This window comes from Ligilactobacillus pobuzihii E100301 = KCTC 13174 (assembly GCF_000349725.1).
In the GTDB taxonomy this organism is placed as follows: Bacteria; Bacillota; Bacilli; order Lactobacillales; family Lactobacillaceae; genus Ligilactobacillus; species Ligilactobacillus pobuzihii.
In genome coordinates, this window is the sequence record NZ_KB714703.1 from 92,674 (window position 1) to 135,875 (window position 43,202).

The following is a 43,202-nucleotide window of genomic DNA, read 5'->3' on the forward strand; positions in this document are numbered from 1 at the left end:
ATTGTGTCAGTGGGTTATTACGCCAGTCAGAACCTTGGGAGTTGTACTTGCTTGCAGGTAATGCCTGTGCAAGTCCATAAGCTCCAGAACTTGGGTTTGTGGCATTAGTACGCCAACCTGATTCTTTGCTAACTAACCAATTAGCGGCATTTATTTCACTAGGCTTAAAACCAGCTTGTTTAAGCCAATGGCTGTGTGAACCACTAACATGCCCACCACCACCGGTACCAACATCACCAGGTCCCCACATACCATTAATGTGCAAATGATCGTAGTGGTCATGGTCACGCCATGGTGTCCAACGATTGGCGCCTTCACCTAGGCCATTAAACTTAGACCCACGTGTCTTAATTTTTCCTTGCGTAATAACATAGCCGATTTGTTTTTTGAAATGGTCAAACACCCAGTTAGCCGGTTTCCAGTATCTGCTACTATGCGAAACACCAGGAAAAGCAATATCAACAGCTTGGTGCTTGCCATGATAGCTTCCTTTACCTGGGCGATAACCGGAAGTATATACCATGCCGAACTTCTTCATAGCTTTTTTAGCAATGTTCCATAAATAAGCATAAACACCATGAGCACCCATTTTTCCATCAAAAGAACCGCCTACATCATCGTGAGCAGTCTTTAAGTCTTGTAGCATTTTCTTGAATTGTTTCCAGATACCATTAACAAAAGCCTTGTTAGTTGCAGGCGTGAAATTAGTTATAAACTTCGAACCTGTAACCTTACCCATCGCTTTAGAAGTAATGTTCTTCAGCGACTTAATCGGGTGCTTGATGAAGTTAACAATACCGTCCCACTTATCCTTAAACCAACCTGTTAAGTTACTGAACCAGTTTTTAGAACCACCAGCATAATGTGCGATAGATGAACCAAACATGCCACGACTAGCACCATGTGGGATAACTGTTTCGTCACCTTCAAGATTGATCAACGCGTTCTTACCTTGAACCTTATAGGCATGGCCACGTTTCAAGATAGCTTCTTCACCGCCACCATCGTTGACCATAGCAACACCACGATAGCCAGAACCACCATGAGCTAACTTATGAATCTTACCGAGGGCATTCTTAGAACCACCAAATGTATGAATAACTTTGTTAATGCCACCAATACCGCCGTTAATAAATCCAATGGCACCATTGATGCCGTTCTTAACGTGTTTCTTGATTGATTTTTTAATGCTCTTGAATATGCCCTTGACGCCTTTTCCAAAACCACTGAACGCTTTGGTAAGCTTTCCAAGACCGCCACCAGTGAGTTTGTTAAGTGAATCGTACATCCCTTTGAAATGGTCATGTGCGCCTTTTTTAATGCTTCCACCAATTCTAGAAATGTCTTTCCCTAAACGTCCCCAATGACCACTGACTACATCTTTCATAGTTTTGGTGATTGCTTTGTTTGTCTTAGCACCATTTCTAAAGTCACGCTTAGCAGTTGACCACATAGATTTGGCTGCGCTAATAGAGCGCTTTTTCATATTATTAAAATAGCCAGCAACAGCACTTCTTCCATCGCGAGAAGATTTTTTAACAGCTGACCAACCACGAGAGAAATGTTTCTTAGTAGAGCGCCACATGTTCTTGGCTTGGTTAATAGAGCCTTTTCTCATTGTATTGAAGAACCCTCTTACTCCTCCGCCACCTGCTTTGGAAGCTCTCTTAATGTTACTCCAACCCTTAGAAAAGTGCCTTTTAGTTGAACTCCACAGGTTCTTAGCGTGTTTAACTGCGCTTTTCTTCATACTGTTAAAGTGAGATACAATGGCTTTCTTGCCATTCTTAGTACCTTTTTTAACTGCATTCCAACCATTGCTGAAATGCTTCTTAGTACCGTTCCACAAGTTCTTAACATGTTTTACGGCGCCTTTGTACATTTTGCCAAACCATTTTGTAACGCCTTTAAATATTTTCTTAGCAGATTTAACGATACCATTAACAAATTTGCGGAACTTCTTATTGTGCTTATACAGTTCAATAAATCCGACAACTACGGCTGCAATTGCGGAAGCCAGCAAAATAAACGGGTTTGCTTTTAAGAAATTGAATGCAGCTCTTAAGCCTCTTCCGGTTGCCTTTGCAGCACCAACTAAGCCTTTCATAGCTAACTTAGCACCTTTGGTAGCAACATGAGCGGTGTATGTGATTGCCTTTTTAATGCCTCGGCCAGAAGCCTTTAGCACTTTTCCAAGACCTGATACTGTTTTTTTAGCAGCACTTGTCACGACTTTAGCAGACCAAGTGATTGCTTTTTTAACACCACGTCCACTAGCCCTAAAGGCTTTTCCAAGACCACCAACAACTTTTTTTGCTGGCCCTGCTGTTACTTTAGCTGTCCATTTAAGAGCCTTTCCAATGCCACTACCAGCTTTTTTAGCAAATCCTCCAAAAGTTTTGATCGCGTTCTTAGCATCAATAAATTTTTTAGGAATGCTTCCAATAACACCCAAAAATTGTTTTGCTTTTTTTACAGCAAACAAAATCATTAGGGCATCAGCCGCTCTTTTAATAGCAGTCCTATGTTTCCCAATGTCTAATAAAGCATTAGAAATTGCAGCAAGCGGGTCTTTCATAGCTTTTGATTTGCCAGTAAGTTTGCCGAAGACGTTAACTAAATCAGAAAAAATATTTTTTATTTGTTTCCAAATTTCTTTGCCAAAAATTTTAGCAATATAAGCGATACGACTACCGATCAACCCTAAAATAGCGCTCTTGCTTTTTACTTTATCAATCATATTAACAAGCACACCAAAGCCTTTTTTAGCAACTCCAGCCATGCTGTTAATAGCGTTAGTGATATTCTTTTTACCAATTGCATCAATCATGGCCTGTATACCATTAACAACAGTAGATTCGACGTTACCAAAGGCACCTTCAAATGCTGCGGTACCTTTTGCATATTCCTTGGCTTTGTCAGTCATACCAAGATCTTTAATGGCTTGATTAAACTCGTCAGCACTTATTTGACCATCTTCCATTGCGTCACGAAAATTGCCAGTAAAAGCGCCATTTTTCTTCATGGCTTCTTGCAATTTACCGGACGCACCAGGAATAGCGTCAGTCAACTGGTTCCAGTTTTCTGTTGTTAATTTACCAGCACCAGCCGTTTGTGTCATGACCATCGCAACTGATTTAAAGTCGTCTTTAGTACCACCAGCAACAGCGGTCAAGTTACCAGCGGCTTCAGTTAGCTTTTCAAAGTTTTTAACACCGTTGGCACCTAGTTGAGCCGTGGTACTTGAAACATCTTTAAGATCATAAACTGTTTCATCAGCGTACTGTTTAACTTCTTTACCAACTGCTTTGATTTTGTCTTTACCAAAGCCAGCCAGTTGCATTGTAGCTTCAAAGCCCTGCATAGCATCAGAAGCGTTCTCAGCTTCTCCAACCAAACTTGTTAAATAGCCTCCAACTTTTTGCAAACCAGAAGCAGCAGCATTACCGATAAATGAACCACCAATGATCTCTTTTAAGTTAGAAAACTTTGATTTAGTTTCTTCGGCTTCATCTTGAATATTATGCAAGCCAGAACTGGCGTTGTCATTCAATTCTAAGTTAGTAACATACTTAGCTGGGATATTGTGCAATAATTTCTCATAGTTGATCACTTCGCCTTTTTCAGCTTTAGCGAGCAATTCAGTAACTGTCTTTTTAGGCAGTTTATTCAATAGCTTATCAAAATTATTAATACCGTGTGCTTGAGCATCAGCAGTTAGACGTGTGATCGTTCTTTTAGGCAAAGTGCCCAATAGTTCATCAAAAGAACGTATCTCGCCACGTTCAGCTTTAGCTTTAAGTTCTGTCCGAGTTTCTTCGGGTAGTTCAGCTAGTAATTCATCAAATGAAGTAATTTCGCCACGCTCTGCCTTTGCTTTTAATGCGGTGCGTGTTTCTTCCGGAACTTCATCTAAAAGCTCGTCAAAGGTCGTTATTGGCTTAGTATTACCATTTGCCAACAACTCGGTACGTGTTTCTTCAGGCAGTGAGTCAAGCAGATCATTGAAATTAACAACTTCGCCCTTTTCGGCTTTAGCCAATAATTCAGTGATCTCTTCTTCTGGCAGTGCTTCAAGTAAAGCGTCAAAATCAGTAATGCCCGCGTCTTCAGCTTCAGCTTTTAATTCAGTCAAAGTCTCGTCGGGCAGTTTTTCTAAGTTGGACTTAGCATTGGCAACTTTCTCACTTAAATTGCTGTCATCGCCTTCGATGGACTGTTTAACAGGGTCAGAAAAATCATTTTTAACCTTTTTAGCAGTTGAGCCTGACTTATCACTGACCTTTTCAGCATTAGCGTCAAAATCTTCGCTTAACTGATCACCAGTGCCTTGACCAACATCTTGTAATCGTTTATCGACCTTGTTAGCGTCGGCCATGATCTTATCGATCGCCATATCAATATCAATTCTTATACGTCCATCACTTGCCATTTACTCACCCGCCTTTCGTGTAAATCTATTAAACATGTTATCAAGTGCCGCTTCGTTTCTTTGTTCTTGCGCTCTAACAGAAGCCTCATCAGTTAAAGCATAATAATCTTGCAGTTGTTGAATTTCTTGTTTTTGCTTAACATCTTCGATCTGTCCAACATCTGTTTCGCGTATTTGTATGATCTGACCAAACCACGTTTTATCATTCAACCCATGCAACAGCGCTTTAAACTTATCCCAATGAAGATTACCTTGTTCATTGATCAAGTCAATATGATACTGCTGCATAAAACTAGAGTAGATCGCTTCAGCGTCCTGCTCATATGAGAATGAACGTGCTGAAACGTCACCAGAACCACTAGAAGCACCATAGGAGCTTTCGTTGATGTAAGACGCAACCTTTTCCACTCCCTGAACTAAAAGCTCTGTATCACTGTTATTTAGAACGTAATTAACGGCGTCACTATCAAAAAATACTTCAAATGCAATCAAAATTTTGTTCGATTCACTAACGTCTTGATCGTCCATTAACTTGTAGAATTGCAAAACATTATCAAAACACAAATTAAGCCGGTAAGTTTGCCCTTGATATTCAAGGGTTTCCTCCGGTTTGTCTGTCAAACTAAGCATTCAATCACCGCTTTTTAGCGTTCTGTTTGTTGTTTTTAGTATATTGTTTTTCTTTGGAACGACGTTGTTCGCGGTTATCACGTTCAGAAGCTTCTTGTAACATGCTAATAGCTTGCCACAACGCATTGGTATCTTCGTGATAATGTTCAAAGATTTCTTGACCAGCGCCTTGTTCAATATAATCATCAAAGAAGTTAATAGCCGTTTGATTTACTTGGTCCATGATTTTGTTGGACTCTTCTTTGTCTTGATCAACAGAAAATTCATCGATCTTAGCATTACCGTTTTCATCTTTTTTAGTCAGTTCATCAATCTTTTTGAAGTAACCGCCCATTTCAGCCATCGCGTCGATCGTGGCACGTTGGAACTTGTCGTTGAAATAAATATTATAGGTTTTACCACCCAAAACGACTTCGGCACCATTTTGAATCTTTTCATCAATGTTTAATTTAATTGCCAATGTGCAATACCTCCATAGGAAAGCCGCGCCTTGCGGTATTATGATTTTCTCACGCGACTATTGTTATTTATTCTTCTAAGGTAGTCTCCCCGACGATCGCCTCACCGACCACCGGCGGGGTATTTATTCCCCCGAGTTGTCACCATTGCCACTGTCGTTATCACTGGCTTGTTTAACTTGAGGTTCGCCGTTGTAGGTAAATGTCACGTTAAACGTTTGTTTGGCATTTGGCGCACCACCAGAAGTAACGATTCCTGACAAAGTACCCATACCAGTAACAGTTGAGCCGTCGGTACGTGTCCATCTCAAGAGAGTTTTACGTTCATTACCAAGCGTAAATTCTTTGCTGGCCACGAAGTCCTGTGCAGGGTCTCCTTCTTTACGATGTCCCGCAAATTCAAGCTGTTCACGCATACCAGTTACATCGTCAGATTCGTAACCGCCACCGTCGTAATAAGCAGAGTTATCTACGGTTTCGTTAGAAGTAGGAGTAACAGAGTTAATCCCAGCAGCTAACGGCGCCCAATCAGCTTTTTCGACATCATCCATAGTTTTATTACCAGCAATATCAATTTCATACCGGTTTAAATGGTTAAGAGTAAAATCTCCAATTTTATCAGCCATAATTTAATTGCTCCTTTTATATCTATTTTTTAAAACAGTGACCCCGATTTCGAGGCCACATCTTACTGTTTTCAGGTCAGCCATTAATTCAGCTGGCGCAGATTGAACTTCAAGTGTTTCAAACTCAAAGTCCTTGGTTACTTCTTGACCTTTTTCGTCGTATTCTTTTAGGTCAGTAATACTTTCTAAGTAATCACTGATCACAAATAACTGTTCTTGTGCCTTCTTCAATGCACTGTAATCACCAGAAGCAACTTGCATAGTGATTTCAAAGTTATATAGCACGTCTTGCGTACCGTTATAATCTTCATCTACCACATGCGAGCCGGGCAGACGAGTTAAGGCAATGCTGTTCGGTTTGCGTGGGTCTAGGAATCCAGCAACCAGAGAGATGTTTAGTTCTTTTTGAATATTGTCGGCTAGAACAGCTTGTAAATCCGTTGCCATTATTTCCACCCCGCTCCTGATATAAATGCTTCTTGACACTTTTGCATAAGGTCGTTACGCGCTTTTAATCGTAAGTCCCAGCGCTTAGATGTGCCGGGCGTTGAATAGTTATGCACGCTCGCACCATTAACAACACCATAGAACTGCGCTTTGGCATACGGCATTACATAATCAATATGCGAGCCGTCAACGGACATCGTGGATTGATTACGCAAATTACCAGCTTGTTTTGGTACAAACTGTTCCATTGCTTGGTGTGCGTCGTTCATAAATGCACGCCGACCATTTAACATAGCTTGACGACTCAATTTCTTACGCATACCAGATAAATCAACACTCACATTAACGCCCATTACAGCACCTCCAGTTCGTAAGAAAACAACTCATTGCTAAATGGTTGCCGATTATCAACTAACCGCTCTAAGGTGTACTCATGGCCTTCAAACGCGATAATTGATTGAAGGTTATCTTGCGTAAGTTTAGGCATTGGACTGGAAACATTTGCGTACAAAAAAACAACGGCACTAGCAACTATCTGTCGGTCGTTGTTTGTTCCTTGATAAATTGTTTCTGGTTGAAAAACCACGTGATCAATTTGCACCGGTGTAGCATACTCTGGTTCAGGATAGAAACCATCGCCATCGTCTTCGCCCAGATACTTTTTTAACGTGATCGTTTGTTTAGCTGCATTTTTTGGGAACTTTAACATGAGCAAACACCCCGATAAAGTAGACCCGTTCGAACTAACAATGAATAAGCCACACTGTACAAGCCTGTATTCCCACGTGTGGCCGTTCTGATGTCGCCACTGTCAACTGACGTCCTACCAACTGAAAAGTGCGTCACATTGTTTTGTGCCACTTCATAGGGCGTTGCAACTCCCACATCATGCGAGAATTCAACTTGTAATGCTAAAGCTCGTTTGAACAACTTAGCACGTTCAGGGACATCGTTTTCTAAATCATGAATGCGATAAAAATTCTTGGTCTGCACATCGAACAAAATTTCAGCATACGGCTCGACTTTATCAAAAGCATCTTCATCAGGCACACGAGAGAAACCCATATCGTTATATTCTTTAAATGTTAAATATGCCATGTGCACCTCCGTTAATAACCGCCAGAACAGTATTCTTATTGTTAATTTCGTTGACGATTATATTGTTGAATTTATGAAACGGCCTTAGAATGGCCCTGTCAGCACACTATTCTGCTGGCTTTGCGATTTCTGCTTGGATGATACTTGATAGTTTAGTCTTAACACCTTGTTGGTCTAAAACTTTTGCTAGGTCAATATCGCCGTTCTCGTCAGGAGCGACAGATGAAACAGATTGAACTTTTCCATCTTTACCTGCTGCACCAGTTGCACCTTTAGCTCCTGTTTCCCCTTTGTCTCCCTTATCACCTTTAGGACCTTGAGCCCCAGTTTCACCCTTAGCTCCGTCCTTACCAGCAGGGCCCTGTTTACCAGTTGCCCCAGTATCGCCCTTATCACCTTTAGGACCTTGAACCTGCTGCATTTGGTTCAATTTTTCGGCGGTAATCACATCTTTATCTTTCCATTCGACTGCTTCAGCCATTAAAATCATCCTTTCTTGATTATTGTGCTTTTGCACTGCCCACTTTAGCCGTGCCGACTAGGCTGTTTATTTTCCCGAGTCTTCTCCGTCGCCACCGTTCTTTTTGCCAACACGTACGATTTTAGCGTCATTAGCAATGGCAACAACATAATGTTCGTCAACGTTGACCTTAGTTAATTTACGGTCAATATCACGTTGGCTTTCTACTTGCACACCACGTTTCAGGTAAGTTTGCAAAGCACCAGCCATAACTGCAATAGCTTCGCCTTCTGCCAACTTACGAGAACGTACGATTTGCCAACCAAACAATTCACCAAAGGCACCTGATACTAAGATTTGGTCGCCTAATTCAGTGGCACGTGTCCAGTTTTCTGCGGCTAATTTGCGCAACTTGTTAGCGTCCTTAGGATTCAAGAACAATACACCTGTTGCGGTGTCATCAGTTTCGTAGTTAAAGTCTGATGTGCTATCGATCATTGCGGCAGAAATCTTGTCAGGCAAATCTAAATCAATTTCTGCGTTAACTTGCAAAGGTGCAGTTTTAGCAACTTCTAAAACATCGTTATCGACCTTAGATGCAATTGATAAGCCCAATTGGCGAGTTCCTTCGTTCATCGGTTGACCATAACCAGACAAAACAGCTTCATCGGTTAGTTCAATACCGATACCAGCCTTTTTGATCTTAGCTGTTTGTGTGGCTGTTTGAAGTTGGTTGTACTGAATAGCAGCACCTTCAGCTACGTCTTGCGCATCTCCAATGTATTTGTACCGTGGGATCGTAATTGTATCGCCTGGGCGTCCAGACAGTTCTGTATTTACTGGTGCGATAGAACCAAACCGCATTGCTTTAGGTAATTGAGCTTGAATCATGGTAGCCATAACTTCAGGGTCAATTAATTCCTGTAATCTTGTTAAATCATCAGCCATTTACATATCCTCCTATTATTCTTTTGTGGCTTCTTCATATTCTTTGGGATGGTCTTGCTTAAATTGCAAAATATCCTTGTATGAAGCTTTTGAAATATCGAATTTACCATCGCCACCACCAGCAGGATTCCCCTTTTTGGTAATTGTGACGGTTGGGCCATCATGATTATTTGTATCTTCTTGTTTGAACAAATAATCATTTCCAGCCTTAACATTTTCGAGCTGGTCATCAAGTCCTTTCAAGTTATCGCCATCAACAGTAACCTTGTCTAAGTCGAGTAACGCTTTGACTGCTTTAGTGTTTTTAGCACCAGCGCCCACCAGAGCATTCTCAACTTTAAAGTCTTTAGCCTGTTGATCTAGTTTAGCTTGATAGTCATCTTTGACCTGCTTATTTGTATCTTCGAGTGATTTGATTTGCTGTTTGAGATCATCGTTATCGCCAACATTCTCTTTTAAATCTTTGAGTTGCTTATCACGTTCGGCAATCTGATCATTCAAGCCATCGCGTTCCTGTTCCGCGGAGGCAGTTTTTGCTTGTTCAGCCTGAATGTCCTTACCATGGATAGCCATGATCTTTTTAACAGTTTCCTCATCTACTCCAAGGTCCAATAATTCTTGCTTCTTCATTTACAAAAACCTCCTACGTTTATTTACTGGTCTACGAACCAGAATTTTTGCATGAAAAATAAGCAGTTTATTTAATGGTCATACTCGGGACCATGCTGTTTATTTCTTAATAACTACTTGCTCAAATTGCCGTTGACGTGTTAAGAAATCATTATCCTTAACAATGTCACGCACTTTGGCTTGTTGGTTACGAATACTATGCTTGATTTGATTGGCTTTCTGTGTATCACCAGCACGTTCAGCCGTATCAAACTTATATTTTAATTGCCTAATTGATCGTTGATAATACCGTTGTTTTTGCTGAATACCGGCATTCTTAACCGCTTGTTTCGGGTCATATTGTTCTTGGAAGTTATGGCTCACACCTTCCACATACGGATATAAACGATGGGCGCAATTAATTCCTAAAGTGCCTGCCGGATAACCATACCCATGCTCATAAATTGACGGATATTTGCGGTTATATCGCCCGTCAGTAGTTGGCACTAATGAAACCACTTTGCCTTGAATCTTGGAACACGCTTCACGTGCTGCCGGATGTGACGTCATAACTGCTAAAACAGAATCAAAGTCTTTCATGCTTTGAATGCGTACATCATTAAACGTCCGGGCACTGGTTGAATCTAACACAGTCCGTGTATAGCCTTCTAAGCTCCACTGATGTCCACCTTTATCGATTAGGCTAGTTTTAAGCCCTTTGTCCTGCCACTGATGAATATTGTCCACTAAGGCACGCTGTGGCGTTTTACGGCCTATCTGCATATCCAAAGTCGTCTTATTGATTACATCTTGGAACATCTTAGTAGCAGAGTTTTCACCATAGTTGGTAGTCAGTAACGTTTGATTGACATTGTTATCAATATCTCGGAACGTCTGCCGACTATATGACTTAATTATATCGTGCACTTCAGGACTAATCGGCTCATGTTTGCGCAACATAGTAGCCAACTGACTATTTATCTGGTTGGCAACCGTTAAGCCGTTATCATTGATCAATGCCTTAATTCTGCTTTCTGCTGCACCAGAATAACGACTAACTAACTTAATAACCTCATCAGTCAGACCGCCAAGCTTTTGTAGCATCTTCAAACGCCACTCAAGCGGATGTTCATTATCTTTCATCAATGAGCGAGTGTTCTTAGTGGCGTCGATCAGTAAGTAAAAGATTTGCTGTTGCAAGTCAGCGTATATATCAGCTGTTGCATCAGCTTGTTTCTTGATCATCGTCGGTGTCAGTATCTTCTTCACCATCGCCAGCACCTCCACCAAAGCCAAATGCACCTACTTCTTGGTTAACAGGCGGTTCAGGTGTTTCAGCTTCTACTTCTTCAATAAGTGCTTTAGCCTTATCTTCATCATAGCCAAGATTGCGTTCGATAAAGAGATACTTAGGCATCATTTTACTTTCAACCATTTGTAGGTCTTTGGTGAATTGTGCTTCTTTATCGACATAAACACCGTCATTAAAATCAACAGTAATATCAATTGAATCAATATCGCCACTCCATAATGGCCGGCCATCTTCGAATAGGTTACTTGCTTGTGCTAATTCAAGAATAGACTTGACTAAGCCACGAATAGTTTTGTCAACCTGTGTTAGGTAACTAGAACGCGTCTGATATGTCATTGAGTTATTAGATACAACTTCAGTGGCCGTTTTAAGTCCTTCAGGTGTGGCTGTAAATGTTCCCTGGGATAAGCCAACCTCATTTTCAAACTCGCTGACAAAGAACTCCATTGACTTCTCAAACTGATCGTTACGAATGTTAGTAGTTAGATCAGTGATCTTTAATGAATTAGGGTCGCCATACATAGCTTCATAAACGTTCTGTTCAGTATCAAACATTGGTGGGTGTGTTTGCTCACCGTTGCCAGCAAATTGACCACCAGAACGTAACATTTCAGCAGGAACAGCCACCCGACGTTTGCCCATCTTAATCTCCCATACAAATTGATCGTGCGTTCGGTTAATGGCATCAACTACATTCTTACTGTTATCAATCAAGCCTAACCCAAGTGGGCTTTCTAACGTCTGGTTATTTGCTCCAGGTGTTTTAAAGAACGTAAATAAAGGCTCTTTCAAGCCAGACAAAGTAACTTGTGGCTCAAGTCCAGCATATTCATCTAACATGTCAAGTGGTACTTGATCGCCTACATTATCAGCACTCTCACTCCGATATAGTTCATTAGTAATTTGATAGTCGCCGTTATTTAACCATTGATGGAACTCCAGCAAAGTATAATAAGCTTGTTTATTGTTTTCAGATCGTACCGTTTTACTTGCGATACATGCTTCATTGACTTCGCTGGTGTTAGATTGCAACGGATAGAACTGATCAGCCACTACCCACGCTAGTTTGATTTTATTGCCATCCACATAAGGACGGATAGCACCAGAACCAAACGCAATCCACTTCTCCAGATATTCTTCTAAGGTCGTATAGAACTCTTCATCATGTGCTATTTGATCAAACAAGTCTTGCGCAGCCTTATTATTGATCTGCACAGAACATTGCTCGTTAAAGATAATTGATGCCAAGCGCCTTGCCGCCATCTTGGTCACGTTAATAGACGATAGAGCACGTTTACAATCTTGACCGTATGAGTTCTTGTAGTGTATTTTTTCGAGATTATCAGCATAATACTTCTTAGCTACTGCAATGCGTTCATATTCATTGGGACTAATTGCCACACGATCATCGTCTGTTATTTGCCCTAAGCTTTTAACAACTCCCAATTTTGCACCTCCCCGTCTGAATAGATTTTTGATACTAGAAATAAGGGTCACATTCCCACCTCCAGCTCACGCCCACAAAACGGGCAGAATTTAATGTGTATCATTGACTCAATGCAATCATCAAACAAAGAAATAAGCTGCTTATTCTTAGGATTTAAAAACATAATTGGGTCGCCCATCATGCCGGTTGATTCGTAATATTCTTCTTCCCTATAATCATTACGTGTAAAAGGCATAATACAAATGTCACCATCATCATTCGTTTCTTCTGGTTTGCTTACTTCACAATACTCACACATCTTGTTCGCCTCCGTGTAGGGTCTATTCTTTAGTTTTATATATAAAAATACCCCCGAACAAATCGAGGCAAAAATAAACATTGATTTAATAGCATTCCTTAGGGTCCATTTATAATAAATAACCCCTACCATCTCAAGCCAAAGTCACGTTCATCTGAAATGCAAAGATACATAAATGCATCGACGGTGTGATCTGCAACTTTGATTACTTCAGGATTGTCCGACTGTAATGTCTTTTCATCCCACTGATAACGCTCATGCTCGTGAATGAATATTTCATTAGCAGGTATATTCAAATAAAAGAACCTGCCTTGTGCAAGCAAATCCTGTGTACGGTCAATCATATCCGCTTTCTTTAATTTGTGTACCTTATACCAATGGATACCGTAATCTTTATAGAACTGGTTATCCAAAGCGCCTTCAGCACTATCAATCGTCATTCTAGTTGGGTTCATATGATATTGTCCTGTTACTTTGTTGATAAAATCATATAAGTCCTTTGACAAATCAGACGGCGCTTTCTTGTTTGATTTACCTTCAGGCGAATAGTAATAGGTATCTAACAGATAGACATTGCCCTTGTTAGTCAATCCGTATGCTCCGCACGTGGTAGCACTAACTTCATGACCTGTATCAGCAGAAAAGTATAAGCTCATAATGTATTGGTCATCTGGTAGTTCATCAGCAGCATGAAACAGGTTCATGTTGTACACGTTCGTCCCTAATCCAACAACTTCGCCTAAATACAACCAACGATAATAGTCGTAATCATTCTGCTTATATTTATCAATCAATTTTAGTTGTTGGTTAGTAGTAAAGCCCAGTTCATCGTCAAGGTATGTTGATGTATCAACTAAATAATCAGGATCGTTTTCTTTATCGGTTACCCATTCGTTGACCCAATCGTAAGGATTGCGTGGAGGGTTATAGCTAAAGAATATTTGCACTTGATCAACATACGGTGACTTATTACGGATAAATGTTGGTATTGATTGGTCAAATACTTCAGGGCCTTTTACGTTTGCAGCTTCTTCAAACCACAAATCAATAATGTTTGGCACTGTATTAGACTTTAATTTCAGCGGATTATCCGCACCGTAAAAGTAGAACGTTGAGCCAGTTAATATATGCACGATTCTCAACGGACTAGAACGTGGCTTAAACTGTCTTGACATACCAAACTTATCAATAGCCCAAAGTATTTGTTCATAGACGGAATCACGTAAGTTAACGGCATTCTCTCGAATGCAAACGACGTTAGCCTTGTGCCCGTCTTTTATCTGATCGAGCATATTAAGAACTAACCGCATACTGATAACAGATGATTTAAACGAACCACGCCCGCCTTTAGCAATAATATAAGGACACTCTGCGTACCATAGGACACTGAAATGTGGGTTTATCTCTTTATCCAAGTTAATTTCAACTGTCTGCATTTTCATCTTCCTTTGGCACATTATTATTAATGACTATCCGAGTATTATCGCCAGTTGCTTCGTTGATTTCTCTTGCTTTAGCTTCAGCAATATCAGCTTCAGCTTTAGCCTTGCGAACTGATTGCTTAGACATTTCAGGACTATCACCGTCAGCAGAATAACCAGCCATGTTCAGAATAGTTGTACTGGACTGTAAGCGAACCATTTCAGACTTAGCTCCAGTTGCTAATTTGTGGATTTGCTTAATAGCATCAGGCACGTAACTATCAATTGCTAATGAACGATACTCACGTTCTGCTTCTTGGAAGTCTTTATCTTTTTTCCACTTAGCTAAAGTGGTCCTTGAGCGGTGGACTTCTTTAGCAATTTGCTCGTCCGTTAGTTTATCTTCAAACAGTAAGATAACGGCTTTCTTATGATTGGCGTCCATCTTTGAAAAAACGCCATTTCGTAAAGTTTTGTCACTCACATCAAGAACTCACCACCTTTCAGTTATATGTATCTACAAACACGTCCACACAATCAGCCACACTATTAACAGCCCACCGTAATACATCACAGCGAACAGTACGACCAAGGCTAGAAGCACGGCTAATGTAGTTAGTAATTAGCCTTAATTACTTGTCGTGGTTTTAAACCATTGAGCCCGTCATCGAGCTGTACCATTAAGCCTTTTTGAATGTTAGTATCTTCTACCAGTTTAAAAGCTTCGTATGCTTTTAATTGAGCTTTTTTACGTAATGTAATTAAAGTATCGTATACCCAATTCTGAAACTCTTGTGCTTGCTTTTGTCTTGAATGGAAAACTGCTTCAAAAATTCCTTTTTCAGTTAATACTTTAATTTGTCTTTTGCTCCCCGAAATGCCTTTATATCGGGTTACGTCCACATTATGGAGTATGATATTTCATGCTTTTTGAGCTACTGGGTAAGCAATAACCTATGTATTTCTCATTGCATTAAAAAAGACGCCTTTCAGCGTCATGATAATAAAATTTACTGTTCTTCGTTTTGATAATCACTGTTGAATTTAAAATTAATCATCAATAACATCTGCACAAAATCTAAAATAAGTTTAGCGTCCTCTTTATTTTTGGATGTCTGACTATGTGTTGCACTGTTTCCTTCCGTCCTAATTTTGTCTATCCAATCCCTACTTTTCGAAGGAACGTAACCATTATTGACTAAGTAATCAACATAGTACACAAAGCCTTTTCCATCGTCTGCTCCAAAATAAATAGCAGTATTTGCTAATATTTTGCGAGAAATAAGAATAACTCCTGTAAACGCTCCGGCTTTATATGAATTTCTAGCTTCATCATAGATCTCTTGAACGTTATCAGGAAGACCTTCTATGGGTATTCCGTATGCTGCTCCTGGAAGCATTTTTGCACCTTCTTTATATGATGGTCGACCACAATGGGGGCAAATATATACTGCACTGCTTGGTTGCCATTCGCTACTATAATAAAAACCAATGTCACTTCCTACTTCTTTACCACAATAACCACAAATATAATTCGCTGAATCCAGTCTGCTTAAGTTTCCCCATTCTTTTGGTATCAGATTGTTTTCCTTTAGTTTCATTTCATTCACCTCATACCAATAATACAAAAGCCCAGCTGCAATAGCCAGGCTTTCTTGAGGTAAACAAAACAACCAAATTATTTAGTGTCGCTTGTTGAAACGACTATGTACGCCCCGAACCCTTAACGGGGCAATAACAGTAACGGAAATCGAATCCGTTGTGACTTTAATTCAGTTGTAAGAATAAGTTTAGGAGTCATATTAATGTCTATCATTTGTTTATGTGCTCACGCCTACCAGGCACTGCTACGGTTAGATCGTGCTAACCACACTATAAGATTTCCAAGGGAGAAAAAATGCGGGAATTCTTTTAAGCTTTTTGTAAATTATAGTTTGGCGGTGAACCACCACCGCTAAAGAAAGCAGGTATTAAATAAAACAAGAATTCTCATACAAAACAACTTAACTAAGCTTTTTTGTATATTACAAATATACAACACTATTTAGGGTATTTTGTGCAGTTTTTGTGCAGTTTCATTTGTTCAGTCTTTCCATGACTGCATCAATAAAAGCATTCTTGTGGTCATACACGCTTCTTCGCGATAGCCCAACCATTGCAGCTATTCCATCAGCATTATATCTTTGGTCTTCTCTCAAATAAAACTCATAGATAATATCGTAAGTTGTATTATCCAATAAACTGCGTACTTGCTTATCCACACATTTGCCTAATACATACGATACTGCTTCTTGTTGCTTGTACAATGCCTTGAGTTCAACGTCTGCATCTAATTGTTCAACTGACCGCTCAATTGATTCATTACGGACATTCTGCGCACGCCCACCGTTGATGTTCTCATCTTTGAATTCTTGATAAGGATGTAAGATAGCTTGACGGCGTTCGTGTATCAAACGATTAAGATGTGGATAGTTCTTGATAACTTCGATTGTTTCTTCTCGTGTTGCCAATAGATTGCCTCCTAAAATATCCTGAATAACTGATTCAATTTCTCATCTAAATCACATGCTCTGCGTTGTGCCTTTGTCTGATACATCTTCGGACCAATGCGGCGATAAACTAATCGCTTAAATATCTTCACAATCACGCATCTCCTTCCAAGTCAGGATTTTATATTTTGGCTTTTCTTGCTTAGCATCTCTACTGAGTTTTCTCGCTGTGATGCCTAAATGCCTAGCAAGCTGTGTTAAATTCTCATAGCGCTTAACATCACCATTCTCAAACAAATAACGATATCTCCATCGCTTTACAATCTTCTTATATGCCTCTTGCATGTTGTAATGCTTGAACAAACGGCAAACATCACGAGCATTCATTCCTGGGCTGTAGCGTTCTAATCTTTTAGCAATTGCATTAACACTTTCGGCATTTTCTGATGCTTCAATCAACATTTCTTGCGTAATCATAGATGTTTTATCCTTACGTTTACGTTTCAGGTCAACACCGTATTTCTTAAGAACTCGATATATTGGCGTATTGCTGTTATACCCTAGATCTTTAACAATTTTAGTCACTGGTACACTAGATTGATATTGTTCAACGATATATTTTTCTTTTTCTGCCTTGTTCAAATTAATTAAGTCTTCTCTTGGGATTACTACTTTTCCCGTAGGATTTTCTCGCGCTTTAACTTCAGGTCTTTTATATAGCTTGCGGTATGCGATCACATTCGGGTCATGCTCAACTTCGGGATTATCCCAATGATGATAACCATACTTGCGATCTAAATACTTAACTAATTCTCTTGTGCGTTCTTTAATGTCCTCACGTGTTAATATCGCTGTCATATACGTTCCCTCCCATTTGGAAATTCTTTTGCATATTCTTGCTGGTACCACAGACAATATTGCTTAATGACCGCTGCTTCTTCGAGGTCATTTAACATGCTGTATTCTTCGCTAGTTGTGTAAAAATCTATTGCGGAATTGCCTATACACGATAGGTAATCAGATAAGCTTTTAAATGACGTACACATATATTTTATTGAATATTGTTTTAAATCTTCTAAAACTGCGTTCATTTCTTTCTGATGTGGATATTGATTCACGTCTTTCAACTCCTTGTATTTATTTTTTAATCGATTAAAACGCCCCGCAACGGTAACGATCCGTTGTTAAAACCAATTCGGGACATAACTGCCGACGGGCAAAACAAAACAAACTTTAAAAAGGGCGTTTCCTTCTTTCTGTAATTTGATATGTCGGCAGATACTAGCTAGCTTGGATAGCGTAAATTTATCTAGGTTAATTAAATATATTGAGATATTTAAAAGGCCCATCACTCTCTTTTCTATAATTTGAATTTCCTCACTAGCTAAATGCTGGGGATGAAGTTTTGAAGTTTTTTTGGAGATGCTTTCCACACATCCTCTTTTTTATTTTTCCCAGCATATGAGCGAGAGAGTTTTGGCACTCAAACGCCCCATTAACGTGACCTAATTTGCGCTTTGATTTGTGAGTATCTAAGCACTTAGATCAACGTGTAAACTTGTATCATCTTCTTTCTTTCAGCCAACTTTTTTGTCTCGATTGTCGGTTCGAGCGATTATGCAAAAATATTTGTTGGCCTTACTCGCTTTGCCGTTATCATAAGCAAGCTGTGGTCGGAGCTGAGAAATAATTGTTGATACCTTTTTGAGTTTAGGCTTGATTGCTCCGACTAATGAGCAGAGTGACTTTGACACCACAATGCCCTAAATTTCTAAAATACTTTTTCTCCGTCAACTTCCACGATTGCCTTGTATAACACTTCATCACGTTCTAATTGAGCTAATTTTGTATAAGCTGTCAATGTATCAGTATCAGCTAGTTGTGCAATATGGCGCATCACATCAGCAACACACGCATCTTCTAATCCACATGTAACAACTAACCAGTGATAGACTTTTTGCTGATTTTCATTCATTTTTGTCACCCTCCAATAATTCTGGATTAGCATGAATATTGCCAATTACATAGCAATCTTTTGACAAGTTCATTCTTTTTGGTATCGGATGTTCATCGTCGAATTGCTCTGGCTCGTCAGTAAATATTTTTGTAATAACTACACCTTGAGAATTCCAAATTCTAACTGTCCCCCACAACGTGGTCGAGATTGAATAGTCGTAATCTATAAAGCCTAATGTTACTGGGTCATAGTTAGCTCCCCATTCTCGGTTATACTCAATTTGAACAATGTCATTTTCGTAAATTTCCTTGCCGTTTTTATCAACAAGACCAGTAAATTGTTCTAACTCCCATTCACTTTTTAAATCTCCATTAATGCCTGAATAATCAACTGCGCAAGTTGCGCCTTTTTGTCGTTCAAAATCAAGCGTTTTGATTTCAACTAGCTCTTCTGCAATCTTGTCCCAAGCTCTGAACTTAATCTTTCTCATGCAATCACTCCTTACTGTCCGATATAGTCATGGATGTCATAATCAAGGCTTGTCATTTTGATCGGTTCAAATTTCTTTTTAGTGTCCATAATCTTCAACCAGAACCACCCTTTGCGTGGGATAACTACTTCAACAGGCTGGTTTTGAGTTGATTGAATTAAAGCGAATCTCAATCTAGCGTCTGCCTTTACTCCGTAGCCTGTAAAACTGTTCTTCACGTCAATTAGATGTCCTCTACCCGATTGATCGATAACTACAAAATCAGGCTTATAATCATGTCCCTTGCAATCCGTCCCGCCTAATTGATATGGCTCAATAATTCTAATTGGGCGGTGTACGCTGACTTGCTGACATTTTCCTCTAATAAATTGGCGATAGAAACTAGCTTCCTGCTGTGAATCAAACCTATATCCATCTAGCAAAGTTTTAATTCCTTGATTTACGCCAATTCTATTTGACTGCTTGCTCATATTTTTCAACCTCACGTTTTAAAGCATTTAAAGCATCGTTCTTGGCATCTTTAATCAGTTTGATATAATCTTGCACAGAACGAACTTCAACGTCTTGCATCCCATCACAGTGGTCAATAAAGCCACATAAGGCAGGCTCTAACTTGCCGTAGTACCATTGACCGCCTCTAATTTGTTTAACCGCTCCAGTATCTTTATCTGTAACTGTCTTCGTTTCATTCAAAATATAATTGTAAGGGTCACGTGTGATTGTGAATTGATCGTTAATTTTGATTTCAAGCTTGCTTTCTTTATTTGCCATTTAAACCAACCTCCTGCTTATTTTTGATTGTTCATGGATAATTTACTGTTTAATACATTTAGCTCACTCTATTGGCTCACATTGTCCATTTAACGTTAAATGTGTGTCCGTGGTATCGTGAATTTGTCATAACCGTTATTGATCATTCCTTGGTCAACTTTCTCGGGCTTGTGTATCTCACTGACGATATATGGCTCACGACTGCCACGGACTAATGTGTGCGCTCGTGGATTCCAGTTGATAACGTGGCGGTCGGCTTTAATCTTCTTCGGCATTAGGCACCTCGCTATAAGTTTCCTTAAAAGCTTGATTGCTCATCACTCTTAATCTTGGCAAATCTCTAACCAACCAATCGCCAATTTTTATTTCTTGTTTCAAAAATATAAGTTTAGGGTTTAAAAAATAATGAATATCATCACCGTACTCTGATTCAGCACCTTCTAGTTCTGCTCGGTTAACTTCTCCAATACCATACTTTTCAATCATTTCTTTTGAACCATCAAACTGTTCTGCCCGAATTGTGGTGTTGCTTCGAAATGTTTTAATCACTCTTGCACCCCCTTAAATCTCAAATACTCACGCCACCCTAGTGCACCTACAAAGTTAGCTATCAGCGCAACATCATTCTTTTTGCCTTGATATTCTGCTGTTTGATCGTGATAGGCCAGCTTAATGTGATTGTCGCCATACACATATTTGGCATTGATATCGTCCATTTTCCAAGTTTCGATGGACTCTAAGAACTGTTTTCTAGTCATTCTTGTTCCTCATCATCTGGTGCCCATTGAGCTACGAACCTTGCTCTGGGAACTTGCATAAATGTATCGTCAATAAAGTTTACCTTGTAGCAATCATCACCGTAGCTGTTATAAACTCTTTCAGTTTTTACATGGAAAATCGGGTCTATGCTCTCAACCAAACATTGTGAAATATCGTCTTCTTCATCGACACTAAATATATAAGGGTCAGGTGCTCCCAATTCGGTTAGTTTGATTATCTTCATTCTTCTACCTCGACTCTCTTATAGATAGATTCATCTTCTAAACCGTAATATTTCAGTTCTTCGACTGTGAACTGCTGATTATAATCATCGTTGTAAGCAGAACTTGAACCTTTAAGTCCGCCGTCTGTATGTTTAAAATAAAATCTATTCTCAATGTGTGGCACTTTGACGTTCCACTTCTTATCAGGGATAACTTCGATCAATGATTCGTCAGTCCACGCACGAGCAAAATCACGCTGTACGTCATTCAGATATTTTGGTGGTGCAGAATAAAATAATTTGTTGTTTAGATTTATGCACTCGTCCCTATGTTCAAAAATTAATACCATTGCGTTATATAAAGCCGTTACATGTTTTTTAATATCATCGAACTCTCTCTTCTCCTCTTCAGTAAATTTAACTTTCGGATAAAGCAGGGACTTGGGAATGTCAATGCCATCTGCAATATCAAAAATTGGTGTTAATCGTCCAGATGGCTCATGATATTTGACGATAGGAACTTGTCCGTCACTTGTTGTTCTAATTTGCTCTGCGTCTTTTCCGTAAATCGTTATATAATCTTCCATTTTGCTTTCCTCCATTAGGTTGCTGACTTCTGAAACATTCTTGGGTGCTCCATAGTATATTATTTCGATCCTGAGACCGTCATCGTTTTCAATACGTAAAACAGTAGGAAATGCAATAGAACGTTCTATAACCGCTTGGCTTAAATTCAGCTTGTTACATAGCCACTCCCATTGCTCTTGCGTCCGTACTCGGTAATACTTGGCCATTTAGTTCACGCTCCTTTAAAGTGCTAATAATGACATTTCCGCATGATTTAACATTTTTTCATTAGCCAATCTGAACATATCCTTTTTTATTTCAAAACCATACGCACTACGATTCAATTCAGCAGCTGCTCTTAGCGTTGATCCACTACCTGCTACGGGATCTATAACTGTGTCCCCTGGGTCGCTGAATATTTCAATCAGCCGTTTTAAAACTGGTACAGGCTTTTGTGTCGGATGAATTTTCGGATAAGAATTGTCAATGTCCCAATGAAACCAATTCATTATCATCTGGCCATCGTTGTTAAACTTTGGCAATTTATCACGGTATAAAACCAAGCCATACTCACAACCGCCTACAATCTTCATATTGGCTTTTAGCGCTTGCGCTGATGACTTTTTGATAAACGTCAACGGAATATAATGCTGAAACCCATACCGCTTGCCATAATCAATAACCATTTGTAACTGCTCAAATGCACAAAACACAACCATTGCAGGTGCTTTATTTCTACCCTTCTTAGGCTCCTTAACTAACATGCGAGAACAAAAGTGCATGTATTCTGCTATTCTGAAATCAACATCTGTATCGAAGAAAGTTGAATTAGCTTTCTTGCTTTCACCATTTTTATCATCTCCGCCGTTATACCAAGCAGGGTTACTTGCATAAGCCTTATTAGCCAAGTTGTAAGGGATGTCTGCAATAACCAGCTGTGCTTTGGGTATGCCATAACGCTTATAATTCTGAAAATGATCGTTGAATAATTCTACTTTCGTTGTTTTAGGTCTATACTTTTCTATATAGCTATCTTTTGTATTATCCAATTACAGCAGCCCTCTTTTCAGCAATTTGTTTCTGCAACTTGGCTCGCATAGCTGCGACATCAAACTCTTTATGGCTCTTTCCCTTACATTCTGGACACTGCACAGCTTTAGCAAAGCCGCAGTCTGTTTGTAACCAGATAGTGCCACGGTTCTCACATATTGCACATTTAGTCGACATTTCGCACATCTCCCATCTTGTTGAACGTTATGCGGTGTTCCTTGCTTTTCGGATACAAACGGCTAACAGCTTTCTGGTTGTACATGCGGTCTATATCTTCTTGCAGATTGTTAGTTGTAATGATCGTTGGCTTTTCTACTTTATTCTTGTCAAAATCAATGCGAACGTTGGCGACCCGATACATGAAATCTTGCATATCCTTGCGAACTGGACGCACAACATTGTCAACTTTCATACCGCCTTCAGTTCCAAAATCATCTAGTAACAACACATCAACTTCTCGCATGGCTCTTTCTATCTTTTCTAACTGCGGTTTTACATCTGAGTAATCATATTGCTTACTGATCAAGTCCGATAATTCTGCAGTCGATACAAACATGATTGACTTACCTGCTTTGCTTAACTCATCCAAAATTGCCAAACCTAACGATGTTTTTCCTGTTCCTTTAGAACCAATCAGCAAAACATTAAATACATCAGTCTGCAGTTTCTTAGCTAACACAAAGGCTTGCTTGCCTATTTCTCTTGCGGTCTTTTCATCTTTTTGTAACGCTGGCTTCCATTGCTCGAAAGTGAAATGCAATGGTCTACCACCCCAAACAGATTGATTAAAATAAAATTTATTATGCGTTGCTTTGATGCTTTGGCGAGCCTTTTCGATAGTTTGTTTTTCTAGTTCTTCTTTAGTTGGTAAATGATCAATATCAACGCCTTTATCTTTAGCCATGCGTTTAATCATTCCTGGTCTTAAAGCACTAGATAAATCTTTAAACTCACTCATACCAAACTTCCCCTTGTTCCTGTGGTACTTCTAGCTGATCGTCAAATCTTCCGTTAAACCATGTAGCTCCATTCATTGGCTGTTTCCATGAATTAGCTGCAAGGTGTTTTTTATATAAAGACAATCGTTCTAGCAAATATTCATTGGTATTCTTAACAGACTTTTTTCTCCAAGCTTTATAATGATTGAACGCTTCCTTCTTACCTTTTTTGTTCGGGTACTGATCCCAAACTTCTTGAAATTCTTTTTCAAAAGCATGTGGTGCATTGCCAAATGCACTATGTTCTTTAGTTAGTATTTCTTCTGGTTGTTTATTCTTTAAGTTAGTAGTTCTTAGTGTGCGGTTATCCACGTGTTGATTTTCGATACGTGGTTTTTCAACATAGGGCTTTTCAGATATTATCCAATCTGAGGTTGAAATCTGCCCTTTTTCATTTCGCGTTCTTTTTCTGGCTAAGTAACCATATTTTTCTAGCTCTTTTAACCCTGTACGTAGTGCAGTTAAACCATCTGGTGAATGCCTTACAACTTCGTTAGTAAAATAATCCCATTCGTCTGATTGACTCCAAAGATAGAAAAAAATCCCTCTTGCTTTCCAGCTCAACCGCTCATCTCTAACCACTGAATTATCAACTGTTGTAAAGCCTTTTTGACGTTGTTTTATAATTTTTGTCATTACGATCACTCCTTAAATCAGAATGGCAAATCATCATCTTGAATATCGATTTGTTGTCCATCGTCTGTCTGTGGTCCATTAACGCCACCATCGTCTACATTCTGCTGATTGTATGGATCTGGCTTGTCTTGTTTCGGATCTAGTAAGTCGAACTGTCCAACCACAACATCAGTGGTATAGACTGTCTTCCCATCTCGGTCTTGATAACTGCCGGTATTGATTCTTCCGGTAACCCCAATCTGTGAGCCTTTATGCGTGAACTTGGCTAGATTGTCAGCTCGTTTGTCCCATATTTGGCAGCGGATGAAGTCGGTGTGATCGTTGTAACCATTGATTGCTAGCGTGAAACTGCCTACGCTTTTGCCGCTGCTTGTTTGTCTGATTTGTACGTCTTTAGTTAAACGTCCGATCCCTGCAAATTGATTCATTGTGATTGCTCCTTTTCTTTGATTGCCTTTAAACTCGTCTTCTTATGCTCCAATACCTAACTTGATACTGAAATAGCATTTAGAACTTTTTCTCTGTATTCAACAGCTTTTTGCATACTGCTAAATTTTTTGTCAATTATCGTTTTACCTTTGTAGCATATTCTTGATCTCCATTTACCTGACTTTTTATCAAAATTAACGCCAACATGTCCTGATGTATTGCGCTTGCTTTTACATCTTGTGATATTCGCTCTATCTTTTGCATTGCCGGAATAATTAGGAATATCGCTCGTTTCCCTTTTAAATGATTTGCCTTTGGCGATTGATAAAACAGTATGCCTGTCAGCTTCATACTTGTTCATAATTTTTGTTGTTGGGGTTCCATTTATGAAATCAAGCTTTATCTGTCTCGCTTTTTCTGGGGTTATTTGTGTATTCCAGCTTTTAGATCCTTGTATTACTAGGCCCATTCTTTTAGCGTGTTGTTTGTTTTCTTCAGCTGTAACCCATTCAAGATTAGAAACTCGGTTGTTTTTCTTATCACCATCCTTATGATTTACTTGCGGTAAATTGTTAGGATTAGGTATGAATGCACTAGCTACTAGCCTATGAAGATATATCGGCTTGCTTTTATAGTTAAGAGCTAGGTAACCATGGCCGTTGTTTTGAAAACTGATTAGTCTATATTCTGAATATGTCATCGTATCTTTTTGATAATTTCTGATGTTTGATCGAACCCGCCCCAAATTTGAGACTTCATAATTCGCAAAGGAAAATCTCCAGGTCTCTCCTGGCAAATTGTTAAATTTAATTTCTCTATTAAACGTGTCAGCAACAAGAATGTTCATTCGGTGCTGCTTTATCTTATGCTTTGCATCAGTTAAACCGTAAACGTAGTATCCACCATCTACGGGCCTATAAGTTGGCTTGAGTTTCCTTGCCGGAGTATATACAGTGCTCCCCCAACGATTTGAATATTTGTGTGGTAAGCTGACTATTTCACCATTTACATTTATTTTGTATAGTCCTTCGTACCCCTTAATATCTTTCCAGATTTGTTTCATCAATTTCATCCATTCTTTTTCTTGTCATAATATGCAGCTTAATCAAGTCATCTTCTGATAAATAAACTGGTTTAATATGGTATTTGTTGCAAAAGTTATTTATTCCAATTTTGTGCTGTTCTGGATGGTGCCGGTCTCCACACAAACACATGAGTGGCAGTTTTCTATGATCGACCATCTTTCTACTACGATTTCCAACTGCTCTATAATGCGCAATTTGAGAATTATTCTTGCCACAAACCATGCACCGTCGATGTTTGCAGCATTGATACAAGAAATAACTCTCATCTCGTGGTAATAGCTCATAACCTTGTTTAAATGGAACAGACCAACTAAACATAAAATCGATTACTATATCCAGCAGCTTATTAGCATCTGAAACACTGTTCTTGGTGTTATCTGCTAAGCTGATTTCTGCACCATCATTTTCAATTGAATAAGCGGTGTAGAAGTAGTCTTTAAGAAATTCTTTCATTGGTGCGCCTGACCAGACTTCAATGTCCTGACATAAAGCAAAGAACAATTTGCGTTGTGCAGGTCGCGCCTTGCGTGGGTCAACGATCTCAATTCTTGCGTGTATCTTGCTTAGATTGCCGTTGTACATCGTTTTAAGGTGTTCTAGGTTAATTGGCTGTCTCACTTTAATAAGCAGCTCATTGCCCTTTATTTTTGATATAAAAGCAGGTTTCCACATCTAATCACTTCTTGTTATCGTTTTGTACTTGCTTTTTCATAGCTTCAGCTAAACGGACTAAAACAGTAGCTTGTTGATTTGAATTGCCGTTTTTATATTCGTCTGTGTTTTTAGCTTGATCAACCAGCCCTTTTTGTACGTCTTTTTGATCAGCACCTAATGTTTCAGCAATTTGTCCGACAAACGTTTTAAACAATTTACCTTTGTTTTGGACTGTGTTTTGCTCCTGACTACTCATCTGAATTTTGGGCTTAGCAGTGTTTTTCTTTTTTGGTGCTGGTTTATTGTTCTGTTTGTGATAACCATTAGAATCTGCATCTTTGGTGTCATCAATCAGAAACAAACCATTCAAAGCGTATTTGCGTGCATACGATGAAGCTGTTCCTGTAATTTGTGAGCCGTCCATACCCTTCTTAGTTTCAGATTCACGTGCATAGGCTGTTACAATCTGTTCTTCATCTTCAGCTCTGAAAGTTGCCGTGGCTTTGATGTAGTGCCAATCGCCAACCAGCAAAGGCTCATCGGTCAATGTTAAGGTTGCTTCGTTTTCTTTTAGCAAAGGCTTAACGGCGTTTAGAATATCTTCAGCACTGCGATAAGCATAGTTACCAAAATTATTCCATTGACCTTTAGGAGCAACTAATTGGCTTTGAATATTCATTAGTGCATTGCTCATTATTCTTCCTCCTCAATAAACGGTGTTCGCATTGCTTCATGTCTGATCTGATGTTCTGCAAACTCGAACACGTCTCGCATTTTGTTAACCGCAAATTCTTTTTCGTCAAGTGTGAAACCATCGCCAAAGTCCAACTGATCTAACTTATTTTCAGTTCTGCGTAAATACTTGATAGCTTTCTCAGGTGTGCCTTTTTTGTGGGATTCATTAATTTCGTATTTGCAGCTGTCAACCATCATTCGGGCAAACTGTTGTAAATTATCTGTTGATGTCATATTCGTAACCTCCGTTGTCTTCGATCGTGTCGATTGCCATATCTAAATCAACCACACGTCCATCAAACTTATCGTTGCAATATTCAACTAAGTTGTGTATTACAACTAAGCCGTCATCAGTCATCCAAACTTCTTCATCTGGCGTGATTTCAGTACCGTAAAAATCATAAACAGTCTTCGGCGGCTTAGGATAATTGCATTTAACAAATTGGTGTTGCCATAAGTTTCTGTTTTGTTCATCTTGAATCTGGTCAAGATACATGTCGTTAACTGTCATACGCTCGCCATTCTTTCTGGTAAATGTTTATTGCCATATCCATAAGCAACCCACCAAACACGATTTTGTTGTTCGTCAGTAACATCGCTGTTTGCCTTTTCAATCTCGATGCACAATCTGGTAAAGTGATCATCGCTCATTGTTTTATCGGCAAAGTCCAGGAATTTAATAATCAAATCTGCTTCATGCTTTTTCATGCTGCGCCCCCTGTTCTTCAAATAAAGCAAGTTTGTTCTTCCAATCTTTTGTTTGTTCTTCAGAAAGTTCATCACCATGTAATGCAAGAAATGCACGCATGAATGAGATGCGTTCAGCTGATGTAGACCTTAGTGCAATTTGTTTCTTTGCATCTTCATATTTTTCTCTAACTGTCATAATTAACTCCAATCTGGTATAATTACCTTGAAAATATTTTTGATATGATTCTGTTTAGTCGTGATTGCCGTCACGGCTATTTTTTTCTCTACGACATATTGCGTTGATCTCAGGCACAACCTTAATCAGCCCGATTATTCCGCTCAAAATGACGACCACCGCCATAATGCTTAACACTGTTACCTGAATTATCATTGCTATGCTCACGTTGATATCTCCTTTCTTCCCAATCACTTTCTAGTTGATCTAAACTAACCAGCAAGACCATCACTAGAAAAACCAGTAGAATGTCTATAACACTCATTTATGTCTCACTTCCTCCATCTGTTTTTTAAATATCCAATGATCGGTACAATAATGCTATAAGCGACCACCGTAACGATCACCGTTTCTAGTGGCGTCATGCCCCGCTCCTTTCTGGGATATACTCATCATTCCAAATCTCAAACTGCTGCATCCACTCGTCGATACGATCGACCTTGTAGCGCACCATTCCGTCAACCACAAATGTTGGTGGTGCTAATGGCTTGATTTTTTCTTTAAAAGTTGTGGCAGAGATGCCTAGGTACTTACATAGTTGTTTTTGGTTAAGATAACCAGTTGCAAGGTTGCCGTTAAGTTCTTCATCTAAACGATCGTTGAACTTTTTACTAATGTCCTTTGCCACTTTAGTAGCGACTAGATTGTCAAAATCTGACATTAGATCACTCCTTTTCATTAAAATTAATTGATTTTATTTTGTTATTCTTATTCATCTATAATTAATCCAACTCATGTAAAAGAGGTGAAATCAATGAGATTAAATCCTGATTGCGTAAGAGATATTCTTCTATCAGTCGAGAAGCATTCAACAATTGAAAAGCGGACTCATTTGTCTGACTTCGAAAGCGACAAGCTGATAGAAAAATACGGGCTAGAGCGTCTTTTGTATCATGTTCGCTATTGCAACGAAGCTGGGCTGTTTTCTGACTTAGACTCTTATGAGGATGAGTTTGATATAAAAGACTTATCTCCTAGTGGCCATTCTTTTTTAAGCAATATTCGAAAAGATGCTAATTGGGAACAAACAAAGAATGTTGCTCAAAAAATAGGCTCATTTTCATTAGATGCTTTAAAAAACATTGCTTCCGGAGTAACTACAGCTGCAATTAATCACCATCTAGGCCTTTGACTTGAGCGTCTATTTTTAAGGTCACTTCTGTTCTAGAACCGTTGCTCCAGTCTCTATTGATATTGATTGATTTGACCTTTCTCAATTCAAGGCCATCAATCAATATTTTTTTACCTTCAAGCGAAATATGATTTATATCTTCCTTCATTTCTGTTCTTCCTTTCTAATATTCCTTGTTCCAAACTTGCTATTTATTCTGGTTGTGTTAATGGAAATCCTTTTGAGTTTTCCCATTTGTTCAACGTGTCTAAAGTAGTTAAACGGTCTTTAACTCTCCATGCTTCAAAAGATGAAATAGTTAAGGAATTTACAAATCTCAAAGCGTTGTTATAATCAATTCTTCTAATTTCGGTATAAACATCAGTGTTAAAATGTTCCTTTAGCGCATGCCAAATCGTTGATCTAAACTGTCCAATTTTTTTATTAAGATAATCTCCGCCACCGTAATTTTTACCGTGATTGTTTTCAATCCATGCTCTTGCGAATTTATTCGATAGTGCTGTAACTACTTTGCGAACTTGTCTTAACTGTCCTCGTGAGAGATAAACATTATCTACATTCTGTTCAACAAGATGTCTGGTTTCTTGGTTGTTCTTATTTGATTCCTCTGCAATATCCTCAACGTGTTTAGCAGTCTTTTTCATTTCCTTTTCGATACCCTCGACGTGGTTGATTACATCGACTAAGATTTCTCCTTGCTTGTTTTGTGCGACTAAAGCTTGCTTAGCCGCTTGCATTGATGTTACTTCTTTCATTCTGTAAACTTCCCTTCTATTATTTTTCTGTCATGTTGTGGCAATATCTTGCGCATGTCGTCAATAAACCCTTGCAACGTGTCTAATAAATCTTCAGTTTCTTCCACGGTTGAAGTCATTGGATCGTCCGCAAAAAAGTTTTTATATCTTAAAGCTGAAAGCTTAGTATCAAACAATTCTTTGAGCTGATCGTTAAGCAACATGATATTTGAACCTGCATCAATCGATTGCCTAACATTACTGCGTTGTTTTTCTAAATTATCGATTTTTTGTTGCAGTTCTTCGTACTCTTGACCTTTAGAACTCATTTCTGAAAGTTTGCCGTTCAATTTATCGATTTCACTTTGAAGTTCGCCGTTCCTGTTTCTTAGGATACTGACTGTTTGAGCTTGCTGCTTTAATTGCTCATAGTCATCAGGCTTAACTTCTTTAGTAACTGTTTTCTCCACCACTTCAGGCTTAGGCTTATTCTTAACTTGTTGCTCCAAAGCACTGATCGTGTCTGCTTTCTCACTAAGCAGTCCGTCCAGCGTCTTGTTGGCTTCTTCGGACTGCTTGAGCTTGCGCTCCAATTCTTTATATTCTTTGTGAGTAGTGATGTCGCCATCGAGTACCCTTTGAACTGCTTCAGGTTTTGCCGATTTCTGCAAAACATCTTTTTTTAACGTTTTTGGTGCATTACCAAAATTAGCTATTTGCTGAGTGTTTTCTAGATTTCTAGAAAACTTAAATTCATTGATCCAAAAATAAACATCATTTCTGTCAAGGCCTACTGATTCACACCATTTAACAAATACGCCTTTATAATGATTGGCTAATTCTTTTTGAGTTTCATACAATTCTTTGCCCATTTGGTATCTCGTATCTTGAGCAATGCTATTCATATTTGACAATTTATGCTTTAAAAACTTAGCCGTGGAATCATCTACCAAAGAATAATCAAAATCGCTTGCCGAATAATTTTCTAGTTCCTGCACTTTTTAACCTCCTCATCTGGAAAGACTTCTATAATTCTTTTTTTGACCATGTCATCTATTTGTTTGTTGGTATATCGGCAAACTGAAATTCCGTATACTTGCCATAATGCAATATCCCTTATTTTGTCTTTTAGATAGTGTTTTCCAGATTCGTGCTCAGGACCATCAATTTCATAATCAATTTTTTCTTTTGAATCATAGAAATCTGCGGTGTATTTTTTGGACCAATATTTTTCATATCCGCCTTTACCAGTTCCAAATACAACTTGTTGTTGCAGTGTAGGGAACATGATGTGAAACATCTGTTCATATTTGGTTCTTTCAGTTCTAGGTGGAATTTTTCTATTTGGGTCTTCAGATATAAGCAAAGCATCGAGCCCCACATCCATCATTTGTGGACCAATAGCCTCCCAAACAATTTCTGAGTAAATTAATTGTTGCCGCTCGCTCAACTCAATTTCTTGCACTTTGTCCGCCTCCTTTCTATGCTTCATTAACTAATTTCGGTTTTTCCGAAGTTGGTGACAAAAAAATATCATCTACTCTAATGTTTAACGCTTCAGCAAGAGATTCGAGATTTTCATATTTCGCTTTTCTCAACGCTGATAGATCTTGTTCATATAAAGCGATTGTTCTATCAGTTATTTTTGAACGCTTAGAAAGTTCAGTTTTGGACATACCACGAATTCCACGCCATTGACGTAAAGTAAATTTTTCTTGTTTTATATCTTGCATGTTGTCACCTCCTTTCGATATCTTTATATTATCATTCGGAAAAACCGAAGTCAAGAACAAAATTCAGAAAATCCGAAATTGTTTTTTAAAAATATATTTCACATTTTCCGAAGTTAATGTTATAATTAAAACCATGAAAGGAGGTATAAACATGTTCTCCACTAATCTAAAATATCTTAGAAACAAATCTGGAATGGATCAACTTACTTTAGCTAATAAGCTAGGTAGAAAAAGCGTTTCTTCTGTAAGTGAATGGGAAAAAGGCAAATACACACCTAAAGTGGGAGTTCTTGCCGATATAGCTCACATATTCAATGTAAGTCTTGAAGACTTAATGAATACCGATTTACGGAAAGAAAATAGTCAAAATAAAGTAGACATCTTTCCTATATTTAACGAGCTAACAGATGAACATAAATATGAAGTATATGATTATGCTCAATCGAAACTAGACGAGCAAAACCATCCTAACGTGCATAATATAGAAGAATCTAAACAAAATTATACTATTGATGTTCTTGGTGCTGTGTCTGCTGGTACTGGCGAATGGCTAGACGGCCAATCAAAAGAAACAGTTACTATCGAAGGACCGATACCTAAGTATGATTTTGCGGTACGCGTGAATGGTAATTCAATGGAGCCGACATTTAGTGACGGTGAAATTCTATTCGTCAATAAAGTTGATGAAGCAAGAAATAATCAGTTCGTGATTGCTGAAGTGAACGGCGAAGCGTTTGTTAAAAAGCTGTTTGTTTCAATGGATGGTGTTAAGTTGATTTCTTTGAATAGAGACTATGATGACATCGTCATTCATGACTACGACGACTATCAGATCGTTGGGGTCGTTGTTCTATAAAAAATGCCCTAGCCAGAATTTAGGGTAACGGCTAGAGCATATGATGTGTCCAATTCAAGTATAACACTGGATTGGGCCTTGTACATAGATGAAAATTAAATGATTACATAGTTGTCCGCACCTCGTGGACGTTAAAAACCGAGGAAATTATATTAAATTTATTTAGGAGGATTTTATCATGAAAAAAGGGATTGCTTCAAGTGTATCACTTTTGGGAATCAGTTTAATTCTGTTTGGATGCTCTAATTCAACAAATAGTAAAGAAAAGGATACAGCAAGTAAAACAACTCAAACTGAAAAGAAAGCCAGTTCTAAGAAATCATCTAGCATTAAGGTACCTAGCCAAGATATAGCTATGCTGCAAGAAGGCGACGGCGAAGAGTACCAGGTTAAACAGTTCAAGAAATATGTGAATCAACTTAAAAACAAATACACTAAAAAAAGTGATGGATTACATGAAAAATATGTAAAAGAAGAACCCACATATCCCAAGAAGGGTCAATGGACTTCAAAGAATGATCAGGGTGTTATTATGACTTACCTAGCTGATATGAAGAATATCTCCGACCAAAATATTAATGGGCTAAAGCTCTTCAATACACAGTATTGGACAGCCGGATTTGACAGTGCTTCCCAAGAAATGATTGATAATTTAGGTTCAGGGTCAATGGACGAAACTAGGCCAGTCTTCAATAAGGAAGGTGATGAGTTCGTAGCCAACGACGCAGTGATTTTTACCGTTGTTGAAACGGACTTCAAGAACACGTCAGATCAGACGTTAACATACGACGGCCTTACAGGGTATGCAGGTGGTGAGTACGACTTCTCAACTCCAGACGGCAAGCAAATCAATAGAGATGATATATTCTACAGCGACGATACTGCGGACCAGGAAGTGCAAGCTGGGAATACTGTGGAGGATAAAGACTTGATCATAGTTCTCGCAACTGGCAGGACGTTAAAGGAGGCTTATAATAAGATTAATCAAAACACTCTAACTATTCACCCAGCAGGTGTGTCTAATGAGGATCAAGACCAATATACCGACGGAATGCTCAATCACATTGATTTAAAAGTAAAGTAGACAATAAAAAATAGCATATCCCCCACCGACCAAAGTTTGAGATATGCTAACCTTTAATTCTACCGTAGGCGTAGTATGCCCTTTTCTTATCTTACCATAGAAAGGAGTTACTGCCTACCCTACTTTGACCCACACAGCAAAGGAGGAAAACATGCGAAATAAAAATATTAAGCCATACACTAAGAAGAATGGCACGAGAGCGTACAAATTTAAAGTTTATTTAGGCTCTGACCCAATCACAGGCAAACGGATCGAAACGACACGCAGGGGCTTTAAAACAGCCCGAGAAGCACAACGTGCACTTGATAGGTTACGAGTTGATTACGATAAGAACGGCTGGCGCAATGGCAATGAATTGAATGTTAAAACCGTTGATGATCTGTTCAATGCTTGGTTTGAAGCTAAGAAAGGTAACGTAAAAAATACCAGTCTTTCAACGTATCAAGTCCCATATGTAAAGCACCTTAAACCAGTGTTAGGAAATATTAAGCTTGACAAATTGTCCCCCTACATTCTGCAAAAGACACTTAACAACTTAGGCAAAAAATATTCTAATATGGTTCGTTTTACTCGTACATTGAATATGTTATTTAGGTATGCGGTGAAAATGGAAATAATGACTACAAACCCAATGGATAAGGTTGATCGTCCAAAAGGAAAAGAATCAGCACATGCGGACCAAGTTAATTATTATAATAAGGAAGAACTAACTAATTTTCTAAAAACTGTGAAAGAAAATGGGGACTTTAAAAAGTACGCCTATTTTAGGCTGTTAGCTTATACTGGTATGCGCCGAGGCGAATCATTAGCATTAAGTTGGGGTGACTTTGATCTCGAAAACAAAACGATCGATATTAATAAAAATATCGTCTATGATTCGCTTGAAAAGCAAACTAAGATAACAACGCCAAAAACAAAAACTTCGAAACGTGTCTTATTTCTTGATGATAAAACCGTTTCTGTTTTACAAAAATGGCACTTAGAACAATCGAAGTGGATAATGCGGCACGGTTTCATTTATCATGGCGATAAACAACCAATTTTCCAAAGTACAAGCAATGGCTTTTGTCCGTCTGAGACTGCCAACAAGTGGTTAAGTCTACTGTATAAAAAGTTCCCGCAAAAAAAGATAGGCGTGCACGGCTTCCGTCATACACACGCATCACTATTATTTGAATCAGGAGCCACGATTAAAGAAGTTCAAGACCGTTTAGGACATGCAACAAGTAAAGAAACGCTTGATATTTATGCCCACGTCATGGAATCACGTAGATCAGGGACTGGCGAACGTTTTGCCAAATATATGGGCAATTAGCCTCTTTGGGTCATTTCTTGGGTCAATTTCATTTAACAGTTCATAAGCCTTTATATACCGGTACTTTTAGCCTTGCTACTCAAACCATTCGTGTTTGACTCACCTTTTAATTGTTGTCCTAAGCCCTTGATCAATATCGGAACACCATAAAACGGCTGGCCCGTGTCTTTCATGGCACTCGCCTCTTTAAGTGCCTTATCTTCACGTAAACTAATGACCGCATTTAAATCAGGGGCTTCTTGTTGAACTAAAGCTGAGGCATGCTTGATCAACTGTTGGCTAGACACTTTGCCATTGCGGATCATTTGGGCCAAGTCACTGGCCGAAGCATCACGATATTGTTCATCAGTGATCGGCAGGTCATTGATCTGTGCGGATGGGACTGCTTTGGCCTCCACGCTTGTTGCTTGCTGTCGTACCACACAAAAAGCGCCACCAAGTAACACGACTGTTGACAAAGCGGCTAAGGCAAGCTGATATGTATGCTTACCGTGAAAACAATGCATCATAAATTCCTCCTTTAGATTAATTGCAATTTCTTCAAATAGCGTAAGCGCATTCAATATTTTAGTCAACCATTTAGCCGTTTACTGTCCCTAAACTAAGAAAATCCCCCTAGCTTTTACCTATTTAGATTAAAAATTTATCAGTACAACAAAAAAGGGGCTGGAACATAACTAGCTCTGCGATTCTAAAAAGGCCGTCGATCTATCCCAATTAAATGGGTTAAATCAGCGGCTCTTAAACGTGTTCCAAAAGATCGAAGCCTGACTGTAACAACGATTGCTTTATTCGGGTTCTTCGCTTTGCTACGACCCAAAATAAAACAATCATCGTTACAAATCGGCTTCAAAACATCTTTTATCTCACTCTCAAATGTAAAATTATTTTTTAAATTCGTGCGGCTGCCACATCAAAGATCTTGTCGACCCAGCCGTCATAAAAATCTGGCTCATGAGTCACTAATAAGACGTTGCCTTGAAACGCTTGTAAAGCATCGCGTAACGCATGTTTGGTCTCATCGTCCAAATGGTTAGTCGGTTCATCCATGATAATAAAATTGCTGGGAACTAATTCCAACGCACACAACTTGACCTTAGTTTGTTCCCCACCACTTAACAGTTTCATCGGTTTCATGGCATTGGAAGCATTCAAACCAGCCCGGGCTAACCGTTGACGGATCGTTTTTGGTTCCAACTTAGGAAACTGATTTTGAATAGTTTGCAAAGGCGAGATATTAGGGTCATCCCAAACCAGATCCTGATCAAAATAAGACACCTTAGCCGCGTCCACAAACTTCGCGGTTCCACCAAAGACAGGGATTTGGCCTAAAATAGATTTGATCAGAGTCGACTTACCGGCACCATTAAATCCTTTTAGGACAATTTTTTCACCATGTGACATTGAAAAAGTCACGGGGGCTAATAAAGGACTCTTGTATCCAACTGACAAATTTTGTACCGTTAAAACTTCTGATGACATTAAATTAACGTACGGAAAGCCAAAATGTGCCTGTAAATTGTCACTTGGAGGTGTGATCCGTTCCATTTTATCCAAACGTTTTTGCCGTGATTTCGCCATCGTTGACCGCGTACCAGCCTTATTTCGGCGAATATAATCTTCATCTTTTTCGATTTGTTGGCGTTGCTTTTCATAAGCTTTTCGTTGAACTTCTTTTTTTATCTCTTTTTGCTTAACTGCTGAACGGAAACTTCCTGTATATTTAATGATCTTACCAAACGCCACATCAATAATACAATTGGTGATTTTTTCTAGAAAATCAAAATCATGGGAAATAACCATAAAACAACCTTCAAAGTTATTTAAATAGTTAGTCAACCATTCGATGTGTTCCGTATCCAAATAGTTAGTCGGTTCATCGAGTAACAAAACGTCTGGTTCTTCAAGCAATAACTTAGCTAAAATAATTTTAGACCTCTGTCCACCAGAACATTCACTGACCTGTTTGTTGGTCCCGATTTGGTCAATGCCCAAGCCTGTCATAACTTGAGAGATCTTCGTATCAACTTCGTAAAAATCAGCTGCTTCCAATTTTTCTTGGATCTTACCGGCCTCTTCTAACAACTCGTCTTTTGGCTCTAGTGCATACTGTGCATAACATTGTGCCTGACGATCAGCTAACTTGAACAAATAAGCAAAAGCTGTATGCAAAAATTGTTCGATCGTTTGTCCCGCACCAGCTTTAACATACTGATCCAAGTACCCAACTGTGGCTTTATTTTGCCACTTGATCGTTCCTTCATCGGGAAGCTCACTTCCAGTCAATAATTTGATCAGTGTCGATTTACCCGCACCGTTTTGACCGATGATCCCCATATGGTCTTCTTTATTTAAACGAAATGATGCATCTTCATATAACTGTTTATCCGCAAAAGCCATTGATAGATGTTCAACTTCTAAAACACTCATTACCTAATTCTCCTATCTCTTGTGGCTTCAAAATGTATGTAACAGACCCGACATATCACAAATCGCGCTTGTTAAACCTTTCGAAATGATTATCTGTGGTTGTTAATTTTAATTGTCTGTCGCTTTCTTAGCCATATTCTGGCAAAGTATGCACTAAAAAAATGCAAACTGCAAAAAATCCGCTTATTTTATGTCAAAATATGGGCAAAATAAATCCACATGTGCTCAATAATTGGGCCCATGTGGAGCTTATCAATTTGTTCAATTAATTGAAACTAACTCCTTAATTAAGAACGCGGATATTCCGCTCGAGCCGGAAACACCGTGCTATTGATCTCGCTTAAGGTCAGCCCCACTAAGCACTATGCCAAGCGATGCTGAAATTATTTAGCAGCCTTTTGTGCTTCTTCTTGTTTCTTTAAGAAATCAAGTACTGCAAGGTGTTGTTTACGACGATTCTTAACATTTGTATGGTTAACCTTACGACGGTCGTTAGCTGTACCAATATGATCGTTATTTGACATTATAATTCCTCCCTTCAGATAATCATGCACTGAAGTATTTTACCGAAATTTTCATATAATTTCAAGTTTTTTCCAAAAGTTCCCTAGTTCCTGCTAAATTTTAACTTACACAACTTTATTACATCATTGAAACAATTTGCCGCTTTTTTGACTAAAATACGTGTGCTCCTTTTTGCGTAATCACTAACTATCTAAAATTAATGAACAATTTTTCTTTTTAAATTATTTTAGTTACAAGTGCAAAATTGTGCTCAATTTCAGTGTTTTTTGGTTATTGTTCAATTAATTAAAACTTTAGGATTTTCCTTATGCTATTATTTTCTTTTTAACTAATACATATGGTAGGATAAATTTAAGGACGGTAATTCCTTGTTATTAAACACATTCAAGCAAATTTTAAAGGAGGTCCAGCGATTGAATGCAAACTACTATCAAGATACCACCCAAGAGGTCCTAAAGAAATTTGAAGTTACACCGGATGGCTTAACAAAAAAGCAGGCAGAAGATAGACTTCAAAAAAACGGTAAAAACGAATTAGCTGGTGAAAAAAGAACCACTATTCTGCAAAAATTCATCAATCAGTTTAAAGACCTGATGATCGTCATCTTACTGATCGCAACGGTCATTTCTTTACTGATCGGCGAAGTTTCTGATGCTTTGATCATCTTCTTAGTAGTTGTATTAAACGCTGCTTTCGGAGTTTTTCAAGAGTCCAAGGCAGAAAACGCGATCGATGCGTTGCAAGAAATGACAACACCTTATACCCGTGTACGACGAGACGGTCAGGTTCAACAGATCCAAAGTAATGAAGTCACATTAGGTGATATTATTCTTTTGGAGGCTGGGGATGTCGTTCCAGCTGACGCACGGATCATCGAAACACATAACCTTAAGATCGAAGAGTCTGCTTTAACCGGTGAATCTGTTCCAACTGAAAAGCACAGCGACGTGTTAGAAACAGAAAAACCCGGGATCGGCGACCAAGACAATATGGCCTTTATGAATACCAATGTGACTTACGGGACCGCTGAAGCGATCGTCACTGGAATCGGAATGGAAACTCAAGTCGGCCAGATCGCCGACATGATCTCAGGTGTTGAACAAACCACGACTCCATTGCAAAAAAATATCGACCATCTCAGCAAGACCTTAAGTATTTTGATTTTGGTAATTGCCGCTGTGATCTTTATTTTCGGAACAGTAACAGGACGTGAAACACCATTTGACATGCTGCTAACTGCAATTTCATTAGCGGTTGCTGCCATTCCAGAAGGTCTGCCTGCAATCGTCACGATCACACTAGCACTTGGGACGCAGACGATGTCAAAAGAAAACGCCTTGGTACGTAAATTACCAGCGGTCGAAACTTTAGGGACCACAGAAATCATCGCGTCTGATAAAACCGGAACTTTGACCCAAAATAAAATGACGGTCGAGCAGGTCTTTACCAACCAAAAGCTCATGAGAGTCAGCGATTTTTCACTTCCACTTTCATCACGGATGGCCTCGATCATGATACTGGCAAATGACAGCCAACAAAGTAAGGATGGCTTGATCGGTGACCCGACAGAAACTGCTTTAATTCAATATTTTATCGATAAAAATGATGATTTAAAAGAAGTTATGGATAATTATGAGCGGCTCGATTCTGTTCCCTTCGATTCAGATCGTAAGTTAATGAGTGCGATCGTTAAAAATAACGATAATGAAGTTTATTGTCTGACTAAAGGTGCCGTAGATGTTTTACTAGATCGCACCACTCAGATCAATGTTGATGGTAAAGTGCGTAAAATAACTGACGAAGATCGACAAAAAATCAACGACACTAATAGTAATTTAGCTCACCGTGCTTTACGTGTTTTGGCTTATGCTTACAAACCAGTCGAAAAAGTCGCTGACCAAGCAACTTCACAAGCTTACGAAAATGATCTGATCTTTGTTGGCTTGACTGGGATGATCGACCCTGAGCGATCAGAAGTTAAAGAAGCTGTTAACGAAGCTAAATCTGCTGGAATTCGACCATTAATGATCACGGGGGATCATAAAGAAACAGCACAGGCCATCGCAACTCGTTTAGGTATAATAAAAAAAGATGATGACCAAGGCGTGATCACTGGTAGTCAGTTAGATGAAATGTCTGACGAACAACTACAAAATAATGTTGATCAGTACTCTGTGTATGCACGTGTGTCACCTGAACACAAGGTCCGGATCGTTAAAGCATGGCAAAGTCACGAGAAGATCGTGGCAATGACTGGTGACGGCGTGAACGATGCACCAGCCTTAAAGACTGCTGACATTGGTGTCGGAATGGGGATCACAGGAACTGAAGTTTCTAAAGGAGCCGCCGATATCGTATTAGCCGATGATAATTTCGCGACGATCATCACAGCTGTACGTGAGGGAAGAAAAGTATTTGCTAACATTCAAAAGGCTGTTCAGTATCTCTTATCCGCTAATTTAGGTGAAGTCTTGACTTTATCGTTAATGACCTTTGCTAATTGGGATATTTTCTTACCTGTGCATATCTTATGGATCAACTTAGTAACTGATACTTTTCCTGCTATCGCTTTAGGCGTTGAAGTTGGGGAACCAGATGCTATGAAACATAAGCCTCGGGGGCAAAAATCGACTTTTCTCTCAAATGGTGTCGGTTCAAGCATTATCTACCAAGGGATCTTAGAAAGCTTCTTGACTCTTGGAGTTTACCTGTTGGCGATCTTATACCCAGAACATTCAGGTTCAGATATGATCCACGCTGATGCTTTGACAATGTCCTTTATTACATTAGGAATGCTGCAACTTGGCCATGCTTTCAACTGTAAGTCGATCCATCGCTCGATCTTCAGCAAAGAAACGTTTAAAAACAAATTCTTTAACTGGGCGATCTTGGGTTCAGCCTTGCTGCTAGCCGCTACGATCTTTATTCCTGGTTTCAATGATATTTTCCACGTAACACTTCTAAATGCTGCCCAATGGTCAATGATCCTTGGCGCGGTAGTCTTGATGATCGTGATTGTTGAAATCGTTAAGCTCGTACAAAGAAAAACTGTTTATAAAAACTTGTAGTTAACTAAATAAGAAGTGAGAAAAAAGATGCTTTGACGCTGATTTGTAAGGATAATTGCGTTATTTTGAGTCGTAGCAAAGCGCAAAATCAGAACAAGGGTCGTTGTTACAGTCAAGCTTCAATCTTTTGAAACACGCTTAAGGGCCGTCGATTTAACCAACTAATGGTTAGATCGACGGCCCTTTTAGATTCGTACAATTAGTTATGTTACAGCCGCGATTCCCTAAGATCAGTCAAATTACAAAACCCAGTAAGTTGTATCCATTTAACTTCATCAGTACACTCATTTTTTCTATACGAGTTTTTACACTCTGTTTAATTAGCAGTTACATATTCATCAAGCTCTTTTAAATACAAAGCCTTTTTCTCATCACTGATCCAGGATGTTTCAAATGAGTTCTTGGCCAATTGTACAACCTGGTCTTTAGTCAGATCAAAATTTTTTGCGATCGCATAGTAGTTATCTCCAATATAACCGCCAAAGTAAGCTGGATCATCCGAGTGAATCGAAACTTTCACATCTTGTGCCAATAACTCCAATACTTCTTTGCCTTTCATTTCTGGTGAAACATACCCGTTAGATAGCGGGCAAGAAGTTAACCCGATTTTTTTGTTAGCAACGAATTGTACCAAGTCAGGATCTTCCACGATATTAGTTCCATGATCTAAACGTTCTACCCCCATGATCTCCAAAGCCTGACGGATATGATCGATCGATTCTTTTTGATCAATGTCACAGTGAGCCGTCAAGTGAAGGCCTTGCGCTGCCGCATCTTCAAATTGGCGGGCAAATTTCAACGGCGGATTATTATGTTCATCTGAGTCTAACCCAACACCGATAAATTTATCTTTATATGGCAAAGATTCTAAGAGTGTCTTGCGCGCTGATTCTTTGGAGAAATCACGTAAGAAACACATAATCAGGGCAGCGTCAACATTCAAAGCACGTGCATCAACAACTGCACGGTACAAACCATTGATAACCGTTCCAAACGCAACTCCGCGACTAGTATGTGCCTGTGGATCAAAGAAAATTTCCACGTGACGCACGTTATTAGATGCAGCCCGTTTCAAATATTCAAAGGCCAACTCATAAAAGTCTTCTTCTTTTTGCAAAACTTCCATCGCTGGATAATAAACCGATAAAAAAGATGCAAGATCATCATATTCGTACGTCTTTTGCACCTCTTCGATCGTATCTTGTCCAATATCAATATGATTACGCTTGGCTAACTTTAATTTTAAATCTGGTTCTAATGTTCCTTCAATGTGCAAATGTAGTTCGGCTTTTGGTAGATTAGCAGTAAATTCCTTCGTAACTTTCTTCGACAACTTAACCCCTCCTAAATTCAAATATATCAGTTCGTTCACACTTTATAGTGTATCATGGATCCCCTTTTAGTCAATAAACAAATAACGAATATTAATGTTGATAAATAGTATAATGTATGTAATAATTCAAAATATAGTAATCTCAAACTTTAAAGAAAAGGAGATTTTCTCACGTAATGGAAAATTTTGAGGACAATGACCAAAAAGAAGCTAGTGTGTTAGAACGAACATTTCACATTTCAGCACAAGGATCCACAGTCAAACGTGAAATTATGGCTGGTTTAACGACTTTCATTTCAATGGCTTACATACTTTTTGTTAATCCTAGTATTTTAGGGGCGGCTGGCATGGATAAAGGCGCTGTTTTTACTGCAACCGCGCTTTCAGCTGTGATCGGTTGTGTATTGATGGGAGTTTTAGCGAACTATCCGATCTCGATCGCCGCTGGTTTAGGGGACAATGCCTTTTTCACTTTTTCCGTTGTTTTAGGGATGGGGATCCCATGGCAAAAAGCTATGGCAGGAGTTTTTGTTGCTTCAGTTTTATTCACCATCTTGTCTTTTTTCAAGATACGTGAAGTTGTGATCGATGCCATCCCGCAAGATTTAAAATATGCCATGGCCGCCGGGATCGGGATCTTCATTGCCTTTGTTGGTTTACAAGGAGGTGGTCTAGTTGTCGCTGACAAATCTTCTTTAGTTGCGATCGGTCCATTCACAGAACCAACCACTTGGCTAACGATAGCGGGGATCTTCATTATCGGGATCTTAATGGCACGCAAAGTTCCTGGTTCTATTTTCATCGGGATCTTCGCAACTGCTATTTTGGGTCTAGTCACTAGTTTGATCAAGATGCCTACTCATCTCATTTCATTTGCGCCAAGTATGAAACCGACTTTTGGTGTTGGTATCAAAAACTTAGCATCCTTAGCTGATATCCAAATGTGGGCTGTTGTTTTGATTTTCTTATTAGTTGCTTTCTTCGATACGGCAGGAACATTGATCGGCCTAGCGCAACAAGCCGGTATTATGAAAAACA

58 protein-coding genes are annotated in these 43,202 nt (G+C 39.0%); 6 read left to right on the forward strand and 52 right to left on the reverse strand.

What is annotated here, in order from left to right:
- The 43 genes from LACPOB_RS12325 to LACPOB_RS0110755 form a co-directional block, all read right to left on the reverse strand.
- On the reverse strand, positions 1-4,432 hold a 4,432-nt coding region (locus tag LACPOB_RS12325; protein ID WP_017868780.1), incomplete at its 3' end, for an aggregation-promoting factor C-terminal-like domain-containing protein.
- Entirely contained in the window at positions 4,433-5,062 is a 630-nt protein-coding gene (locus LACPOB_RS12330) for a Gp15 family bacteriophage protein (protein WP_017868781.1), read from the reverse strand.
- Between the two features lie 4 nt (positions 5,063-5,066).
- Positions 5,067-5,522, reverse strand: a complete 456-nt coding sequence (locus LACPOB_RS0110535) for a hypothetical protein (RefSeq protein ID WP_017868782.1) — start codon at positions 5,520-5,522, stop codon at positions 5,067-5,069.
- 123 nt (positions 5,523-5,645) lie between these two features.
- Positions 5,646-6,146 carry a phage tail tube protein gene (locus LACPOB_RS0110540; RefSeq protein ID WP_017868783.1) on the reverse strand — a complete coding sequence of 167 codons (501 nt, stop codon included), beginning with the start codon at positions 6,144-6,146 and terminating at the stop codon, positions 5,646-5,648.
- 3 nt (positions 6,147-6,149) lie between these two features.
- Positions 6,150-6,593: a hypothetical protein gene (locus tag LACPOB_RS0110545; protein WP_017868784.1), complete on the reverse strand. Its 444-nt coding sequence runs from the start codon at positions 6,591-6,593 to the stop codon at positions 6,150-6,152.
- A complete protein-coding gene (locus LACPOB_RS0110550; protein WP_017868785.1) occupies positions 6,593-6,946 on the reverse strand; it encodes a minor capsid protein in 354 nt (117 codons plus the stop codon). Before LACPOB_RS0110550 ends, LACPOB_RS0110545 begins: the two co-directional genes overlap by 1 nt.
- Positions 6,946-7,302, reverse strand: a complete 357-nt coding sequence (locus tag LACPOB_RS0110555) for a putative minor capsid protein (RefSeq protein ID WP_020480966.1) — start codon at positions 7,300-7,302, stop codon at positions 6,946-6,948. Before LACPOB_RS0110555 ends, LACPOB_RS0110550 begins: the two co-directional genes overlap by 1 nt.
- Complete coding sequence (locus LACPOB_RS0110560) at positions 7,296-7,691, reverse strand: head-tail connector protein (protein ID WP_017868787.1); 396 nt, start codon at positions 7,689-7,691, stop codon at positions 7,296-7,298. Before LACPOB_RS0110560 ends, LACPOB_RS0110555 begins: the two co-directional genes overlap by 7 nt.
- A 106-nt stretch (positions 7,692-7,797) precedes the next feature.
- Positions 7,798-8,172, reverse strand: coding sequence for a collagen-like triple helix repeat-containing protein (locus LACPOB_RS13235; protein ID WP_017868788.1), 375 nt, complete (start codon positions 8,170-8,172; stop codon positions 7,798-7,800).
- 66 nt (positions 8,173-8,238) lie between these two features.
- Positions 8,239-9,099, reverse strand: a complete 861-nt coding sequence (locus LACPOB_RS0110570; RefSeq protein WP_017868789.1) for a N4-gp56 family major capsid protein — start codon at positions 9,097-9,099, stop codon at positions 8,239-8,241.
- Positions 9,100-9,114: 15 nt separating this feature from the next.
- Positions 9,115-9,729 carry a phage scaffolding protein gene (locus tag LACPOB_RS0110575; RefSeq protein ID WP_017868790.1) on the reverse strand — a complete coding sequence of 205 codons (615 nt, stop codon included), beginning with the start codon at positions 9,727-9,729 and terminating at the stop codon, positions 9,115-9,117.
- A 99-nt stretch (positions 9,730-9,828) separates the two neighbouring features.
- A complete protein-coding gene (locus tag LACPOB_RS0110580; RefSeq protein ID WP_017868791.1) occupies positions 9,829-10,980 on the reverse strand; it encodes a phage minor capsid protein in 1,152 nt (383 codons plus the stop codon).
- On the reverse strand, positions 10,934-12,466 hold the full coding sequence (locus LACPOB_RS0110585; RefSeq protein ID WP_235803857.1) for a phage portal protein: 1,533 nt from the start codon (positions 12,464-12,466) through the stop codon (positions 10,934-10,936). Before LACPOB_RS0110585 ends, LACPOB_RS0110580 begins: the two co-directional genes overlap by 47 nt.
- 47 nt (positions 12,467-12,513) lie before the next feature.
- The gene (locus LACPOB_RS0110590; RefSeq protein WP_017868793.1) at positions 12,514-12,765 is read right to left on the reverse strand and encodes a hypothetical protein; all 252 of its coding nucleotides are present in this window, start codon (positions 12,763-12,765) and stop codon (positions 12,514-12,516) included.
- A gap of 125 nt (positions 12,766-12,890) precedes the next feature.
- Positions 12,891-14,201, reverse strand: a complete 1,311-nt coding sequence (locus LACPOB_RS0110595; RefSeq protein WP_017868794.1) for a PBSX family phage terminase large subunit — start codon at positions 14,199-14,201, stop codon at positions 12,891-12,893.
- Positions 14,188-14,670, reverse strand: a complete 483-nt coding sequence (locus LACPOB_RS0110600; RefSeq protein ID WP_017868795.1) for a helix-turn-helix domain-containing protein — start codon at positions 14,668-14,670, stop codon at positions 14,188-14,190. The genes LACPOB_RS0110595 and LACPOB_RS0110600 overlap by 14 nt, the downstream gene beginning before the upstream one ends.
- A 131-nt stretch (positions 14,671-14,801) precedes the next feature.
- The gene (locus LACPOB_RS0110605; RefSeq protein WP_017868796.1) at positions 14,802-15,089 is read right to left on the reverse strand and encodes a BRO family protein; all 288 of its coding nucleotides are present in this window, start codon (positions 15,087-15,089) and stop codon (positions 14,802-14,804) included.
- A gap of 107 nt (positions 15,090-15,196) precedes the next feature.
- Positions 15,197-15,787, reverse strand: coding sequence for a DUF4145 domain-containing protein (locus tag LACPOB_RS0110610; protein ID WP_017868797.1), 591 nt, complete (start codon positions 15,785-15,787; stop codon positions 15,197-15,199).
- 474 nt (positions 15,788-16,261) lie between these two features.
- Positions 16,262-16,696 (reverse strand): DUF722 domain-containing protein, encoded by a 435-nt coding sequence (locus tag LACPOB_RS0110615; protein WP_017868798.1) that lies wholly within the window; start codon positions 16,694-16,696, stop codon positions 16,262-16,264.
- Between the two features lie 117 nt (positions 16,697-16,813).
- Positions 16,814-17,533 carry a hypothetical protein gene (locus LACPOB_RS0110625; RefSeq protein WP_017868800.1) on the reverse strand — a complete coding sequence of 240 codons (720 nt, stop codon included), beginning with the start codon at positions 17,531-17,533 and terminating at the stop codon, positions 16,814-16,816.
- The gene (locus LACPOB_RS0110630) at positions 17,530-17,793 is read right to left on the reverse strand and encodes a hypothetical protein (RefSeq protein WP_017868801.1); all 264 of its coding nucleotides are present in this window, start codon (positions 17,791-17,793) and stop codon (positions 17,530-17,532) included. Before LACPOB_RS0110630 ends, LACPOB_RS0110625 begins: the two co-directional genes overlap by 4 nt.
- A gap of 653 nt (positions 17,794-18,446) precedes the next feature.
- Positions 18,447-18,650: a hypothetical protein gene (locus LACPOB_RS0110640; RefSeq protein WP_017868803.1), complete on the reverse strand. Its 204-nt coding sequence runs from the start codon at positions 18,648-18,650 to the stop codon at positions 18,447-18,449.
- Entirely contained in the window at positions 18,643-19,122 is a 480-nt protein-coding gene (locus tag LACPOB_RS0110645) for a YopX family phage-derived protein (RefSeq protein ID WP_017868804.1), read from the reverse strand. The genes LACPOB_RS0110640 and LACPOB_RS0110645 overlap by 8 nt, the downstream gene beginning before the upstream one ends.
- Positions 19,123-19,133: 11 nt before the next feature.
- Entirely contained in the window at positions 19,134-19,592 is a 459-nt protein-coding gene (locus tag LACPOB_RS12160; protein WP_017868805.1) for a DUF1064 domain-containing protein, read from the reverse strand.
- A complete protein-coding gene (locus LACPOB_RS0110655; RefSeq protein WP_017868806.1) occupies positions 19,573-19,893 on the reverse strand; it encodes a hypothetical protein in 321 nt (106 codons plus the stop codon). Before LACPOB_RS0110655 ends, LACPOB_RS12160 begins: the two co-directional genes overlap by 20 nt.
- Positions 19,894-19,988: 95 nt before the next feature.
- Positions 19,989-20,168, reverse strand: a complete 180-nt coding sequence (locus LACPOB_RS0110660) for a hypothetical protein (protein ID WP_017868807.1) — start codon at positions 20,166-20,168, stop codon at positions 19,989-19,991.
- Positions 20,152-20,442: a hypothetical protein gene (locus tag LACPOB_RS0110665; protein WP_017868808.1), complete on the reverse strand. Its 291-nt coding sequence runs from the start codon at positions 20,440-20,442 to the stop codon at positions 20,152-20,154. The genes LACPOB_RS0110660 and LACPOB_RS0110665 overlap by 17 nt, the downstream gene beginning before the upstream one ends.
- On the reverse strand, positions 20,439-20,651 hold the full coding sequence (locus LACPOB_RS0110670; protein WP_017868809.1) for a hypothetical protein: 213 nt from the start codon (positions 20,649-20,651) through the stop codon (positions 20,439-20,441). Before LACPOB_RS0110670 ends, LACPOB_RS0110665 begins: the two co-directional genes overlap by 4 nt.
- On the reverse strand, positions 20,648-20,896 hold the full coding sequence (locus LACPOB_RS0110675; RefSeq protein ID WP_017868810.1) for a hypothetical protein: 249 nt from the start codon (positions 20,894-20,896) through the stop codon (positions 20,648-20,650). The genes LACPOB_RS0110670 and LACPOB_RS0110675 overlap by 4 nt, the downstream gene beginning before the upstream one ends.
- Positions 20,893-21,669 (reverse strand): hypothetical protein, encoded by a 777-nt coding sequence (locus LACPOB_RS0110680; protein ID WP_017868811.1) that lies wholly within the window; start codon positions 21,667-21,669, stop codon positions 20,893-20,895. The genes LACPOB_RS0110675 and LACPOB_RS0110680 overlap by 4 nt, the downstream gene beginning before the upstream one ends.
- A gap of 15 nt (positions 21,670-21,684) precedes the next feature.
- Complete coding sequence (locus tag LACPOB_RS0110685; RefSeq protein ID WP_017868812.1) at positions 21,685-22,491, reverse strand: DNA-methyltransferase; 807 nt, start codon at positions 22,489-22,491, stop codon at positions 21,685-21,687.
- 167 nt (positions 22,492-22,658) lie between these two features.
- Complete coding sequence (locus LACPOB_RS0110695) at positions 22,659-23,450, reverse strand: ATP-binding protein (protein ID WP_017868814.1); 792 nt, start codon at positions 23,448-23,450, stop codon at positions 22,659-22,661.
- The gene (locus LACPOB_RS13180; protein WP_017868815.1) at positions 23,443-24,126 is read right to left on the reverse strand and encodes a helix-turn-helix domain-containing protein; all 684 of its coding nucleotides are present in this window, start codon (positions 24,124-24,126) and stop codon (positions 23,443-23,445) included. Before LACPOB_RS13180 ends, LACPOB_RS0110695 begins: the two co-directional genes overlap by 8 nt.
- Positions 24,127-24,143: 17 nt before the next feature.
- A complete protein-coding gene (locus tag LACPOB_RS0110705) occupies positions 24,144-24,554 on the reverse strand; it encodes a single-stranded DNA-binding protein (protein ID WP_017868816.1) in 411 nt (136 codons plus the stop codon).
- Positions 24,555-24,610: 56 nt separating this feature from the next.
- A complete protein-coding gene (locus LACPOB_RS12340) occupies positions 24,611-25,618 on the reverse strand; it encodes an NUMOD4 motif-containing HNH endonuclease (RefSeq protein ID WP_017868817.1) in 1,008 nt (335 codons plus the stop codon).
- Positions 25,593-26,312 (reverse strand): putative HNHc nuclease, encoded by a 720-nt coding sequence (locus tag LACPOB_RS0110720; protein ID WP_017868818.1) that lies wholly within the window; start codon positions 26,310-26,312, stop codon positions 25,593-25,595. Before LACPOB_RS0110720 ends, LACPOB_RS12340 begins: the two co-directional genes overlap by 26 nt.
- Positions 26,313-26,316: 4 nt before the next feature.
- Positions 26,317-26,988 (reverse strand): ERF family protein, encoded by a 672-nt coding sequence (locus LACPOB_RS0110725; protein ID WP_017868819.1) that lies wholly within the window; start codon positions 26,986-26,988, stop codon positions 26,317-26,319.
- On the reverse strand, positions 26,988-27,263 hold the full coding sequence (locus LACPOB_RS0110730; protein WP_017868820.1) for a hypothetical protein: 276 nt from the start codon (positions 27,261-27,263) through the stop codon (positions 26,988-26,990). The genes LACPOB_RS0110725 and LACPOB_RS0110730 overlap by 1 nt, the downstream gene beginning before the upstream one ends.
- Positions 27,247-27,540 (reverse strand): YqaI family protein, encoded by a 294-nt coding sequence (locus LACPOB_RS0110735; RefSeq protein WP_017868821.1) that lies wholly within the window; start codon positions 27,538-27,540, stop codon positions 27,247-27,249. The genes LACPOB_RS0110730 and LACPOB_RS0110735 overlap by 17 nt, the downstream gene beginning before the upstream one ends.
- On the reverse strand, positions 27,537-27,737 hold the full coding sequence (locus LACPOB_RS0110740) for a hypothetical protein (RefSeq protein WP_017868822.1): 201 nt from the start codon (positions 27,735-27,737) through the stop codon (positions 27,537-27,539). Before LACPOB_RS0110740 ends, LACPOB_RS0110735 begins: the two co-directional genes overlap by 4 nt.
- On the reverse strand, positions 27,724-27,915 hold the full coding sequence (locus LACPOB_RS0110745; protein ID WP_017868823.1) for a hypothetical protein: 192 nt from the start codon (positions 27,913-27,915) through the stop codon (positions 27,724-27,726). The genes LACPOB_RS0110740 and LACPOB_RS0110745 overlap by 14 nt, the downstream gene beginning before the upstream one ends.
- Before the next feature lie 121 nt (positions 27,916-28,036).
- Positions 28,037-28,219: a hypothetical protein gene (locus LACPOB_RS0110750; protein ID WP_017868824.1), complete on the reverse strand. Its 183-nt coding sequence runs from the start codon at positions 28,217-28,219 to the stop codon at positions 28,037-28,039.
- 96 nt (positions 28,220-28,315) lie between these two features.
- Complete coding sequence (locus LACPOB_RS0110755) at positions 28,316-28,615, reverse strand: helix-turn-helix transcriptional regulator (RefSeq protein WP_017868825.1); 300 nt, start codon at positions 28,613-28,615, stop codon at positions 28,316-28,318.
- A 93-nt stretch (positions 28,616-28,708) separates the two neighbouring features.
- On the opposite strand from LACPOB_RS0110755, the gene LACPOB_RS0110760 reads away from it, so the two are divergent.
- The gene (locus tag LACPOB_RS0110760; protein ID WP_017868826.1) at positions 28,709-29,086 is read left to right on the forward strand and encodes a DUF2513 domain-containing protein; all 378 of its coding nucleotides are present in this window, start codon (positions 28,709-28,711) and stop codon (positions 29,084-29,086) included.
- Here the strand turns inward: LACPOB_RS0110760 and LACPOB_RS12750 are convergent.
- The 5 genes from LACPOB_RS12750 to LACPOB_RS0110785 are packed head-to-tail and all read right to left on the reverse strand — an operon-like array spanning position 29,064 to position 31,553.
- Positions 29,064-29,234: a hypothetical protein gene (locus LACPOB_RS12750; RefSeq protein ID WP_017868827.1), complete on the reverse strand. Its 171-nt coding sequence runs from the start codon at positions 29,232-29,234 to the stop codon at positions 29,064-29,066. The two genes, LACPOB_RS0110760 and LACPOB_RS12750, sit on opposite strands and share 23 nt — an antisense overlap.
- Before the next feature lie 43 nt (positions 29,235-29,277).
- A complete protein-coding gene (locus LACPOB_RS0110770; protein WP_017868828.1) occupies positions 29,278-29,841 on the reverse strand; it encodes a hypothetical protein in 564 nt (187 codons plus the stop codon).
- On the reverse strand, positions 29,838-30,818 hold the full coding sequence (locus tag LACPOB_RS12345; RefSeq protein WP_017868829.1) for a coiled-coil domain-containing protein: 981 nt from the start codon (positions 30,816-30,818) through the stop codon (positions 29,838-29,840). Before LACPOB_RS12345 ends, LACPOB_RS0110770 begins: the two co-directional genes overlap by 4 nt.
- Positions 30,806-31,285 carry a DUF559 domain-containing protein gene (locus LACPOB_RS12185; protein ID WP_017868830.1) on the reverse strand — a complete coding sequence of 160 codons (480 nt, stop codon included), beginning with the start codon at positions 31,283-31,285 and terminating at the stop codon, positions 30,806-30,808. The genes LACPOB_RS12345 and LACPOB_RS12185 overlap by 13 nt, the downstream gene beginning before the upstream one ends.
- Before the next feature lie 16 nt (positions 31,286-31,301).
- Entirely contained in the window at positions 31,302-31,553 is a 252-nt protein-coding gene (locus LACPOB_RS0110785) for a helix-turn-helix domain-containing protein (protein ID WP_017868831.1), read from the reverse strand.
- Positions 31,554-31,704: 151 nt separating this feature from the next.
- On the opposite strand from LACPOB_RS0110785, the gene LACPOB_RS0110790 reads away from it, so the two are divergent.
- The 3 genes from LACPOB_RS0110790 to LACPOB_RS0110800 all read left to right on the forward strand — a co-directional run bounded on the left by LACPOB_RS0110790 (position 31,705) and on the right by LACPOB_RS0110800 (position 34,808).
- On the forward strand, positions 31,705-32,409 hold the full coding sequence (locus LACPOB_RS0110790; RefSeq protein ID WP_017868832.1) for a S24 family peptidase: 705 nt from the start codon (positions 31,705-31,707) through the stop codon (positions 32,407-32,409).
- Positions 32,410-32,587: 178 nt separating this feature from the next.
- Positions 32,588-33,493 (forward strand): hypothetical protein, encoded by a 906-nt coding sequence (locus tag LACPOB_RS0110795; RefSeq protein WP_017868833.1) that lies wholly within the window; start codon positions 32,588-32,590, stop codon positions 33,491-33,493.
- Between the two features lie 151 nt (positions 33,494-33,644).
- Positions 33,645-34,808 (forward strand): site-specific integrase, encoded by a 1,164-nt coding sequence (locus LACPOB_RS0110800; protein WP_017868834.1) that lies wholly within the window; start codon positions 33,645-33,647, stop codon positions 34,806-34,808.
- Between the two features lie 50 nt (positions 34,809-34,858).
- Here the strand turns inward: LACPOB_RS0110800 and LACPOB_RS12830 are convergent, their stop codons facing one another.
- From LACPOB_RS12830 to LACPOB_RS12835, 3 genes are all read right to left on the reverse strand, one after another.
- On the reverse strand, positions 34,859-35,317 hold the full coding sequence (locus tag LACPOB_RS12830; RefSeq protein WP_191976292.1) for a hypothetical protein: 459 nt from the start codon (positions 35,315-35,317) through the stop codon (positions 34,859-34,861).
- Between the two features lie 382 nt (positions 35,318-35,699).
- Positions 35,700-37,238: an ABC-F family ATP-binding cassette domain-containing protein gene (locus LACPOB_RS0110810; RefSeq protein WP_017868836.1), complete on the reverse strand. Its 1,539-nt coding sequence runs from the start codon at positions 37,236-37,238 to the stop codon at positions 35,700-35,702.
- A gap of 383 nt (positions 37,239-37,621) precedes the next feature.
- Positions 37,622-37,762, reverse strand: a complete 141-nt coding sequence (locus LACPOB_RS12835) for a hypothetical protein (RefSeq protein WP_017868837.1) — start codon at positions 37,760-37,762, stop codon at positions 37,622-37,624.
- A 414-nt stretch (positions 37,763-38,176) separates the two neighbouring features.
- Here LACPOB_RS12835 and LACPOB_RS0110820 point away from each other — a divergent pair, with 414 nt between their 5' ends.
- A complete protein-coding gene (locus LACPOB_RS0110820; protein WP_017868838.1) occupies positions 38,177-40,831 on the forward strand; it encodes a cation-translocating P-type ATPase in 2,655 nt (884 codons plus the stop codon).
- 316 nt (positions 40,832-41,147) lie between these two features.
- Here the strand turns inward: LACPOB_RS0110820 and add are convergent, their stop codons facing one another.
- A complete protein-coding gene (add, locus tag LACPOB_RS0110825; protein WP_017868839.1) occupies positions 41,148-42,164 on the reverse strand; it encodes an adenosine deaminase in 1,017 nt (338 codons plus the stop codon).
- Between the two features lie 176 nt (positions 42,165-42,340).
- On the opposite strand from add, the gene LACPOB_RS12190 reads away from it, so the two are divergent.
- The coding region (locus LACPOB_RS12190) for an NCS2 family permease (protein ID WP_040533153.1) at positions 42,341-43,202 on the forward strand (862 nt) is incomplete at its 3' end.

Bases quoted from the DNA above. Each gene is read 5' to 3' on its own strand.
- LACPOB_RS12330 (WP_017868781.1), bottom strand. From the start codon at position 5,062: ATGCTTAGTTTGACAGACAAACCGGAGGAAACCCTTGAATATCAAGGG.
- LACPOB_RS0110540 (WP_017868783.1), bottom strand. From the start codon at position 6,146: ATGGCTGATAAAATTGGAGATTTTACTCTTAACCATTTAAACCGGTAT.
- LACPOB_RS0110545 (WP_017868784.1), bottom strand. From the start codon at position 6,593: ATGGCAACGGATTTACAAGCTGTTCTAGCCGACAATATTCAAAAAGAA.
- LACPOB_RS0110550 (WP_017868785.1), bottom strand. From the start codon at position 6,946: ATGGGCGTTAATGTGAGTGTTGATTTATCTGGTATGCGTAAGAAATTG.
- LACPOB_RS0110555 (WP_020480966.1), bottom strand. From the start codon at position 7,302: ATGTTAAAGTTCCCAAAAAATGCAGCTAAACAAACGATCACGTTAAAA.
- LACPOB_RS0110560 (WP_017868787.1), bottom strand. From the start codon at position 7,691: ATGGCATATTTAACATTTAAAGAATATAACGATATGGGTTTCTCTCGT.
- LACPOB_RS13235 (WP_017868788.1), bottom strand. From the start codon at position 8,172: ATGGCTGAAGCAGTCGAATGGAAAGATAAAGATGTGATTACCGCCGAA.
- LACPOB_RS0110570 (WP_017868789.1), bottom strand. From the start codon at position 9,099: ATGGCTGATGATTTAACAAGATTACAGGAATTAATTGACCCTGAAGTT.
- LACPOB_RS0110575 (WP_017868790.1), bottom strand. From the start codon at position 9,729: ATGAAGAAGCAAGAATTATTGGACCTTGGAGTAGATGAGGAAACTGTT.
- LACPOB_RS0110580 (WP_017868791.1), bottom strand. From the start codon at position 10,980: ATGGTGAAGAAGATACTGACACCGACGATGATCAAGAAACAAGCTGAT.
- LACPOB_RS0110590 (WP_017868793.1), bottom strand. From the start codon at position 12,765: ATGTGTGAGTATTGTGAAGTAAGCAAACCAGAAGAAACGAATGATGAT.
- LACPOB_RS0110595 (WP_017868794.1), bottom strand. From the start codon at position 14,201: ATGCAGACAGTTGAAATTAACTTGGATAAAGAGATAAACCCACATTTC.
- LACPOB_RS0110610 (WP_017868797.1), bottom strand. From the start codon at position 15,787: ATGAAACTAAAGGAAAACAATCTGATACCAAAAGAATGGGGAAACTTA.
- LACPOB_RS0110625 (WP_017868800.1), bottom strand. From the start codon at position 17,533: ATGACAGCGATATTAACACGTGAGGACATTAAAGAACGCACAAGAGAA.
- LACPOB_RS0110640 (WP_017868803.1), bottom strand. From the start codon at position 18,650: ATGAATGAAAATCAGCAAAAAGTCTATCACTGGTTAGTTGTTACATGT.
- LACPOB_RS0110645 (WP_017868804.1), bottom strand. From the start codon at position 19,122: ATGAGAAAGATTAAGTTCAGAGCTTGGGACAAGATTGCAGAAGAGCTA.
- LACPOB_RS12160 (WP_017868805.1), bottom strand. From the start codon at position 19,592: ATGAGCAAGCAGTCAAATAGAATTGGCGTAAATCAAGGAATTAAAACT.
- LACPOB_RS0110655 (WP_017868806.1), bottom strand. From the start codon at position 19,893: ATGGCAAATAAAGAAAGCAAGCTTGAAATCAAAATTAACGATCAATTC.
- LACPOB_RS0110660 (WP_017868807.1), bottom strand. From the start codon at position 20,168: ATGCCGAAGAAGATTAAAGCCGACCGCCACGTTATCAACTGGAATCCA.
- LACPOB_RS0110670 (WP_017868809.1), bottom strand. From the start codon at position 20,651: ATGACTAGAAAACAGTTCTTAGAGTCCATCGAAACTTGGAAAATGGAC.
- LACPOB_RS0110675 (WP_017868810.1), bottom strand. From the start codon at position 20,896: ATGAAGATAATCAAACTAACCGAATTGGGAGCACCTGACCCTTATATA.
- LACPOB_RS0110680 (WP_017868811.1), bottom strand. From the start codon at position 21,669: ATGGCCAAGTATTACCGAGTACGGACGCAAGAGCAATGGGAGTGGCTA.
- LACPOB_RS0110695 (WP_017868814.1), bottom strand. From the start codon at position 23,450: ATGAGTGAGTTTAAAGATTTATCTAGTGCTTTAAGACCAGGAATGATT.
- LACPOB_RS13180 (WP_017868815.1), bottom strand. From the start codon at position 24,126: ATGACAAAAATTATAAAACAACGTCAAAAAGGCTTTACAACAGTTGAT.
- LACPOB_RS0110705 (WP_017868816.1), bottom strand. From the start codon at position 24,554: ATGAATCAATTTGCAGGGATCGGACGTTTAACTAAAGACGTACAAATC.
- LACPOB_RS12340 (WP_017868817.1), bottom strand. From the start codon at position 25,618: ATGAAACAAATCTGGAAAGATATTAAGGGGTACGAAGGACTATACAAA.
- LACPOB_RS0110720 (WP_017868818.1), bottom strand. From the start codon at position 26,312: ATGTGGAAACCTGCTTTTATATCAAAAATAAAGGGCAATGAGCTGCTT.
- LACPOB_RS0110725 (WP_017868819.1), bottom strand. From the start codon at position 26,988: ATGAGCAATGCACTAATGAATATTCAAAGCCAATTAGTTGCTCCTAAA.
- LACPOB_RS0110730 (WP_017868820.1), bottom strand. From the start codon at position 27,263: ATGACATCAACAGATAATTTACAACAGTTTGCCCGAATGATGGTTGAC.
- LACPOB_RS0110735 (WP_017868821.1), bottom strand. From the start codon at position 27,540: ATGACAGTTAACGACATGTATCTTGACCAGATTCAAGATGAACAAAAC.
- LACPOB_RS0110740 (WP_017868822.1), bottom strand. From the start codon at position 27,737: ATGAAAAAGCATGAAGCAGATTTGATTATTAAATTCCTGGACTTTGCC.
- LACPOB_RS0110745 (WP_017868823.1), bottom strand. From the start codon at position 27,915: ATGACAGTTAGAGAAAAATATGAAGATGCAAAGAAACAAATTGCACTA.
- LACPOB_RS0110750 (WP_017868824.1), bottom strand. From the start codon at position 28,219: ATGAGTGTTATAGACATTCTACTGGTTTTTCTAGTGATGGTCTTGCTG.
- LACPOB_RS0110755 (WP_017868825.1), bottom strand. From the start codon at position 28,615: ATGTCAGATTTTGACAATCTAGTCGCTACTAAAGTGGCAAAGGACATT.
- LACPOB_RS0110760 (WP_017868826.1), top strand. From the start codon at position 28,709: ATGAGATTAAATCCTGATTGCGTAAGAGATATTCTTCTATCAGTCGAG.
- LACPOB_RS12750 (WP_017868827.1), bottom strand. From the start codon at position 29,234: ATGAAGGAAGATATAAATCATATTTCGCTTGAAGGTAAAAAAATATTG.
- LACPOB_RS0110770 (WP_017868828.1), bottom strand. From the start codon at position 29,841: ATGAAAGAAGTAACATCAATGCAAGCGGCTAAGCAAGCTTTAGTCGCA.
- LACPOB_RS0110785 (WP_017868831.1), bottom strand. From the start codon at position 31,553: ATGCAAGATATAAAACAAGAAAAATTTACTTTACGTCAATGGCGTGGA.
- LACPOB_RS0110790 (WP_017868832.1), top strand. From the start codon at position 31,705: ATGTTCTCCACTAATCTAAAATATCTTAGAAACAAATCTGGAATGGAT.
- LACPOB_RS0110795 (WP_017868833.1), top strand. From the start codon at position 32,588: ATGAAAAAAGGGATTGCTTCAAGTGTATCACTTTTGGGAATCAGTTTA.
- LACPOB_RS0110800 (WP_017868834.1), top strand. From the start codon at position 33,645: ATGCGAAATAAAAATATTAAGCCATACACTAAGAAGAATGGCACGAGA.
- LACPOB_RS12830 (WP_191976292.1), bottom strand. From the start codon at position 35,317: ATGATGCATTGTTTTCACGGTAAGCATACATATCAGCTTGCCTTAGCC.
- LACPOB_RS0110810 (WP_017868836.1), bottom strand. From the start codon at position 37,238: ATGAGTGTTTTAGAAGTTGAACATCTATCAATGGCTTTTGCGGATAAA.
- LACPOB_RS12835 (WP_017868837.1), bottom strand. From the start codon at position 37,762: ATGTCAAATAACGATCATATTGGTACAGCTAACGACCGTCGTAAGGTT.